Origin of the sequence: Larsenimonas rhizosphaerae, assembly GCF_026240105.1 — a bacterium.
Classification (GTDB): Bacteria; Pseudomonadota; Gammaproteobacteria; order Pseudomonadales; family Halomonadaceae; genus Larsenimonas; species Larsenimonas rhizosphaerae.
In genome coordinates, this window is the sequence record NZ_JAPIVE010000001.1 from 1148213 (window position 1) to 1205883 (window position 57671).

Here is a 57671-nt window from a genome sequence, read left to right on the forward strand (position 1 = left end):
GCCGCGGGCCACTTCAACCACTGCCAGCGTGTCGATAGCCGCAGCAGACTGCTCACCCACCGGATCAAAGGCTGTCGTACGAATACTCAGCACCTTGAGAGCATCCAGGCTTTGTACGGTGGCAATCGCGCTGCCAGCATAAATCGGCCGCTTGAAGGTATCCTCGGACTCGATATCGATGACGTCCGACAGGGGCTCGACGTTCTTGAGCGCGGCCAGCCGCGGCAGGATGTTCTTGCCGCTGGTCGAGGCCGCAGCCAGGATGTGACTGTACTCATCCGACAGTCCCGCCAGTACCTGCGCCGTATTTTCCGCCAGCGGATGGGCAAAGGCTTCATTGTCTGCCACACGCACGCGTGATACACCCTCAAGCGCGGCGGCCTGCGCAGCGGCATTGGTCATGTTCTGCCCCAGCAGGACAATATCGATGTCACCACCCAGCCGTTTCGCGGCCGCCACTACACGCGCAGTGGCCGGGTCCAGATCGCCTCCAAGGTGTTCTGCGAAAATCAGGGTTGCCATCAAATCACCTTTGCTTCGTTTTTCAGTTTATCAAGCAGCGCATCAACGCTTTCGACACGCTCACCGGCCTGGCGCTCCGCAGGCATTTCGACCCGAAGAAGCCGTGTACGCGGTGCAATATCCACCCCTGAATCTGCAACGGAACGAACATCCAGCGGTTTTTTCTTCGCTTTCATGATGTCAGGCAGCTTGGCATAACGAGGCTCGTTCAGGCGCAGGTCAGACGTAATGATCGCCGGAAGATCGAGCGCAATGGTCTGCAGGCCGCCATCGATTTCCCGGGTTACCGTGGCCTTGCCATCTTCGATGAGGACTCTGGAAGCAAAGGTAGCCTGCGGCCAGTCCATCAGCGCGGCAAGCATCTGCCCGGTCTGGTTGTTATCGGAATCGATGGCCTGTTTGCCAAGAAGCACAAGTTCCGGCTGCTCTTCGTCGATAACCGATTTCAACAGCCGTGCCACTGCCAGCGATTCGACCCGCTCATCGGTTTCCAGATGAATGGCACGATCCGCGCCCAGCGCCAGGGCAGTGCGCAACTGCTCCTGAGCGGCTTTCGGGCCGATGGTGACTGCGACAACCTCGGAAGCTACGCCACGCTCCTTGAGCTGAATGGCTTCTTCCACCGCAATTTCGCAAAACGGGTTCATCGCCATTTTGACGTTGGTCAAATCCACATCGGAATGATCGGGCTTGACCCGCACCTTGACGTTGTAATCGATGACGCGTTTCACCGCGACGAGTACTTTCATGATGTCCTCGTTCTTTCAAGTAGGCCGAAATGCCTTATAAGAAAAGCAGTTCCAGCGTGAGGGAAAAACCCGAATAAATTACGCCACATCGAGCCGATATCGGCGACTGTCATCTGACGGGAAAGGGCCTTGCAACGGCCATCAGGGCCGCGCCGCCACTCCCGCCCGATCAGAAAAAATGCCACAATGACACCAACTTACCTTATTTGAGCACGCCTGCTGTGCCTGTTCGCCATTGTCATGGCCCTGAAGTGTAACATGGCACCGGTTAACAGGCCGTTTACACCGAATGGGGGCAGGTGCCTCATTATAAAAGACATGCCATGCCGACAAGAGCGCACATGGCAAGGAGATCACCTGTTGGACGCCGAACGCGAATACATGGAGTTTGATGTTGTCATCATTGGTGCCGGAGCAGCAGGGTTATCGGCCGCCTGTCGCCTGATGCAACAGGCCAGTGAAGCCGGGACGGAGCTGTCGGTCTGTGTGCTGGAAAAGGGGGCCGAAACAGGCGCTCATATTCTCTCCGGAGCTGTATTCGAGCCTCGGGCGCTGGATGAGCTGTTTCCTGACTGGGAAGCCCGCCAGGCACCGCTGACCATCCCGGTCAGTAGCGACGACATCTTTCTGCTGAAGGATGAACAGGACGCCACTCGCCTCCCCCATATAGCGGTGCCACGCACCATGCTCAATGATGGCAACTATGTGATCAGTGCAGGCAACCTGTGCCGCTGGCTTGCAGAACAGGCCGAATCGCTGGGAGTGGATATTTTTCCAGGCTTTGCCGCTCAGGAGCTTCTGCTGGGCGAAAACGGCGAAGTTCAGGGAGTGCTGACTGGCGACATGGGAGTGAACCAGGCCGGCGAGCCCAGAGAGACCTATATGCCGGGTATGGGCATTAGAGGGAAATACACACTGTTTGCCGAAGGGGCCCGTGGCCATCTGGGCAAGCAGGTGATATCCCGCTATGCACTGGATGCCGGCAAGGATCCGCAGCATTATGCCCTTGGCATCAAGGAGCTGTGGGACATTCCGGCCGAGCACCACCAGCCGGGCCGAGTAATTCACACCACTGGCTGGCCTACCGAAGGTCATGCCCATGGGGGCGGGTTTCTTTACCATGGCGATAATCAACAGGTCATGGTGGGATTCTTTGTCGATCTTGACTACGAAAACCCCTGGGTATCCCCGTTCGACGAAATGCAGCGCCTGAAACACCACCCTGTCATCAGCAAGCACCTCAGGGGCGGCACACGTGTCGCCTATGGGGCTCGTGCAGTCACCAAGGGCGGGTATAACTGCCTGCCGGACATGGCCTTTCCAGGCGGCCTGCTGATCGGTTGTGACGCCGGCACGCTGAACTTTGCCAAGATCAAGGGGCTGCATACCGCCATGAAGTCCGGCATGCTGGCCGCCGAAAGTGTTTTCGACGCGCTCAGCAAGGGAGACAGCGGCGGCAGGTTACTGGAAGGTTACAAGACCCGCGTTGAACAAAGCTGGCTTCATGAAGAGCTTTACACAGCGCGCAACTTCGGCCCGGCCATCCACCGGCTGGGTACCGTTCTGGGCGGTGCATTCAATACACTGGACCAGGCTCTCAATGGCAGGCTGCCTACCCTGCATGACCGCACGCCGGATTACGCCAGACTGCAACGTCAGGTGCGATGCGAACCCATCGACTACCCGAAACCGGACGGCATCCTGTCCTTCGACAGGACATCATCGGTGTATCTATCCAACACCAATCACGATGAAGACCAGCCCTGCCATCTCAAGCTGACTGACCCGAGCATTCCCATACAGGTCAATATGCCCGAGTACGCCGAACCCGCGGTCCGCTACTGCCCGGCAGGTGTGTATGAGGTCGTGGAAGACAGCGAAGACGCACCACGGTTTCAGATCAACTTCCAGAACTGCGTGCACTGCAAGACCTGTGATATCAAGGATCCCGCCCAGAATATTACCTGGGTGGCGCCCGAAGGTGGCGGAGGTCCGAACTACCCCAACATGTGAGGCCCAGAGCATGCTGCCCCGCCTGACGGCGTTACAGGCGGAGCAGCAATGCCCTGTTTCAGGGCGACAGGAGGGACAGAGGCGCCTGCGCCGCGATCAGTTTTCGTGTCCCTGCCGTATCGAACTGAACCGTCAATACACGGCGCTCCCCTTCCCCACTCACGTGCTGAATGGTCCCGGTTCCGAAAATGCGATGATCCACCCGCTGTCCGGGGGGCCAGTCAGTATCATTGCGCAGGGAAACTGTCCGGCTACCGTCGGCCGTGGATGGATGGGGTGCCACATGAGGCTTTTCCATGCCACAAACAGCCAGATAGCGCCTTACCAGAGCCGGCTCCTCGACCGGAAGCTCATCAGGCACCACGGCATCAGGCGCCATCAATCCCCCGATTCGGTCACACTCCTGCCAGGCACTTTCTGCAATGAACCGGCTCGGGCGATGACCGACACCATCATGAACCAGCATCAATGACGCTCGTGCCCGCGTGACTGCCACGTAATAAAGCCGACGCTCTTCTTCAAGACGCGCTGGCGTCAACGGGCTTTCGCGATGATAAAAGGGGAAGTCCTCTTCGTTGAGGCCATACACAAATACCTGGTCCCACTCGAGTCCCTTGGCCCCATGCACGGTGGAAATGATCACTCCGCCGGGCTGATCTTCTACCGGTGCCTTGAGCATGGCGACAAAGCCGGCCGGATCATCCGCCATGGCCTGAGCCTGCTCCACCAGTACATCCAGTAGCCGCACATCTTCCTCGCCCTTGTCAGGGCGAGCCGCAGCGCGCTTCAGCAGTTTATGTGCATCCAGTGTATCAATGACATGCGTCAGTACCGTCGCCGGTGTCCAGCGCCCCGCCACCCGGGCAAGCTCCACCAGCAGCTCCCAGCGTTTCTTGAGCGTGCGCTGCTGCCCGCGCGACAGCCCACTCAGCTGGGCATCGTTTCGCGCAAACCACTCACCTCGTCGGGCCAGAGCCTCACACAGCATGGTCAGTCGCTCTCGCGCCACGAAGGGGGTCGGCTGGGAAAACAGCAATTCAACATGTGCCGGGTCAGCCAGCAGCGAGGGCTCGCTCGCCAGCTCGATATATCCCGCCAGAGCCTGCACCAGCGGCAGACGAAACACGAATCGCTCCTGACGCCCCAGTTGGAAGGGAATACCGGCCCGCAACAGCTGAAGCTGTACCGGCACGCTGAGTGACCAGTGACGCACCAGAATCGCACACTGCTCGAAGGCTGCACTTCTGCCCAGCGAGGCAATGATCGCATCCAGCGATCCGGCTACGGCCAGCGTGGTTGTCGGGGTGCCCTCTGCCGCCAGGCACAAGGGGCGATCAGCCCGCTCGTTGGCACGAATGGCATGGTTGGCCAGCAGCGCGAGGCGGTGGCCATGGCGAAAGGTCCGGGACAGGGCATAAGGCGTGCTGTCACCAAACACCCGGGCAAACCCGTCCAGCATGGCGTCCGGCCGCGCACCGCGCCAGGCATAAATGCACTGGTCCGCATCCCCGACAGCCATTACCTGGGCCCTTGATCCGGCCAGACTGGCGAGCAGCCGTAACTGGACTTCGTTGATGTCCTGATATTCATCGATAATGATATGGTCCATGAATCCCTGCACCCGGGCAGCCAGCGCCGGGTCCGCCTCCAGCGCCATCAGCGGTCGATACAGCAGGTCGTCATAGGTCATGAGCCCCTGATCGGCCATGCGCTGCTGCAGGTAGTCAAAGGCCTCGATGTAATAGCGGCTGTCACGGCTGTAGCCATCACGCTCAAACAACGAAGACGGGCTTAACAGCTCTGCCTTGACAAGCGCACAGAACTGGCCGAATTCCTCCAGCCGTTCCGGCTCGAGTGCCCATTCCAGGGTGGCGCGATCATCACCGATAGCCTCACCGACGGCCTGCTTGAGCAACCGCTCGCGCTGCCAGTCCGCCTGAAGCAGCTGACGCGGGTCGAGCACTCCCCAGCGAGTCAGGCTCTGGGTCAGGCGATGGCCAATGGAATGAAAGGTTCGCACCTGCGGCAACCGGCTTGCCTGACCGCGTCGGGTGGCCAGCTTGGCCGCAAAATCATCGCGGGCCTGTCGGTTGAACATCAGAATCAGCAATCGTTCGGGCGGAACGCCGTCATTCAACAGCGCATCAACCCGGGCGACCATCGTGGAGGTCTTGCCTGCCCCGGCAACGGCCGTGACGCGTGCATGACCGTCACCATGGTTGATAACGCGCTGCTGCTCGGAGGTCAGCTCAGGCGCAGGCGAATGATCTGTCATGACGTGCCGTCAACCATCCGCCCGAGACACTGCCAGATACCCTGACTCATGACGCCACACTCGGTCAGGCTGTCGGTCTCCCGGAAGATGGCGTCGTCGACCCAGCGATAAAAGACATTGCGGTGCACTCTGGCCGTCAGGCCAAACCGTACAGGCATCGTGGGCGGTCGGTCGGAATCGTCGAGCATCAAACAATATGAGTCATCCAGCACGAAACGATCACCCACATCAGTGGTCACTTCCCACCCCTCATCCCGACAGGTGGCATCCATGATATAAAACGGAGTGTCTTCAACCTGAATACGCAACTTTTCCACCGGCGTAACGAGATAGAACTCACCATCACTCTCGCGGCGCATCAGGGTGGCCAGCAGCCGGCGCAGGGGTTCCCGCGTCATCAGCGTGCCATCGTGATACCACTGGCCGTCGTGATCGATGATCAGGGGCATGTCACCGGTCAACGGAGGATTCCAGTCCATCAGGGGCGGAATGGCCGCTGCCGGCTGGCCATCCAGGTGCGCAATAATTCGTTCCAGCATGTTGATAGCCCTGCCTCGTTGTTCAAGCGCTCATGGTGTGATTGATGTGGCCAAGGCGGGACTGTACGTCTTCCGGCATCTGCGGCACTGCATGTCGGAACAGGTGATAAAAGTTGGCGGAAGTCTGCATCGCCACTTCATCCATGCTGATGCCTCGCACCTCGGCGATCATCCGGGCTACTTCGACAACGTGCCGAGGCTCGTTGGATGTGCCTCGGTGAGGAACGGGAGCCAGATAGGGGCTGTCGGTTTCGATCAACAGACGATCCAGCGGCAGCTGCCGAGCCAGCTCCCGCACGTTATCGGCCTGATTGAAGGTCACGATGCCGGACAGGGAAATATAAAAGCCGAGCCGTATGGCGCGCCGCGCCATATCAAGATCGTCCGTAAAGCAGTGAAGTACGCCGCCCACCGCCGGATCAACATACTTCTCCAAAAGCGTCAGCGTATCTTCCTTTGCACCGCGCGTATGAATGATTACCGGCAGCTCCGCCTCACGTGCCACGGCCAGATGGCGTTCAAAGCGCTCACGCTGAACGTCGACCGGTACTCCAGGGGCCTTTCCTTCAGGCGCCATGTAATCCAGTCCGATTTCACCGACGGCAACCGGCTCAAAGGTATCCACGGCCTCGCGGAGCGCCTCAAGGCTTGCTTCTTCATCACGGGTGCGCAGGGGGTGCACGCCAATGGCATAGACCACGTCCGAATGAGCCCGACTGATCTCGACGATCGCCGGCGCATCGGTAATATCCGTGGCGATGGCCAGAAACTGTCGAACACCGGCGTCCCTGGCGGCGTCCAGCGCACCGGCCAGCTCACCGTTATAGGGCGTCAGATCCAGCTTATCGAGGTGGCAATGGGAGTCGACCAGAGTGATCGGGTTCGCCTGAGGGGTCATTATTCGGGCCTTTAGCTGTTCAACAAGGCCCCTATTCTAGCAGGTCAGCAGGCCGTCTCGCAGGCCCGGGCGCGTCCGACATGATGCACATTGCGCTATAGCGTGAAACTGGTGTGAGTCGTGTTGAGCCTGTCACCCAGCATCTGCTCGATCGTACTGCACAGCCCCTGCTCGGAAGCATCCAGGTGAACGCCGATCCCGGGCAAGCGCCGGCCACTCATTCCGGGCGGCGATACCCAGGCTACGGTACCGGAGACCGGCACACGGTTATCCGTATCCGGAAGGACAATCAACAGAAAAACACGCTGGCCGAGTTCAAAGCGGTCCCTGGTGGGCACGAACAGGCCACCCCGCTCCAGAAACGGCATATAGGCAGACAGCAGGGTATCCAGGCTATCAAAGGTTAATGACAGGGCCTTGTGAGCGCTCACGGTAAACTCCTTGATGATCCGGTGGTCACGATGCCATCAGCTTCTCAGCAGCGCCGCCCACCGAATCAGCCAGGCTTCATACACAAGCTGAGGATTGGGGTTGGCGCCCCGAGCGACCAGGCGACGCTGTTCGCGAGCGTAGTCCAGCAGTTTGAACCAGTCTCTGACGCGACCATTCTTGATCGCCTGACGATATAACGGCATCAAATCCCGATTGCGTACCCCGGCTTCGTCGCCCGAGGTGCCCAGCCGAATCAGATCTTCAAGCCAGGTAATCCCATAATGAAGAATCAACCCCAGGGCCCCCTTGTCAAGACGGGCTGCCTCGGCTACCGGGTCTCCGCCTCGGATCAGGGCATCAAAGCTGTCCTGAAGCTGCTGCCGCAATCGACGCTGCTCCGGCTCGGCCAGCATTCTGGCCTGGAGGGGCACACCACCAGCCACATCCCACCAGAACAGCGCCTCCTCTGCATCCATATCTCCATGCCGAGTCAGCCACTCAAGCCCCTGCTGTCGTTCGGGCAGGGGCAGCTTCCACTGCTGGCAGCGACTGCGGATCGTCGGCATCACCCGTGACACAATGTCAGCAGAGAGCAGAAATACCGTGCGCGCCCCAGGCTCTTCCAGACTTTTCAACAGCGCATTGGCGGCCGCCGTATTCATGCGCTCGGCGGGGGAAAGATCAATGACGCGATAACCGCCCTGCTGGGCGGTCTGGGATACAAAGGCACTGATGTCCCGAACGGCATCTACCCGGATCATTTTGCCCTTATCGGCAGGATGAACCCGCAATACATCCGGGTGATGCCCTGCCAGCAGCATACGGCAATCGTGGCACGCCCCGCAGGCCACGGCATGCCCCTGAGCACGCCGGCATAAAAGCCGCGCTGACAGTGCATTTACCAGCTGTGATTTTCCCAGCCCCTCGGGGCCGGTCAGCAGGATGGCATGAGGTAGACGCCCGTCACCGAGCACGTCGGCAAAATGATCAAAAAGCGGCTGCTGCCAGGGGTAGGGGCTTACGTCCATGATGGTATCAGTCGATCAAGATGGGTCATGATGTCCTGCTCGATGGCCTTGAGAGACCTGGCCGCATCAATCACCTTGACGCGGCCAGGCTCCTGTGCAGCAAGAGACAGATACCCCTGACGAACCTGCTCGAAAAAGGCCGCCCGCTCCTGCTCGAAGCGGTCTGTCTGCCCGCCTCGTGCAGCGACCCGGTTCGCGGCGTCAGCAACCGGCATATCAAGCAGGAACGTGATGTCCGGCGTCAGGGCCGGATGCACCAGGCCACGAAGCTGATCAATCCAGGCGCTCGGCATTCCCCGTGCAGCCCCCTGGTAGGCGTAAGTCGCATCCGTGAAACGATCACAGACCACAATGGCTCCCCGAGCCATGGCCGGACGGACAACCTGGCTCAGATGCTGCGCCCTGGCGGCAAATACCAGAAGCAGCTCGGCACAGTCATCCAGTGGCTCATCGTTCGACGGATCAAGCAACAACGCACGAATCGACTCTGCCCGGGGTGCTCCTCCCGGCTCCCGGGTTCTGACCACTTCCAGCCCCTGTGCCGCCAGGTAATCACAGACAAAGGTCATGTTGGTGGTCTTGCCGACCCCTTCAGAGCCTTCAAGCGTAATGAAACCACCATGTGCTGCGCTCATGACTATTGGCCCTGACCAAGTTGATAACGTCGTACTGCCCGATTGTGCTCGGCCAGCGTATCGGAAAACTGATGGCGGCCGCCGCCCTTTGCGACAAAGTAAAGCGATGATCCAGGCAGCGGATGTACTGCTGCATCGATGGCCGCCTTGCCGGGCAGCGCGATCGGCGTAGGCGGCAGCCCGTCGATGACGTAAGTGTTATATGCTGTGATGCCCTTCAGATCCGCGCGGGTAATATCCCCGTTATAGGATTTTCCAAGCCCGTAGATGACCGTGGGATCCGTCTGTAGCCGCATGCCCTTTTCAAGTCTGCGCACGAACACACCAGCAATTTCACGTCGCTCTTCAGGAGCCCCGGTTTCCTTTTCAATCAATGAAGCCAGAATCAGGGCTTCATAGGGCGAAGTCAGCGGCAGATCCTTGTCGCGCTCCGCCCAGGCCTTGTCGACCACATCGGACATGCGGGCAAATGCCTGACGATACAGGTGTAAATCGCTGGTGCCCTTGTGGAACCGGTAGGTAGAGGGAAAAAACCGCCCTTCCGGATTCATTCCCTCATGACCCAGCTCGGCCATCAGAGCGTTGTCATCCAGAGTGCGAGTCGAGTGATCCAGCTTGTCGGCACCATTGATCAACTGACGCATCTGATGAAAGGTCCAGCCCTCCGGGATCGTCAGGCGATAGGTAACCACCTCGTTGCTTGATAGCCTGTCGAGCAACTGGTAGGCCGTCATGTCCGGCGTCACCTCGAACTCACCGGCTCGCAGCCTGCGAAGGCGGTCAGGCTCCAGCAGCCCCAGCACCTTGTAAGGCCAGACGGCACTGATGATGTCCTGCTGCTCAAGCGATGACAGCACCTGACGCGCTCCCTCACCCCGGGTCACTTCAAAGACGGTCGGGCTTTTAAGGGCTATTGGCTGTGACAGCACAAAACGCCACCAGCCATAGGCACTGGCACCGGTCAATCCAGCCAGAACCAGAATAATCAAACACCATTTGAGAAATCGCATGGGACGGCATCACTGTATCAAGGAGGGATAACCCAGAAAGGGGTGGGCGTCATGCTGAAAGGTACGATGCAGGGCAAGGTCATTCCACTCGGCAAGCAACTGCCCATCACTGCCCATGAGCCGCTCAAGGGGCCAGACGCCCTGCACCGAATTGAAAACCACAACCGCATCGCTATGGCTCAGACCAGCGGTATCTATCGCACTGATGGTCAAAAAGCCGGCATCCAGAAGCGCTGCTCGCAGCGTACCGGCAACACCACTATGGCGAAGGCCGGGCGTAAACCACTGCCCCTGCTCGCACCAGGCTACATTCATGCAGGTGCCTTCCACCAGCTCACCCCGAGCATCAAGAAGCAGACCCTCGGCAATTCGTGGGTCCGTCCACTCTCGACGCGCCATGACATTTTCGAGCCGACTCAGGTGCTTGATCCCTGCCAGTGCAGGCTGGTCCGACAGCACAAGATGACACAGGCGAGCCGTGATGCCTTGCCAGCATGCAGTATTCGCGTCAAAAGGCACGGCGCGACACTGCCAGGCCGGCTCGGCCACCGATGGGGGAAGATAGCCTCGTCCGCCTTCACCACGTGTCACGATCAGCTTGAAGACCGCATCGCCCTGCACCTGACTACAGGCAGCGGCCATCGCGTCGTGCAGGGCCTTTTCAGAAGGCAGTGAAATGCCCAGCCTGCGCCCGCCATCATGCAGGCGAGCGACATGGTACTTCCACAGCATGGGCGTTCCGTCACGTACCAGGATGGTTTCAAACATCCCGTCACCGTAAGCCAGTCCACGGTCGCCAAAGGAGACACCGGACGGCCCGTCCACAACACCCATGCTCATCAGACCCGACTGAAGACCAGCGACCCGTTCGTACCGCCAAACCCGAAGGAATTGGTCAGCACATGGTCGATGCGCATTTCTCGCGCAGTATGGGGCACATAATCCAGATTGCAGCCCTCACCCGGGTTATCCAGGTTAATGGTCGGCGGCGCTACATTATCACGCATGGCCAGTACCGATAGAATGGCCTCGACAGAGCCGGCTGCTCCCAGCAGATGGCCGATCATGGACTTGGTCGAACTGACCGCTACCCGTGATGCTGCATCACCCAGCACTGCTTCAATGGCCTGACTCTCGGCCGCATCGCCTGCCTGAGTCGAGGTTCCATGAGCATTGATGTAATCCACCTGATCACCATTGATTTCGGCATCCAGAAGCGCCTTGCGCATGGCCTGGCCGGCCCCGGTGCCGTTGGGTGAAGTAATGTGATAGGCGTCATCACTCATGCCAAAGCCCGTCAACTCGGCATAGATCGTCGCGCCACGGGCACGCGCATGTTCATATTCTTCCAGCACCATGACGCCGGCACCATCGGAAAGAACAAAACCATCACGATCCCTGTCCCAGGGCCGGCTGGCGGCCTGCGGATCATCATTGCGGGTGGACAGGGCTCGCGCCGAGCCGAAGCCCCCGATGCCCAGCGGCGTAGATGCCATTTCCGACCCGCCACAGACCATGACATCAGCATCACCGTAGGCGATGGTGCGCGCGGAGTACCCGATGTTGTGGGTACCTGTCGTGCAGGCCGTCGTGATCGCGATATTGGGGCCCTTGAAGCCGTGCATGATCGCCAGATTCCCGGCGATCATGTTGATGATCGAGCCGGGAACAAAAAAGGGCGAAATACGACGGGCACCGCCCTTGAGCATGGCGTTATGGTTATTCTCGATCATCGGCAAACCGCCGATACCGGAACCAATGGCTACACCGATACGCTCTGCGTTGTCCTCGGTGCACACGATGCCCGAATCCTGAATGGCCTGCGTGGCAGCCGCCACTCCATACTGGATGAACAGGTCCATCTTGCGGCCATCCTTGGGATTGAAATAGGCACCAGCATCAAAATTCCGGATGGGACCACTGAAGCGAGTATTGAAGCCTGTGGCATCAAAATGCTCGATCGGGCCGATACCACTCTTGCCGGCCTTGATGTTGGCCCATGTCTCGTCGACCGTGTTGCCAACGGGTGTCAGCATGCCAAGGCCGGTCACCACGACTCTTCTGCGAGACATTGCTACTCCTCCAAACTACCCAGTGATTGCGGGACCAGGCCGCGAAAAAATGTCATGCAGCAACAACTGCCGACAGCAAACCACGCATTATACCGATAATTGTGCCTGGTGGGATAATCAGCCCTCATCGATTTACTGGATGACAGCCATTCCATTGACCTTTGCCACGCACGTTAAAGCCCACATAAAGACGAAGCCGTTCTGTTACCAGAACGGCTTCGTCACCTGCAGGCGTCTAGCGACGCGCTCAACGCGGCTTACTGATGAGCGTTGATGTAATCGATGGCTTCCTGCACGGTGGTAATCTTTTCCGCTTCCTCGTCGGGAATTTCAGTATCAAATTCCTCTTCAAGCGCCATCACCAGTTCTACGGTGTCCAGAGAGTCCGCGCCAAGATCTTCGGTGAAAGAAGAGCTGTTCTGGATCTCGTCTTCCTTGACATTCAGCCGTTCGGCTACGACTTTCTTTACGCGCTCTTCGATGGTACTCATTATCTCGTTACTCCTAGTAGGACGAATCCGCTAGCTCAAATCAGCGGGTAGTTTATAGGCCGGCACCGGACGACGCAACCGCGCCGCCACAGTTATCAGCGCATATTCATGCCGCCATTGACATGGATGGTTTCACCAGTGATATAGCCTGCCTGATCACTGGCAAGAAAGCCTACGGCGGCCGCGATCTCTTCCGGCCGCCCCAGACGGGACAACGGCACCTGAGACAACAACGCCTCACGATGCTCTTCGGGTAATTTCTCGGTCATGTCCGTTGCAATGAACCCGGGCGCAATGCAATTGACGGTAATGTTCCGCGAGCCTACTTCACGCGCCAGCGAGCGGGAGAACCCTTCCATGCCCGCCTTGGCGGCAGCATAGTTGGTCTGCCCCAGATTACCAGAGGCGGCCACGACCGAGCTGATGCTGATAATACGGCCAAATCGTGCTTTCGTCATGCCCCGCAGGCATGCCTTGGAAACACGGTAGACGGATTTGAGATTGGTATCCATCACCGAATCCCACTCATGCTCCTTCATGCGCATCAGCAGGTTGTCCTGGGTAATGCCGGCATTGTTGACCAGAACCGTCGGCGCAGCATGCGTCTCGGCAATGTGCTTCAGCACGCCATCAATGGATTCGGCACTGGTAACGTCCAGCATCAGCCCCATACCGTCGACATTCAGGGCCGCCAGATCCTCACTGATCCGCCGAGCGCCGTCTTCAGTAGTCGCAGTACCGATAACGATGAAACCCTGCTGCCCCAGCTGACGGGCGATGGCCTGACCAATACCCCGACTGGCACCTGTTACCAGCGCTACCTTGCGTTCATCTGACATTCGAAGGACTCACTTGTTGTCGCTTGTGCTTTCCCGGGCCATCTCCAGCGCACTGGCCAGACTTTCCGGGTCATTGATGGCCTGACCGCGAATACCACGATTGATCCGCTTGCCAAGGCCTGTCAACACCTTGCCGGGGCCACATTCGATAAAGGTCGTGGCACCCTGCTCTACCATGGCATTGACACAGTCGGTCCATAGAACCGGCTTGTAAAGCTGTTGAACCAGATTGTCGGACAGCGTCGCCGTATTATCGGGCGCCAGCGCATCAACATTCTGAACCACCTGGTAACGCGGTACCCGCACATCCATGTCACCCAGGGCATCGGCCAGCACTCGAGAGGCCGGCTCCATCAACGCGCAATGGGATGGTACGGAGACCGGCAGCGAGATGGCTCGCTTGGCACCCGCTTCCTGACAGGCGGCAATGGCACGTTCGACGGCAGAACGGTTACCGGCAATCACTACCTGACCCGGCGCATTGTAGTTAACCGCCGCAACGATTTCACCCTGAGACGCATCATGACACGCCGCTTCCACGGTTGCATTATCCAGGCCCAGCACGGCGGCCATGGCTCCAACGCCCTGAGGTACCGCGGCCTGCATGGCCTCCCCCCGGCGGCGCACCAGGCGAACCGCGTCAGCAAAGCCAAGAGCACCAGAGCAGACCAGGGCACTGTACTCACCGAGACTGTGTCCCGCCATGACATGTGGGCGCGGGCCTTCAAGCTCCTGCCACACACGCCAGATGGCCACACTGGCAGTCAGCAGTGCAGGCTGGGTGCAGGCCGTTTCGTTAAGCGCCTCGGCAGGCCCTTCCTGAACCACGTTCCACAAGTCATAGCCCAGTGCCTGGGCACCTTCCTCGAAGGTCGTTCGCACCACGCTGTAGCGCTCGGCCAGCTCTCTGAGCATGCCAATCTGCTGAGAGCCCTGACCGGGGAACACGAAGGCCAGAGAGTTGGTCATGACAGTCACCTATATCTGTTCTCGTTGAATACCGAAGCAGGGCCAGCGGCCCGCCATACGCTTTCCTGATCAGTTGATTGATCAGGAAAGCGTACCGGCGCGCATCATACGCGAGCCTGCCCATGAGCAAAACCTTGTTCTTGCGTTATTCCCCGACAAGCCACTCCGATAATCGCTCGGGCAAGCGCTGGGAGGCCTCCAGAGCCGCGCGACGAACCGCAAAGGAAAATCCCCGGGCATCCGCGCCGCCATGACTTTTCACCACCGTCCCGGCCAGACCAAGAAAGCTGGCCCCATTGTAGCGCACCGGGTCGAGCTCCTCGCGAAAGCGGCTCAGCGCAGGACGTGCCAGCAGGCTTACCAACCGCGTACGCCAGCTGTGCTCGAATGTCTGCTGAAGTCGCTGGCCCAGCATTCGTGCCAGCCCTTCACTGCTCTTGAGCACGACATTACCTACCGCTCCGTCGCACACCACCACATCCACTTTGCCGGAAAATATGGCGTCACCCTCCACAAACCCCACATAATCAAAACCGCTTGAGGGTGAGGATCTGAGCAGTGCGTCAACATCCCGCACACGACGCTCGCCACGCCCTGGCTCGACTCCTACGTTCAAAAGCGCCACTCTCGGACATGCCAGCCCATCAACAATACTGGCCATGGCAGCACCCATCCGTGCAAATTGTGCAAGATTTCGAGGAGGCGAGTCGACATTGGCACCAAGGTCCAGCATGTAACAGCGCCCATCGCGCTCCGAGGGGATGGCGGCACTGATCGCCGGTCGCTCCAACCCGGCACTCATGCCGATATAGTGACGGGCCAACGCCATCAGTGCGCCGGTATGCCCGCCACTGACACACGCCTGCGCCCTGCCATCACTGAGTGCGAGAAGGCATTGATGCATGCTTGACGTATCAGGAGCTCTCAGGACCCGAGAAGGCCGGACATCATCACCCACCACATGCTCTGCATGCACAAGGGACATGCGCTCACGTGCATCGCGTAGCGAAGCGGGTAAAGCTTCCAGAAAGGGATACAGGACGTCGGAGGGACCAAACAGTGTGGCGCTGTACTCGGCGTTGGCGGCAAGTGCCTGAGCCACCCCGCGCACAGTAGTGCGGGGACCGAAGTCCCCGCCCATGGCATCAACAGCGATACGCACCGATGTGCGCTCAGTGTCGATTATGCGTCGATTTCGACAACCTGACGCCCGCGGTAGAAACCGTCAGGAGCGACGTGGTGACGACGATGCGTCGTGCCGGTTTCCTTGTCTACCGTCAGAGTAGGTGCGCTCAGCGCGTCGTGTGAGCGACGCATGCCGCGCTTGGAACGGGTCTTGCGGTTCTTTTGGACAGCCATGACAGGTCTCCAGTCGTGATTACAAAAATCAGTGTTTGTCTTTCAGCGAGCCGAGCACACTGAAAGGATTGGGTTTGGTCTCTTCACTGACCGCATCGGCATCTCCACTTTTGAGGTCTTCCTGACGAACAGGGCAGTCACTCTCATCGTGGTAGACGACCTGAGGCAGTGTCAGCAACAGCTCGTCTTCAACAACCGGGAGCAGATCGAGCTGCTCGTCTTCCACAAACACCGGCTCGTAGCGGCCCGGCAAGCGAGCTGCAAGTTCGTCAGTGGTCACCAGCCCCAGCAGAAACGAGCTGTCCAGTGATACCGGAAGCGGCTGAAGGCAGCGTTGACACCGCATATCAACATCGGCCCTTAGCCGGCCTTCGATATAGTGTTGACGCTGCATGTCGATACCGAACACCAGTTCGACCTGACACTCGTTGACCTGGTCACCAATCGCGTCGACCAAACGCGAAAAATGGGCAAGCGGAAGAGACCCGCTCAGGAGTTCACCCTGAGAGGCCAGCCGATAAGGCTCAACGGTCTTTGGCAATCGTGTGGTTGACATAGGCGCGCAATAATAGGGATTGTCCCGGGCGCTGTCAAAGTCTATCGCGCTCAACCCCGGCACCGGGCGCATTCGCCTCAAAAGGAAATACCATGACCGACCACCCTGCCCCACACCCTGCACGGCCTCGTTTGGTGCTGGCATCCAGTTCACCCTGGCGACGTCAGTTACTGGAGAGACTAACATCGTCCTTCGAGTGCCATTCACCGGACATCGATGAGACACCCCACAGGGACGAGCCCCCGGAAGTACTGGTCGCTCGACTGGCACGACAAAAGGCAGAAAAAACGGCCATTCCTCATGCCGGCAGCATTATTGTCGGCAGTGATCAGATTGCCCTGCATGATGGCAGCATTCTCGGAAAGCCGGGCCACATGGACGCCGCCTTCGACCAGCTCAGCCGATTTTCAGGCCAGCATGTACGCTTCCTGACCGCCCTGACCGTCATCGATCCCGCAGGCATGGCGCGCCACCATACAGAGCCCTTTGACGTCTACTTCAGACACCTCACAGCAGAGGAAATCAACGCCTATCTTGCCCGTGAGCACCCTCTTGACTGCGCAGGAAGCTTTCGCATGGAGGGGCTGGGTATCACGCTGTTCGAACGACTGGATGGTCGTGACCCCAACGCACTGATCGGCCTGCCCCTCATTGCACTGTGCCGCCTGCTGCGCGAAAGCGGCATGGACCCCCTGCTCGCCATGCCGTGACGGCGAACAGAGTGCTTACGGCACCTGATAACGCACAGGAGACCCTGTGGACTGACTGCCTATCCCAAGCCACTGGGCCGCGACCTGGCCCAGCTGGCGCGACAGCCGTTCAAGGGGATCCGGTGACAGGGTATAGTCAACAGCCTGCTCCACGCTGAAACGGTCACGAATCAGCTGATCAAAGGTGGCCACTCCATCGGTCAGGCCATTGACCTGCGCCTGCTCTCCCGTCCATACCAGCCCGGAAAAAAGGGCAGGATCCGAGGCAAGTCGATCACCGCGACCAGCCTTCACATCATTGATGAACTGCTGGTGCGTGGTATCGAGAATGGTTTTCCAGAAGTCACGCTGAGCCTGGGTCACATCTCGAAAGGGATCAAGCAGGTCCTTGTTTTCACCCGCCGTAAAGACTCGCCGCTCTACCCCCAGGCGACCGATGGCCTCCTTGAAGCCAAAGCCCGAGTAGATGACACCGATCGAGCCCACCAGACTGGCCGGCGCCGCATAGATATCATCGGCCGCCGCAGCGATGTAATAGGCACCACTGGCCCCGATATCCTCGATGACTGCCACTACCGGCCTGTCGGGAGAGTGTCCCTTTAGTCGTCGAATTTCCTGATAGATGCGCTGAGACTGCACCGGCGACCCACCAGGACTATTGATACGCAGTACGATGGCTCGGGCCTTTTCGTCATCAAAGGCATCATGCAATCCCTTGATCACGGTATCGGCACTGGCCGGCCCCTCGGCATCGATCACACCATTGATCCGCACGGTAGCCACATGCGGACCGCCGCCACCTCGGGCTCCCGCGTCAACATCAAGCGACCCCACGCCCCGGTAAACCCCGAATACCAGCAGACCGAACAGGCCGATATAAACAAGGCGAAAAAAGATCCTCCAGCGCCGTGATCGACGCTGCTCCCGCGTAATTTCCTGCACCCAGCGATCCATCAACCGCGCCTGATCATCCGGGGCACTCCGTGAACGTGACGGTGCAGGCCGCTCATCGCGGCCTTCCGCCCAGGGGTCAGACGAATCATGATCGCTCATGCCATACACTCCATTGGCCAGAAATAACGCAAAAAAAGCGCCATCACACGGCGCGCTCAATCCAGTTCACAAGCGCTGAAAAATCAGCCGTTTCATACACCGGGGCATGACGCCGCAACACTTCCGGGGCATGAACCCCATAGGTCATGGCCACACGATCCATGCCCAGTCGCTGTGCCATTTCAAGGTCATAGGAGGTGTCACCGACCATCAAGGCCCTGTCAACCGGCACATTCAGCTGTTCCAGCAGCTCTTCAAGCATCAGCGGTGAGGGTTTTGACTCGGTAAGATCTGCCGTCCGACTGGCTGCAAACCAGTGCCCACAGGCATGGCTTTCGAACTGCCGATCGAGCCCGCGTCTACTCTTGCCCGTAGCCACCGCAAGCGTCAGACCAGGCTGTCGGTGCAACCGGTCCAGGCCCTGCCTGACGCCCGGAAAGAACTGCATCGGGGCATCATGCGTCTCGGCTGCCACGAAATAATCGGCGTAATACTGCCGCATGACCTCACGCTGAGGAGCAGACAACGACGGACACAACACAAGAATCGCTTCCGGTAGCCCCAGCCCGATGATATGACGCACCGCCTCCGATGACAGGGAGCCGGCTCCTGCCGCCAGGGCTGCTCGTTGCATACAGCTCACGATGCGCGCCTGGGAATCCATCAAGGTGCCATCCCAGTCAAAAATGATCAGTTGATATTTCATCTCTACTCCGCCCGGAAAACACCACTCACCTGTAAAGAAAACAAATGCTCAGGTTAAAAGCCGCGCTCGAGCCAGCGCCGAGGTCAATTCATCGCCCATACGCGCCTTGATGGTAACTTCCCGGCCACTGGTCGGGTCAGGAAAGCTCAACTGGTGGGCATGAAGGAACAGGCGCTCAAGGCCGATGCGTCTGGCCATCTGCTCACCTTCCCGAGAACCGTACTTCCGGTCCGACAGCAAGGAATGCCCAGCATGCTGGGCATGCACACGGATCTGATGCGTTCGTCCGGTAATCGGCTCAGCCTCCATCAGTGTCATGCCTGCGAAGGTCTCGACCACGTTGAAGCGGGTTCGGGAGCGTTTGCCATTCTTGTCGACACGCACACGACGCTCACCATTACCGGCATCATAGCGATCCAGTGGTGCACTCACCCAGTCGCGTCGAGCCGGCCAGCGACCTTCCACGAGGGCCAAGTAGCGCTTGTCCATTTTCTTCTGCTTGAGGGCATCATTGAGCGTTACCAGTGCATCACGCGTCTTGGCAAGCAGCAAACACCCTGATGTATCCCGATCCAGCCGATGGACCAGTTCAAGGAAGGTCAGGTCAGTACGGATCTGTCGCAGGGCCTCGATCAGCCCGATCTTGACGCCACTGCCGCCATGGACAGGCAGCCCGGAAGGCTTGTTGATGACCAGCCAGGCATCGGATTCGGCCAGCACACTGCCGGCCAGCACATTCTTGAGATTATCACTGACTTCTCGAACGGCTTCCTCGGGCTTCAGGCGCAGCGGTGGTACCCGCACCAGATCACCGATAACCAGTCGCTGATCTACCTTCGCCCGTTTTTTGTTGACTCGCACCTCACCTTTTCGAATGATGCGATAAATCAGGGTTCGCGGCGCACCCTTGAGCCGCGTCAGCAAAAAGTTGTCCAGACGCTGACCGGCATGGCCACTGTCAATCTCTATCCACTGTACGTCACGCCCTTCAGCCATCCGACATCCTCGTAGCTTGATACATCGATAAGGTGGCCATCTTAACGGATAATTTGACCACGGGGGCGAATTGCTGGGGTGGGGGTTAACTGATATATTGCCAGAGCTTGGACAGGGCCTTTATTTCCTGTTGAAGCGCCTGCACTTTTTCGAGAACACGCAGGCCAAAGCAACGAATAAGATCGGTATGAAATACCCGTTTATGTAATGCCCGGCTTTCTTTAGAAGTTCGGGAAAATAATGACCTCCGTGTCGAAGACCGGCGGCGTTGCATCGGCAAATGCCAGGTGTCTGGTGATAGAAACAAGGACCGGTAGATGACACATCACCGCGACATGTCCTGATATTACCGCGTACTCATCATGATCACGTCATGTACTGATGGCCAAGGCCGTCAAAGGCATGCAAGGCATTCTCGACATGCATTGAGCACAACACACTGCAGACCCGTTCGGCGTCGTTGATGTTTTGAACCCATACTGACGCCTTTTTTGCACGCGGTGTGAAGGGCACGAAAATGACAACTTGTCATCGATGCCAAGGCATCCCTGAACAACTGTTCGCCTTCACCCGTGACATGAAGGCCCTGTAGTGGTTCATGACAGTCTCTCGATGCGCTCTTGTTTTGCGAGACACCATGAAACGAATGTTGATTAACGGCACCCAGCCGGAAGAGCTGCGGGTAGCCATGGTAGACGGACAGCGGATTTACGATCTTGATATCGAATCCGGTGCTCGGGAACAGAAAAAAGCCAATATTTATCGCGGCAAGATTACTCGCGTAGAGCCCAGCCTTGAAGCCGCCTTCGTCGACTTTGGTGCAGACCGCCACGGGTTCCTGCCGATGAAGGAAATTTCTCGCGAATATTTCGTGAAGGATGTCAGCGGTCGCCCCAACATTCGTGAAGTCCTGCGCGAAGGCCAGGAAGTCATTGTTCAGGTCGACAAGGAAGAACGTGGCAACAAGGGTGCAGCCCTGACCACGTTTGTAAGCCTGGCAGGACGCTTTCTGGTACTGATGCCCAACAACCCGCGTGCCGGCGGTATTTCACGCCGCATCGAGGGCGAGGAACGTGCCGAACTCAAGGAAGCCATGAGCAAGCTCGACATGCCCGAGAAAATGGGCGTGATCGTGCGTACGGCCGGTATCGGCCGCTCGGCAGAAGAGCTTCAGTGGGATCTCAGGTATCTGACTCAGGTATGGGAAGCCATCACTGAAGAAGCCGGCAAGCGCTCGGCTCCGTTTCTTATCTATCGCGAATCCAATGTCATCATTCGGGCAATGCGCGACTACCTGCGTCAGGACATCGGTGAAGTCCTGATCGACAGCCCCAGCATACATGAAGAAGCACTGGCCTTTGTCCGTACGGTCATGCCGACCTATGAAAGCAAGATCAAGCTCTATACCGATGACGTTCCGCTCTTCTCACGTTTTCAGATCGAATCACAGATCGAAACGGCTTATCAGCGTGATGTGAAACTGCCCTCCGGCGGCTCGATTGTCATCGACCATACCGAAGCGCTGGTCTCCATCGATATCAACTCTGCCCGTGCCACCAAGGGCAGCGACATCGAGGAAACGGCCCTTCAGACCAATCTTGAGGCGGCAGAAGAAATCGCTCGCCAGCTGCGCCTGCGTGATATCGGCGGCCTGATCGTGATCGACTTCATCGACATGTCACCGGCCCGCAACCGCCGCGATGTCGAAAATCGTCTTCGCGACTCGGTCAAGCTTGATCGTGCACGCGTGCAAACCGGCAGCATTTCCCGCTTTGGCCTGATGGAAATGTCACGCCAGCGTCTTCGCCCCTCTCTGGGTGAAACCAGTGGCGTAGTATGCCCGCGATGTGACGGTCAGGGCACCATCCGTGACGTTCGCTCACTGTCGCTGTCGGTCATGCGTCTGATTGAAGAAGAGGCCATGAAGGAACGCAGCTCCCAGATTCGTGCCCTTCTGCCGGTGCCGGTTGCCACCTATCTTCTGAATGAAAAACGCAGCGTCCTGGCCGCCGTCGAGGAGCGTCAGAACGTCAAGGTAGTCCTTCTGCCACAACCGGACATGGACACGCCTCACTATGAAGTGCAGCGCTTCCGTGACGATCAGATGGATGAAGATGATATCGGCAAGCCCAGCTTCGAGCTCTCGGCCGAAATCGAACACCAGCTTCATGATGATGCCCTTTCGGCTGAAAAACCCATTCAGCGTACCGAGGCAGCCGTCAAGATGGTGGCTCATGCCCCTGCGCCTGCTTCACTCAAGCAAAACGATGACGCTGCACCAGCAGCTCAGCCTGAACAGGCACAGCCCACAGGCTTCATGGGTCGACTGTTCCGCGGCATGAGCAGACTGCTCGGTTCCGAGTCTGACATTCCCGCAGAGACCCCTCCTGCCCGCCCGGCCACTCGCGAAAAACAGGCTGCCCCCACCAGGCCGACGACAGCCGGCACCGGCAAGGACGGCAGCAATGCATCGTCCGGTACGCGCACTGGCAAAACAGCCGACACCGAGCGCAAGCCGGCTGCCAATGAGCGCAAGTCGGATGACAACGAACGTACGCCTGCCAGCGAAGGCAACAACGGACGCCCTGACAAGCGCCGCAATGCCAACCGTGACCAGGATGGAGAGCGTGACGACAAAAACAGTTCTTCCAACCGTGACCGTCGAAACGGCAAAAACGGCAAGGGCAATAGCGATACACGTGAGCCCCAGGCCAAAAACGATGATCGCAACGCAAATCGGAAGAACAATAGTGGCAACGACCGCAAGCCATCCCAGGCGGATCGCACCGATAAATCCTCGGACAAGCCCGCCGAGAACAAACCGGTAGACTCCAAGGCCGCCGACACAAGTCACACAGCGACGGATACCAGCGGTTCAGGCACCACGCAGGAAGAGCAGCCGACCGGCAAGCCCAAGCGTACGCGTAATAATCCGCGCAATCGCACTCGCAAGCAGGCACTGAATCCCAGTGCTGTTGCCGAGCAGGAAACCCTGCAGGCGCAGGGAGACAATGCTGCGCCATCAACGGATACGGCACCCGCACAGGGCAAGCCGACTCATGGCACCCCCACTGCCGAATCGGTACCCAGTGCCCAGTCGCCTGACAGCACCACGAAGAAGGAAGGCAGGACGGAAGCTACAGGAGAGACGGGCACACGTGCCCCCAGCCTGTATCACAAGACACCGCCCTCTTCACGTGGCACGTCGAGAAAAGAAGACAGCACTCAATCTGCCGACGCACAGTCAGCCGACAGCAAATCAGCAGACGCCAGCGCCAAGGCGACCGAGTCAGCCAACGCCAAACCGGCAGATGCCAAGGCAACTAAGCCGGCCAGTGCCAAAACGGCAGATGCAAAAGCGACTGAACCGGCCAACGCCAAACCGGCAGATGCCAAACCGGCAGATGCCAAGGCAACTGAATCAGCCAGCACCAAACCGGCAGATGCCAAGGCAACTGAACCGGCCAACGCCAAACCGGCAGATGCCAAGGCAACTGAATCGGCCAGCACCAAACCGGCAGATGCCAAGGCAACTGAATCGGCCAGCACCAAACCGGCAGATGCCAAGGCAACTGAATCGGCCAGCACCAAACCGGCAGATGCCAAGGCGACTGAATCGGCCAGCACCAAACCGGCAGATGCCAAGGTGACTGAATCGGCCAGCGCCAAACCGGCAGATGCCAAGGCAACTGAATCAGCCAGCACCAAACCGGCAGATGCCAAGGCAACTGAATCGGCCAGCGCCAAACCGGCAGATGCCAAGGCAACTGAATCGGCCAGCGCCAAACCGGCAGATGCAAAAGCGACTGAGTCGGCCAGCACCAAACCGGCAGATGCCAAGGTGACTGAATCGGCCAGCGCCAAACCGGCAGATGCAAAAGCGACTGAGTCGGCCAGAAACAAACCGGCAGATGCCAAGGCGACTGAATCGGCCAGCGCCAAACCGGCAGATGCAAAAGCGACCGAGTCAGCCAACGCCAAACCGGCAGACACTCTGGCAGAGAAAGCCTCACCGGGCACAACACCTGCCATTGCCCGCGCCGGCACTACAGCAGTGGAGCCAGCCATAAGCGCTGACAATGCAGACAAGGCCGGGAGCGATACCGCGCCTCCCAAGGGCGCCGGGCTTACATCCCGCGGTCGGGCCTACAACGACCCACGGGAAGTCAAGCGTCGCCAACGGCAGCAGCAGAAGGATCAGGACGCCAGTCAGACCTGATCCGGGGCGCTTGACGTGCCCTCACAAAAAGCCCCTCGGTTGAGGGGCTTTTTTTATAGGTCGGCAGGATAGATAGCATCATCTTAAGGTCAATGTGCCGGTAGCTCACCCCAGAAACCAGGCTCACGCTCCAGCACGACCCCGAAACGACCCTGCACGGTCTCGGCTATATAATCGGACAGCGCCAACACATCCTCCGCGTTACCACGGCCATCATGGGTCAGGACAAGCGCCTGACGATCATGAATGCCCACGCCTTCCGGCCACTTCAATCCCTTGAGACCACACTGATCGATCAACCAGGCCGCGGCTACCTTTGCACCGGCACTATCCACCGGATAGATGGGTATTGAAGGATAGTCGCGCTTCAAGCGCTCTATTACGTCCAGAGACACGATCGGGTTTTTGAAAAAACTGCCGGCATTGCCGATATCTGCCGGGTCAGGCAGCTTGGATCGGCGAAGAGCCGTTACAGCATCTGCGACAGTACGGGGTGAAAGCGCAGCCTGCTCCGCCAGATGCGTAAGCCCCTGGTAGCCCAGGCGAGGAGACGGCGTGCGGGACAAGCGCAGCACGACACGTACAATAACGACCTGACCGGCCAGCGCCTGCTTGAAAATGCTGTCGCGATATCCAAACAGGCATTGCGCCGAAGACAGAATGCGATAGGCACCGCTCTCCAGCTCGATCAAATGGACTTCATGCACGACATCAGACAGCTCGACACCATAGGCACCAATATTCTGAACAGGTGCAGCGCCTGTCGTACCGGGAATCAGCGCCAGGTTCTCGATGCCCCACCACCCGGCATCACAGCAACGAAGCACCAGCGCATGCCAGTCGATACCAGCTTCAACATGCAGCAACCGGTCAGCCTCGTTGAGCCACTCGCCAAACCAGCAGCCCTGCCCGGTATATCTCAGTACCAGACCTGATACTACAGATGGCAAAATGACATTACTGCCGCCCCCCAGCACACGGACACGCCACTGTCGTGACTGCGCGATCGCAAGAGTGTCACGCAGCGAGGCAATCGTATCGACCTCACACCACCATTGCGCTCGAGCAGGAAGACGCAGTGTATTGCGCGCCGCAAGATCAATATCCTGACGCATCATGCCTGCCACGGGGCCATTCGCTGAAGTTCATTCAGAAAGGCGTCGCTGGCCTGATCCACCAGTGCATAGACCTGATCAAACGCCTCATTGCCTTCCCCATAGGGGTCAGGTACATCCGTGACATCAAGACGTGGCGCAAACGGCAGGAAAAGCGCAATTCGGGCACGAGCATGCGGGGGGGAACGCCGCTTTATATCACGCAGATTCGCGCTATCCATGGCCAGAATCCAGTCAAAGCGCTCGAAATCGCTGTCATCCAACTGCCGTGCTCGCAAATCATCCAGGGACAGGCCTCGATCAGCGGCGGCACGGCGGGCCCCCGGGTCTGGCGGCTGACCGACATGCCAGTCACCGGTACCACAGGAATCGATCAGAATGTGCTCTGCCAATCCAGCCTGGGCCACCTTGCTCCTGAAGACGCCTTCAGCTGTAGGTGACCGGCAGATATTGCCCAGGCACACGAACAATACGCGAATGCAGCGTTCACGGTTCGCCATGCGACCTCCGAATCCAGCCACGTACACGCTCAAGGTCTTCCTGAGTATCTACTCCGGGTGGATATGCTCCCTCACACAGGGTGACCTGAATGTGATGTCCATGATACAGCGCCCGTAGCTGTTCCAGCTGTTCACACTGTTCCAGAGGCGCTTCCGGCCAGTTCACATATGCCTGCAAAAACCCTACCCGGTAGGCATAAAGACCTATATGGCGGTGCCAGCCGGCACCAGGCAGCGCAGGCGCAAGCTCGGCAGACAGCGTAAAGGCATCACGCTGCCATGGGATGGGGGCCCGCGAAAAATAAAGGGCCCGGCCGTAGCGATCGCAGACCACCTTGACCACATGCGGCGAGGCCAGCGTCTCGATGGCATCGATCGGCTCGGCCAGAGTGGCAATCGAAGCCTGCGGCACGGCATGCAGGGTATGCGCAACCTGGTCGATCAGTTCCGGTGGAATCAAGGGTTCATCGCCCTGGACGTTGACCATACAGGTCTCGGCATCCAGCCCGAGCTGCTCGGCGACATCAGCCAGCCGGGAAGTACCGTTCGGATGATCCGGCCGAGTCATGATCACTTCAGCACCCGCCCGGGAAGCGACTTCACCGACGCGCGCATCATCCGTGGCTACCACCACCCGGGAAGACGATGACTTGAGTGCCTGCCGCCACACGCGAACCACCATGGGCTCGCCTTCGATATCAACCAGCGGCTTGCCCGGCAGACGCGTCGAGCCGAACCTGGCAGGAATCACGGTAACGAACCTGCTCATGACGGTTTGGCCATGACCTCATCGGCGTCCATCACACGGGCTTCTTCAACCAGCATGACAGGAATGCCATCACGAATGGGATAGGCCAGGCCACTCTGACGACACTTGAGTTCATTGGCAGCACGATCGTATTCAAGCGATGCCTGGCTTTGCGGACATACCAGCATTGCCAACAGTTCCTTGTCCATGTCTTCTCTCCAAAGGTTACAGCTGCGCCAGACGCTGACGCAGATAATCGATCAGGGCCGGCTCGGGGTGCGCCTCCACATCCAGGGACCAGCAGCGCTCATTGGCAAAACGCCGGCACTTCACGGCGTCCTTGGCGGTCATGACAACCGGCCGATTATCGGCAAACTTCAGATCCTCTGCCGTAAACCGGTGATGATCTGCCAGAGGATGGCGATCAAACTCGACCCCAAGTGATTCCAGCGTTCTGAAAAATCGCTGGGGATTACCGATGCCGGCCGTAGCGTGCACCTTGCCGCTGAACGGCCGGGCATCCACGGGATAGCATACGCCATCGCTCAGATGACGCCAGGCACTGGGCACCAGGGTCATTGCGTATTCGGAAGCATCAACACGGCAATCCAGCTCACCGTTGGTAATCACGGCATCTACCGTGGCAAGCCGCGTCAGCGGCTCACGCAGTGGGCCGGCAGGCAGGCAATGCTGATTGCCGAAGCCCTTCTGCCCATCAACCACCACCAGCTCGATATCACGCCCCAGATACAGATGCTGCAGGCCATCGTCGGAAACGAGAATATCGCAACCGGCAGCGATCAGCTTGCGCGCGGCTCTTGGCCGATCAGGGTCCACCGCCACAGGCAGTCCGGTCTGCTGGGCAAGCATTACCGGCTCATCACCGGCATGGGCAGGATCCGTACTTTCATCGACATACAGCGGATACCGGGGGGCATGGCCACCATACCCTCGTGAGATAATGCCGGGATGCCAGCCCTGCTGCTGAAGCCAGCGAACGAGCCAGGCCACCAATGGCGATTTTCCGGTTCCCCCGAGGGTAATATTGCCCACGACGATTACGGGCACGGAGCCTTCCCAGATCGTTTTGCTGCCGGCCCTGAACTGTTGATGCCTGCGTGCCACTGCCCTTTTGTACAGCGCCTCAAGTGGTGTCAGCATCAGAGGCCATGCCGAGCCATTGTACCAGGCTTGTTCGAGTCGCTTCATGTCGCTGTACCCGCCGTGTCACTGAACTGAATCCGATGAAGAGCCGCATAGGCCCCCTCTCGAGCCAGCAGCTCATCATGGCTGCCGGATTCCACCAGATGACCGTTATCCATTACCACAATGCGGTCAGCCCGCTCGATGGTCGACAGGCGATGTGCAATCACGAAGGTCGTTCGCCCCTTGCATACATCTTCAAGCGCCTTCTGGATATAGCGCTCGGACTCGGTATCCAGCGCGGACGTTGCTTCATCAAGGATCAGAATCGGGGCATCCTTGAAAATCGCACGAGCGATGGCCAGACGCTGACGCTGACCACCGGACAGCATGACGCCATTATCCCCGATCAGGGTGTCATACCCGTCGGGCAGGCGCTCGATGAACTCATCAACATAGGCTGCGCGGGCAGCGGCTATCACATCCTCGCGGGTCGCCTCCGGCTGGCCGTAGGCAATATTATTGGCAATGGTCGTGTTGAACAGCACGACCTGCTGGCTCACCAGAGCAACCTGACGACGCAGCGCCTTGAGTTCCAGCGTCATGATGTCCTGGCCATCAATCAGGATACGGCCACCGGTCGGGTCATAAAAACGCGTCAACAGGCTGACAAGTGTGGTCTTGCCGCTTCCGGAACGCCCGACCATGGCTACCATTTCCCCGGCCCGGGCTTCAAGACTGACGCCATGCAGTACATCACTGTCACCCTTGTTGTAGGTAAAGCGCACCTGATCAAAGGTAACCTCACCACGCACCCGGCCTGGATCAATATGGCCGGGATCCGGCTCAGGGGGATGGTCCGTGATCGCAAACAGCTCCTGTACTGCCGAAAGCCCCTTTTGAATCATGCCGCTGATTTCAGTCAGCGACTTGATGGGTTTTGCCATCAATGAGGCCGCCGTAATGAAACCGATGAATTCGCCCGCATTCATGCCCCCCATGATATCCGGCGCGAGGGCAAGCCATACCAGCAAAGCCAGTGACAGGGCCATCAAGGTCTGAATGACAGGCGCACTGACCGATTTGGTGAGGGATTCCTTGAGGCTCTGCACGCGATTGTATTCGCTGGCACGACGAAAGCGTTCGTACTCGAACTCCTCGGCACCATGCGTACGCACCACCCGATACCCGGTAATGCTTTCAGACGCCACATGGGTGACATCACCCACGGAGCGCTGAATGCGCCGGGCGAGCTTGCGAAACCGCCGGCTGGCGTAGGCCACGACACCAGCAATCAACGGTGTCACGGCAATGAATACCAGTGTGAGCTTCCAGTTGGTCCAGAACAGATAGCAGGTCAGGCCAATGACGTAAAAACCTTCCTGCATGATGACCGTAACGGCCTTGGTTACCGCACCAGTGACCTGCTCGACATGATAGGTAACGCGGGACAGCAGGTGGCCGCCGGAATGCTGATCATAAAATCGGCCGGGCAGGCGCAGCATTTGCCGGAAGACATCGATACGCAGTGCATGCACCACATTGCGCGCAACGCGCTGCATGAAAAAGCCACCCAGGAAGGTACCCACCCCACGGCAGGCAAACATCAATACCACCAGCATGGGCAGGAACTGCCGAAACTGAGCATCCGGGTTCTGGATACCATTGGTCAGGTATTCCATGACCTTGGCAAAGGCCGTACTGGACGCGGCATAAATGCCGTACCCGATTGCAGCCACCACAAAATCCTTCCAGTGTGGGCGCACGTACTTCATGAGGCGCTTGTAAAGCGTCCAGCTACTGGTGTCGTTCACGTCTGCTCCCGCCATCTTCGTTGACTCATAACGTGAGGCCGGCATGCATCACGCCGTCAGGCCATCCATCAAATGCTCCGGCACGTCAAGCCAGGCTCAGGGCGCGGATTCTACCCCAAGGCAGCCCGGTTCGATACCGCCACGGCGCGCCGCCGCCCTGACCGTCACCCCATCAGCAACCGGTGTCAGCGTAATCGCGCCATCCAGTGCCGTACTCCAGAGGCAACTGCCCGTGGCACGAAATTCCTGAACCACCTCCGGGTGTGGATGATCATAACGGTTCAGATAGCCTGCACTGAAAATGACGTGATCAGGGCGAAAAAAACGTATCGCCTCGGGATCAGAGCCGGTCCGACTGCCATGATGTGAGGCAATCAGTACATCAATATCTGCCAGCCGAGCGCCATACCGGCGCACAAGCCAGCGCTCCACCCTGCGGCCGGCATCACCCAGCACGAGCGCACGATACGCTGGAGTCTCTACCAGCAGCACGCAGGAACTGTCATTGCGATCTTCCGTGGGGGCACGCCATGTGCGTTCGGGCCACAGAAAGGTCAGCCGTGCATCCCCCTTCTGCCAGCCTTCTCCCGCCACACATCGCCGCGACGGTGTCGCACTCACGGGCACTGACGCGGAGCGCCACAGCCGTTCGATGACACCACCGGACGACTCAAGCCAGTGAAGACCGCCGGCATGATCCAGATCCCCATGACTGATGATGACATCATCCAGCACAGGCGCGCGATCCCACAGGGTAGACAGCGGCGCAAAGCCCGAACGAAAACGGGGGCCTGTGTCGTAAAGCGCATGATAGTCAGGCGCCATCAACGACACTGCCAGCCCCTGACCAACATCATGTACCTGCATGGACAGACCGGGAGAGATGTCTGAAGGCGTGGCAAGATGAATCACCGAGCCGGCAAGCAACACTGCCATGATTGCGGCCTTGGCCATACGACCCACCCCCGGCATACACAGGGTCAGTGCCGCAATAAACAGCAGAACGGACAGGGCTTCCCGCAAGGCCTCGGGCACGACAATCACAGGCCATACTGATGCCAGCCAGTGGCTCGCATCCCAGAATACCTGCGCTACCCAGCCGAATATCTGCCAGCACATGCCTCCAAACCAGGGCCCGGCAATCCATCCTGCCAGTGCCAGAGGCACCATGATCAGGGTGACCAGCGGAATCGCGACCAGGTTGACCGGCAGTGACAAAACCGACCACTGGCCCAGCACCAGCACGACCAGTGCCCCCATGCCAAGCGTCAGTATCAGCTGACTGCGCCACTGACCCCACCACCACCCGGGGATCGGACGGTTCACCCAGGCCATCAGCAATAACCCGACCGCAGCGAAGGAAAGCCAGAAGCCCTGACGCTGGGTTGCCAGTGGATCCAGCCACAGCACCAGCAGCATGGCCAGCCACCAGCCCTGCCATGGACTGGGCGCGCGACGACCACTGCGGACCCATAATGCCATCAGCGCCATGATGGCAGCTCGTGTAACAGGCGGTGTCCAGCCGACCAACGCCGCATACCCAACCGCCCCCAGTGCGGCCATCACCCATGGGATCGGTGAAACCCGCCAGCGTGATGGCATCACGCATCGCACTACCTGCCGGGTTACCCACCAGATCAATGCAATCACCAGCCCTACATGCAGGCCTGACACCACAAACAAGTGGGTGATGCCCAGCGCCGCGAGCGTTTCCCATTCGTCACGACTCAGAGCCTGACTGTTGCCAAGCGTCAGTGCCGACAACCAGCGCTGCGTATCGGAAGAGATGTCGCGCGCTGCGAGAATGGCGTGCAACGCCTGGCGCAACGATGGAGGCGCGTCATGGATGCGCTTGGCCACGGCACGGCTGCGAACATAGCCCGTGGCAGAGATTCCCTCGCGCAGTAACCAGGCCTGGTAATCGAAACGTCCCGGGTTGTGATAACCATGGGGAGGCTTCAATCGTGCCGTCAGTTGCCAGCGTTCACCCACAAGCACGGCAGGCGCATCGTACCAGTCAAGACGCAGCCGGTTCAGCGGGCCGCACTCAACCATGTCAGTCGCCACCGGCTCACAGCCAGCGACCGTTCCTTCCAGCCGGAGACGATCACTCCCTGCATCAACCCGATCAACCTCGAGCATCAACCTCATATCCCGACCCGCCAGCGTGTCGGCCAGCACAGGGGTCTGATGCTCATGGTGCCAGCCGGCAAACAACACCAGACCTGCCAGCCACATCAACCAGCATCGACACGTTAGCAACCAGCCCGAAACGATGCCCACCACAAGAAGCCCCACCACCCACCAGAGGAGCTCCTCACGCAGGGAAACAGCCAGCATGGACAGCACCATACCAGGCACGATCAGCAGGTCAGGGTATCTTCGGGCGGCAACTGCTTCACTCCGTGAACGCATTGCCTGTACCATCAAGTCATGCACTGGAGTCAATCGCACCGTATACTCCGTCGCTATTCTTTTTCATCGGACTCTGGCGCTCTCATGCCCCGTCGATTGATCAACCGCTTTCTGCCGGACCCGGAGACACTTCAAAACAAGAAGTCGCTCCGCTGCGTCAGCCACTTCATTGCCAATCCGGCACTGTGGCAGGTATCACGACGCACGATTGGCAACGCCTTCATGGTCGGCATCTTCTGTGCCTTCATGCCGATACCAGCCCAGATGCTGGTGGCGGCGGTTGGAGCATGGCTCTTTCGATGCAATCTACCGCTATCGGTCGTTCTGGTCTGGATTACCAACCCGCTGACCATGCCGGTTATCTTTTACGGTACGTATCGGGTCGGTACCTGGGTATTGAATACACCACCGCGCACCCTGCCGGATCATTTCACGGCACAGTGGATCGCCGAACAGTTGGCTGACATCCTGCCGCCGCTGCTGACCGGCTCATTGATCAGTGGTGTGGTTATCGGGGTCACAACCAATATCTTGATACGCCTGCTGTGGCGCTGGCACGTGTCGCGCCAATGGAAGCGCCGACAGCGACGGCGGCGAACACACATAAAAAAAAGCGCCTGAAGGCGCTTTTTTCATGCTGGAACAAAGGTTCACTGCTGAACCAGATGCCCCTGATCAAGATGCATCACCCGGTCCTGGTGCGCTGCGAGCCCGGTATCGTGCGTCACGATCACAAAGGCACTGCGGCTGCTGGAGGCCACATCATCCATCAGCGCCAGAATGCGCCCTGCCGTGGTCTGATCAAGGTTACCGGTCGGCTCGTCCATCAGTACAAGACTCGGGTCTGTCACCAATGCACGCGCAATGGCAACACGCTGACGCTCGCCACCGGAGAGCTCACCGGGCTTGTGAGCCGCGCGCTTGTCCATGCCGACTCGAGCCAGTATGGCGCGGGCCTTCTCGCGGGCATCGCGGCGCTTCATGCCTCGGATAACCAGGGGCATGGCCACGTTTTCATCCGCGGTAAATTCCGCCAGCAGATGGTGAAACTGATAGACGAAGCCGATATGACGATTGCGAAACCGGCCAATGTCTGCCTCGGACATGCCCTTGATTGACTGGCCGGCGATGGCAATATCACCGGCCGTCAAACGATCCAGCCCGCCCAGCAGATTGAGCAGGGTCGTTTTTCCCGACCCGGAACTACCGACGATGGCCACCCGCTCACCGGCATGAACGGTCAACGACAACTCATCAAGCACCGTCAGGTCCTGAGGGCCCTCATGGTAGGTGCGGGTAATCCCCTCGCACTGCAGCATGATGTCCTTATTCATAGCGCAATACCTCCGCTGGCTGAATCCGCGCAGCACGCCAGGCGGGATACAAGGTCGACAGAAAACTGAGCAGCAGCGCTACTCCGGTAATAACGGCAACATCACTGCCTTCCAGCCGAGACGGCAGATAACTTATGAAATACACCCCCGGGTCCAAAAACGTGACGCCAAAGGCCTGCTGAAGCCAGGCCACCACATCCGCCACGGTCAATGCTCCGATGATGCCGAAAATCACCCCGAGCACGATACCGACCACGCCAATGGTCAGCCCCTGCACGATAAAGATACCCATGATGGTCATCGGCGTAGCACCAAGGGTACGCAAAATCGCAATGTCGGCATGCTTGTCGGTGACGACCATCACGAGCGTTGAAATGATATTGAATGCCGCGACGGCCACAATGACCGACAACAGCAGTCCGATCATGTGCTTTTCCATCTGGATGGCCTGAAACAGGTTGCCCTGGGTATAGGTCCAGTCGATGCCACGATAGCCTGGCGGCATCTCGTTGATGATCTCTCGAGTCAGCGCATGCGCCATGAACAGATCGTCCAGTTTCAGACGAATGCCCTGCGCCTCGCCGTTGACACGCCCGAGTTTCGCCATGTCCGCGAGGTTGGCATACGCCAGATTGGCATCGAGCTGAGCACCTACACTGAAGATGCCCGAGACATTGAATCGCTTCATGCGCGGAAAGATACCGCCGGGTGTTACCGAAGCTTCCGGTATCATCAAGGTCACTCGATCGCCCACCCCGACGCCCAGACTACGTGCCAATTGCTGGCCCAGGACCACATTCCAGCTGCCAGGCGACAGGGAGTCCAGCGAGCCCTGCGCCATATGACGGCCGATAATGGACACCTTCTTCTCGGCGGCCGGATCAATCCCGTTCACCATGGCCCCCTGCGCGTTGCCGCCGCTGGCAAACATGCCCTGCTGCTCGACATAGGGCGCAGCGCCGACAATATGCGGGCTTTTGGCTGACAGGGTATCTGCCAGTTTGTGCCAGTCCTGTACCCCACCCACGGCTTCTATCCGGGTATGCGGCACCATGCCAAGAATGCGGCTGCGCAACTCATGATCAAAGCCATTCATGACCGACAACACCAGAATCATGACCGCCACGCCGAGCGTCAGGCCCAGCATGGAAGTCATGGAAATAAAGGAAATAAAACCGTTACGACGCTTGGCCCGCGTATAGCGAAGACCAATCAGAAAAGGGAGGCGGTCCAGCATGTGAAACATTCCTGTCCGTGAGGAGGCGATCATGGTACGCACTTTTCACCACCACTGCATCAGCCGGCCACTTTTCTAACGTCGTGGCTTGAGGCATTATCGCGCCCACGCTCCTGGCCCGCTCGCCCCGAAGCAGGCCCCTGTTGATGGATATACAGCGATGACTTACTCCCTGCCGGCAGAATGGTATCCCCAGGACGCCATTCAGTTGACCTGGCCTGCCAGTACCAGCGACTGGGGCCCACTGTGCGACCGCCTGGAAGCCATGCTGGAAGCCCTGGTGCTGTCCGTGACGCGCTACCAGCAGGTTCTGATCACGGTGGAAAACGATGCCACAGGCCAGGCACTGGCGTCCCGCTTCGAGTCCATTGGCGTCCCTTCATACCAATATCACCTGGTGACGGCCTCAGCCGACGATACCTGGACGCGGGATCATGGCCCGATTACGCGCCTGAACGATGGCCATCCTGAACTGCTGGATTACCGTTTTACCGGCTGGGGCGGCAAGTTCGAGGCACAACAGGATAATGCCCTGTCTCTTGCCTTGCAGGAACAGGGCGTCTGGCAGGCGCCACTCATCAACCAGCAGGCCCATATCCTTGAAGGCGGAGCCATTGAAAGTAATGGCGCCGGTACACTGCTGACAACGACAGCCTGTCTGCTCAATGCCAATCGAACGCCGGGAGCCACGCGAGAGCAATGGGAAGCCCATGCCCGAGACCAGTGGGGAATCACACAGGTCCTGTGGCTGACCCAGGGCGATCTGGAAGGAGACGATACGGACAGTCACATCGACACCCTCGCCCGCTTCTGCAACGAGACCACGATTGCCTACGTTCGCTGCGATAATCCGCAGGATAGCCATTACCCTGCCTTTCAGGCCATGGAGCAGGAATTGATGGCCCTGCGTCAGCCCAATGGCGACCCCTGGCAGCTGGTTGCACTGCCCTGGCCCAGGGCAGTTCATGATCAGGAAGATGGCCATCGATTACCGGCCACCTATGCCAATTTCCTGATCACCAATGAAGAAGTACTCGTTCCCGTCTACGCTGACCCGGCAGACCTGGAGGCCCTGAACACTCTGGCCTCGGTCTTTCCCGAACGTCGCATTATTCCTCTGGACTGCCGTACCGTAATACGCCAACACGGCAGCCTTCACTGCCTGACCATGCAGCTGCCGCGAGGCACGCTCGCACCGGCAGAGGCCAACGCCAAGACACAGGAGCTGTCATGACCCATCTTCGCGCAGGGCTTGTACAACAACCGGCCTGGCCGGATAAACAGAAAAGTCTGGCAGCCTCGGCAGAAGGCATCCGCGCCCTCGCCGCCGATGGAGCACGACTGGTGCTTCTTCAGGAGCTGCACGCTACGCATTACTTCTGTCAGACAGAAGACGCCGATCTATTTGATCTGGCCGAGCCACTGGACGGCCCGACAACGACCTGCCTGGCCGCGCTGGCTGCCGAGCTCGACATCGTGATCGTGGGATCGATTTTCGAGCGTCGCGCCGCCGGGGTATATCACAACACTGCCGTCGTACTGGACGGCAAGAAGGGCCGAGTCGGTCACTACCGGAAAATGCATATTCCGGATGACCCCGGTTTCTATGAAAAATTCTATTTCACCCCCGGGGATGCCGCCCAGCAGGAAGGGCTTGGCTTTACCCCGGTTGAAACCTCGGTCGGCAGACTTGGCATTCTGGTCTGCTGGGATCAATGGTACCCGGAAGCAGCCCGGCTCATGGCTCTTGCCGGTGCTGATATACTGCTTTATCCCACGGCCATCGGATGGGATCCGGATGAAGAAGGCGACGAAAACCAGCGCCAGCTGGATGCATGGACACTGATCCAGCGCTCACATGCCGTTGCCAATGGCCTGCCGGTCATGGTCGCCAACCGCACCGGCCATGAAGCAGCGCCCGATCAATCGAGCGCCGGTATCCGGTTCTGGGGGGGCAGCTTCATCGCCGGGCCCCAGGGTGAGTTTCTTGAACACGCCGGCGAAGAACCCACGACACTGATTACCGATATCAGCATGGCGCGCAGCGAGCAGATACGGCGCATGTGGCCCTACCTGCGGGACCGCCGGGTGGATGCATATGGGCATCTGACCCGCCGTTACATAGACTGATCCCATCCCCATCGCCGGGCACTCTGCCCGGCATTACTTCAGGAACCCCATGTCCACCAAACCGCTTTCCAGTTACCAACTGACGGCTGAAATAGAACAGGCCTTTGATGGTGTGGTTGAAGCCACTGCCCGATTCTGTGATGCCGTCGACACCAGAAAGCCTCGCCAGTGGACATTATGTGACACGTCGGCGCCCGCGCAGTGGCTACGCCAGGCTCTGGAGGACATGTGGTATGAAGACGGGCAGGATGGCCGCGCAACGCGCAACTATATTGGCGTGGTACTCGCTGACGATACCACTCTTGAACTCGCCATGACCCTGAACGAACGCAAGGACCATTTTGGTACACTGGTGGGACAACTGCGCAAGCAATCTGCCAGCGCGGTTGCCGAGCTGAAGGTACACCTGCCACGCCGACACCCTGCAGTGGAAGCACCACTGGAGCAGCGTGGTCTGGCCAGGCTTCACCTCAAACAGACATGGCGACGCCTGCCAATTGCCGAAGCACCGCTGGCCCGCCTGCACCTGTCCTGGTATACCAGCGGACGCTCCATTAAACGCCTGACGGTGGAACAGGCTCAGGAGAAACTGGCAGCATTCAACAATGAGGCGGCACACATCAGAATCCAGTGGCAAAAGCTGGCCGCCCTGCCGAGTGACGAAATCCTGGCGCAGGTTCAGCACCAGGCACCTGTCATGCGTGGCAATCTGTTTTTCAAGGAGCCGCTGGCCGATGGCCATACGCGACGCGCCCTGAACATGGCCCTCCCGTTGATCATTCCGGCCGATCACACTGATCGGTTACCACTGATCAACACGCCGCCCGCCACGCCGCCGACGCACCGCACCCGAGCACGGCGGGAAGATACCCGAATCGAGGATGATCCCTATATTCCCAGTCTGAGACTGTACCGCTATCGCTCACAGTAAATCAGGCGCTATAGATCCTCGGGCCGGGCAGGCAGGTGCTTGAGGTGTATTGATCGGGCCAGCTGAATGCCAGGCCGCAGCAACAATTGCGCACTGCCGATGACAAACAGCCAGGTACCGATCGTCAACAGGGTGCCTTCATAAAAGAAACAGAAGCTACCGACCAGAAACCAGAGCCCGATCATCATGTCATTGAGCATGCTCAGGATTTCGTAGCGGCGATGCAGCACGATTTCATCGTGCCCAAAGGTAAAGGTCAGATCACCATCGCTTTTTTTTTCGCGCTGCATCTGCAACATGCCTCCATTGGTATATCGACAACAGTCGCCTAGAAAATCCGGTTGTAGCCATTCTGGGCGGCGACCCGATAGGCTTCCGCCATGGTCGGGTAATTGAAGGTTGTATTGAGGAAGTACTTCAGCGTATTAGCCTCGCCCTTTTGCCGCATGATGGCCTGACCGATGTGAATAATCTCGGACGCCTGGTCACCAAAGCAGTGGATTCCCAGAATGGCCAGTGTTTCGGGGTGAAACAGGATCTTGAGCATCCCGACACGGTCGTTGGTAATCTGCGCCCGCGCCGTATCCTTGAAAAAGACCTGTCCAACCTCGTAGGGAACACATGCATTGGTGAGTTCACGCTCGTTCTTGCCTACGGAGCTGATCTCGGGAATGGTATAAATTCCGGTCGGGATATCATCCACGAACTGGAAATCGTCATTCAACAGATCCGCTGACGCAAAACGTCCCTGGTCATAGGCGGCACTGGCCAGACTGGGCCAGCCAATGACATCCCCGGCCGCATAGATGTGGGGCAATTCCGTACGATAATGCTCGTCCACCTGAAGCTGGCCACGGGAATTGGCGGAGAGTCCGATATTTTCAAGCCCGAGCTGGTCGGTATTACCGGTCCGACCATTGGCCCACATGAAGGCATCGGCACGCAGTTTCTTGCCCGATTTCAAATAAACCGTAACGCCGCCCTCATCCCCTTCAACACGCTCATATTCTTCATTATGCCGTACCAGTACGCCGTTGTTTCTCAGGTGATAAGAGAGCGCATCGCTGATCTCATCATCAAGAAATGACAATAGGCGCTCGCGTGTATCGACCAGATCAACCTTGACGCCCAGCCCGGAAAATATGGAAGCATATTCGGAGCCAATGACACCGGCGCCGTAGATGATCAACGTGCGGGGTGAATGACTCAGATCCAGAATGGTGTCGGAACAGTAGATACGGGGATGGCGAAAATCGATATCTGCCGGACGATACGGGCGAGAGCCCGTAGCGATGACGACCTGCTGTGTCTTGAGCTCCTCGACGCCATCGTGGTTATCCCGTACCACAATGGTGGACTCATCCTGGAAGCGCGCCGTACCGAAAAAAAGGTCTACCCGATTATGGGCATAAAAATTGGTCCTCATTTCCACCTGCTGATCAACAACACGGCGGGAATGCTCCAGCACCCGCGAAAATGAAAACCAGCGCGGCTCGCCTACTTCCCGGAACAGCTTGTTGGTATTGAACTCAATGATCTGCTTGACGGCGTGGCGCAACGCCTTGGAAGGAATGGTGCCCTTGTGGGTACAGTTACCACCTACCGACGACTGAGCCTCGATTACTGCCACGCGCTTGCCGTGCTTGGCCGCATTAAGCGCCGCACTTTCGCCGGCCGGACCGGAACCAATCACTACCACGTCGTAATTATATACAGCCATCTTGTTCCATTAGCTCCTGTCGTGAATATCAGGTCCGGCGGCGCGTAGCGTCGTAACCCAGCGAACTGTCTGCACTGGCAGCGGCGCGTGGAACTACACCGGCTCGCTTTTTCTGCTCTTCTTCACAGATTTCATCCTTGCCACCACAGATATCACACCCCTGCTTGAGCCCAAGGTTATTGAGCCCGCCACATGAGCCGGCGATCGGCTTGCGTCCCATCAATACTCCGACGGACATGGCTGTCACCAGCAGCAACATGGCTGCAAATACCAGAACCCAGATCATCATGTTTATTCCTCCGGACGATGAATGCTCGTCTGCCTGTTGGCCTGAACCCATTGTATCAAATATGTACGCCGGGATGCTCATCCATGCACCTCAACAGTATATTCACCAGATGAGAGGTGATTACCGTGACGACGCTGTCTAATCAGCAGATGTCGATGACAGTCGCTGACAGGATGTCAGCATCAGCGGCATCTGACGAGATGGATATGCAAGCGGTGGCGTAATCGGCGCATCAACACTCACAAGGCATCGCCGCACCGAACGCTCTCCTGGCCCCGGGTAAAGCATGCTTCGCGTTACCAGCCAGCCCGACACTTCAAGCTGATAGTGCGTTATGCCGCGTGCAGCAAGCTCATGCTCAAAGGCATCCATCAATGCCAGCGCCGGTATCTCCACCGGCTGATCAAGGCCTTGCTCAGGCATGATGGCCAGCAATGGCGGCGCAGCAATCAACCGGGTTTCAAGCCGCATCAACTCATCTGACGAGACGGTGTCCGCCGGCACGGCCAGCCGCCAGGGCAAGGCCAGGGTTACCCCACCAATGTATCGATTCGATTGACGAAAACTGCCTGTTTCAGCATAAAAAAGGGCCAGCCCCGCAAGGGCCAGCCCGATTAAAGTGCAGCCGATAATGCGCATCAGCCGCCAAAGTCATCCAGAAGGATGTTTTCAGGCTCGACGCCCATGTCTGTCAGCATCTTGACGACAGATGCGTTCATCATGGGCGGCCCGCACATATAATATTCACAGTCTTCAGGAGCCGGATGGTCCTTCAGGTAGTTTTCATACAGAACGTTATGGATAAAGCCTGTCGGGCCTTCCCAATTATCTTCCGGCTGCGGGTCAGAGAGCGCAAGATGCCATTCGAAGTTCTCGTTTTCGGCTTCGAGCTGGTCATACTCTTCGTTATAGAACGATTCACGCATGGAGCGCGCCCCGTACCAGAACGAAATCTTGCGATCACTATTGAGACGCTTGAGCTGATCGAAGATATGGCTTCGCATGGGCGCCATACCGGCACCACCACCCACAAACACCATTTCAGCATCGGTATCCCGGGCAAAGAACTCACCAAAGGGACCATATACCGTGACCTTGTCGCCTTCCTTGAGACTGAATACCCAGGTCGACATCAATCCGGGCGGATGGTCCGTATTCGGCGGAGGTGTGGCAATACGGATGTTGAACTTCAACATGCCACGCTCTTCAGGGTAGTTGGCCATCGAGTAGGCACGAATCACCGGCTCGGTGGTCTTCCCGGTCACATTGAACATCCCGAACCGATCCCAGTCTCCCCGGTACTCTTCGGGTATATCGAAATCGCTGAACTTGATGTCATACGCAGGCGCTTCAAGCTGCATGTATCCACCGGCGCGGAAAGCCACGTTTTCGCCCTCCGGAAGGCGCAGTGTCAGCTCCTTGATGAAGGTAGCCACGTTCGGGTTGGAAACCACGGTACATTCCCACTTCTTGACCCCGAACACTTCTTCCGGCACTTGAATCTTCATGTCCTGCTTGACAGGTACCTGGCAGGAAAGGCGCCAGCCTTCCTTCTTTTCACCCATGGTGAAATGGCTTTCCTCGGTCGGCAGAATGGATCCGCCGCCCTCGGCTACCCGGCACTTGCACTGCGCGCAGGAGCCACCGCCGCCACATGCAGAAGACAGGAATATGCCATTGGCTGCCAGTGTCTGCAGCAACTTGCCACCAGCTTGGGTGGTCAGCGTGCTGTCCGGATCATCGTTGATTTCAATGGTAACGTCACCACTGGAAACCAGACGGCTGCGTGCCATAAGGATCACGGCAACCAGCCCGAGGACGATCACGGTAAACATGACCACGCCGAGCAGGATAATTGTTGAATCGACCATGTCGAGGTTCCCTATCGCGTTCTAGTTGTAAGCGTCTTAAAGCTGAATGCCTGAAAACGACATAAAGCCAAGCGACATCAACCCTACTGTCAGGAAGGTGATACCCAGCCCCTGCAGGCCGGCCGGCACATCGCTGTACTTGAGCTTTTCACGAATACCAGCCAGAGCAGTAATCGCCAACGCCCAGCCAACTCCGGCGCCAGCGCCATAAATCACTGATTCACCGAAGTTGTAGTCGCGCTGCACCATGAAAAGCGAGGCCCCCATGATGGCACAGTTCACCGTAATCAGCGGCAGGTATACACCCAGCGCGTTGTAAAGTGCCGGCACGAACTTGTCGAGAAACATCTCGAGGATCTGAACGATCGCCGCGATAACGCCGATATAGCTCAACAGCCCCAAAAACGTCAGATCAATGTTTTCTGCCCCTTCAATACCTGTCCATGACAGGGCACCCGCCTTGAGCAGATAGTTCAGGATCAGGTTGTTGACCGGCACGGTAATCATCAGTACCACGACAACGGCGATGCCCAGCCCCAGCGCCGACTGCACCTTCTTGGATACGGCCAGAAACGTACACATGCCGAGGAAGAAGGCCAACGCCATGTTTTCAACAAATACGGCCTTAATGAACAGACTCAGATAATGTTCGAACATCAGACAGCCTCCTGCGCTCGAGTATTGGCAGTAATCTTGAAGTCCGCTTCTTCAACCTGTTCCGGATTCCTGCTTCTGATCGCCCAGATCATCAGGCCGATCACGAAGAAAGCCGATGGCGGCAGCAGCATCAAGCCATTGGTGACGTACCAGCCACCGTCCTTGACGGTATGCAGAAGGGTGTACCCCATCAAGGAACCTGAACCAAACAGTTCACGCACCGCACCCACTACCAGAAGAACAAAGGTATAGCCCAGACCGTTGCCAACACCATCAAGGAAGCTCATGCCCGGGCCGTTCTGCATGGCATATGCCTCTGCACGCCCCATGACGATACAGTTGGTGATGATCAGCCCCACAAATACCGACAGCTGCTTGGAAATTTCATAGGCATAGGCGCGCAGCACCTGATCCACCACAATAACCAGGGAAGCAATGATCGTCATTTGCACGATGATTCGGATCGACGACGGCATGTGGTTACGGATCAGCGAGACAAAGAAGCTGGAAAAGGCAGTAACGGCAATAACCGCAAGCCCCATGACCAGCGACGTCTGCACCGAGTTGGTAACCGCCAGCGCCGAGCAGACCCCAAGGATCTGCAGGGCAATCGGGTTGTTTTGAAAAATCGGCGTCGTCAGGACGCCCTTCGGCGTATCAGCAGCCATGATTATGCTCCTTGAGACGGATCACGAAAACGTGACAGGTAGTTGGCAAATCCTTGATCGCCCAGCCAGAACTGCAATAGCTGAGTTACACCACGGCTTGTCAGTGTGGCACCGGACAGGGCATCCACCTTGTTTTCGGCATTGGGCGTCTGCGCGTCGACGCCGCCCTTCACCAGACGAATAACAGGCGTCATGCTCTGATCAGCATAGACCTGCTTGCCATCCCAGAGGGCTTTCCACTTGGGGTTGTCAACCTCTCCTCCAAGCCCGGGAGTTTCACCCTGCTGGTAAAAGGACAGACCCACGATCGTGTTGCCATCGCCCTTGAGGGCCAGATACCCGTACATGATGGACCACAGCCCCTGGCCACGCACGGGAAGGATGATCTGATCCGGCCTGGCCGGGTCGCCCACCAGATACACGGTGGCAAAGTTTTCGCGACGACCGATACCGGCCGGATCATTCCCGCCCAGTGAACGGGATGTCGCCGGATCAGCGGCTGCCGCGAACTGATCAAAGGTCTCCGGATCAAACTTGTCGGAGTATTTGCCCGTATCCAGATTTACAACACGGGGAGTAATGTGACTGAACTGCTCCGCCACGCTATCACCCGGCTTGTAGAGCTCGGCCACCTGCAAAATATTGGTCTTCCGATCAAGTTCCTGGTTGGTCTGCTGGATCGGTCGCAGCGCAACGGCCGCGGCCGATACCACTACCGAACATACAACGCACAGGGAAAAAGCCACAATCAGCGTTTTCTTGATGGAGTTGTTATTACTGGCCATCAGGCTGTCTCCTTACCGGCTGTCGCAGTAGCAAGCCGCTTCTGACGACGCTTGACGTTGGCCTGAACCACAAAATGGTCCATCAGAGGGGCGAACAGGTTGGCAAACAGGATTGCCAGCATCATGCCTTCAGGGAAGGCCGGGTTCACCACACGGATCAGCACCACCATGATGCCAATCAGAGCACCGAAGGCGAGCTTGCCCTTGTTGGTCATCGACGCCGATACCGGGTCTGTTGCCATGAAAATCATGCCGAAGGCAAAACCACCGATTACCAGGTGCCAGTACCAGGGCAGTACAAACATCGGATTGGTTTGCGAACCAATCAGGTTGAACAGCGTGGCTGTCAGTACCATACCCAGAAATACGCCCAGAATGATCCGCCAGGAAGCAATGCGGGTCCACAGCAGAACCGCCCCACCGATCAGAATCATCAGTGTGGAAGTCTCGCCCATCGAGCCCTGAATGAAACCGAAAAAGGCATCACTCCAGCTCATCTGCTGCTGCAGCTGTGCCATACCACCCTGAGCCGCCGTGGAAAGTGCAGTCGCACCGGAGTATCCATCGACACCGGGCACCCATACAGAGTCACCAGACATCTGAGCCGGATAGGCAAAGTAGAGAAAGGCACGGCCTGTCAGCGCCGGATTGAGGAAGTTCTTGCCTGTACCGCCAAAAACTTCCTTGCCAATGACCACACCAAAGGTAATCCCCAGTGCCACCTGCCACAGCGGCGTTGTCGCCGGCAGCGTCAATGCAAACAGCACTGACGTTACAAAGAAGCCTTCGTTGATTTCATGGCCGCGCTTGACGGCAAACAGTACTTCCCAGAAACCACCTACCGCAAAGGTAATGAAATAGATCGGGATGAAATAGGTGGCGCCGAGCACGAAGTTGGCCCAGATACTTTCCGGATCGTGCCCACCGGCCAGTGACATCGTGACCGCGTCACGCCAGCCCGACAGCGCCGAGACGCCCTCGGTCAGCAGTGCTGTATTGGCCTGAAGTCCGGCGTTGTACATGCCGAAGAACATGGCCGGAAACGTACACATCCACATCGTGATCATGATGCGCTTGAGGTCAATCCCGTCACGCAGATGAGAAGTTGACCGCGTTACGCTGGGTGGCGAGTAGAAAATGGTATCTACCGCTTCATACAGCGCATAGAACTTTTCGTACCGGCCACCACTATGGAAATGAGGCTCGACCTTGTCGAGAACCTGTCGAATGCCCATTTATTAAGCCTCTTTCTCAATTGTCGCGAGATTGTCACGCAGAATGGGTCCGTACTCGTACTTGCCGGGGCATACGTAAGTGCACAGGGCGAGATCTTCTTCATCCAGCTCAAGACATCCCAGCTCCATGGCCGACTCGATATCCCCGACGATCAGCGAGCGAAGCAGCTGGGTCGGCAGAATATCAAGCGGCATGACGGTTTCGTAGGCACCTACCGGTACCATGGCGCGCTCGGAACCATTGGTGTTGGTAGTAGGCCGGTAATCTTTCAGCCCGGTAATGCGGGACATGTATATGCCCAGTACGGAGTGACGCTTGGCACCCGGTGACAGCCAGCCCATGAAGCTGTGCTTGTCGCCCTCTTCGATCAGGGATGCCTGGGTATGAAAACGTCCCAGATAATGCTCGGCGCCGCGCGCAGTACGACCACCAAAGACAGACCCCGAGATCACCCGCGTATCATCCGGCTTGATGATTTCACCCTGCAGCAATTCCTCAAGGCTCGCTCCCAGGCAGGTACGTATCAGACGGGGCTTCTCGGCACGCGGGCCACCAATGGCAATAACCCGTTCGCTGTTCAGCACACCACCATGAAACAGCTCACCGATGGCAATCACATCCTGATACCCGATATGCCAGACCTGTCGATTCAGGCCAACCGGAGAAAGAAAGTGAATATGTGTTCCCGGCAACCCGGCAGGATGCTTGCCGCCAAAGGAGGCATAGGACACATCCTTCTCGTCTTCACCGGTTCGACCGTCAGGCGCCTTGCAGACGATAACGCGCCCTGAGGTCAACCGCTTGAGTACGCGCAGCCCTCGCTTGAAGGCACCGGCACGTTCATCAATGATCACACTCGGATCAGCCGAGAGCGGATGCGTATCCATGGCGGTCACGAAAATATCGGCCGGCTCGGAGGTTAACGCAGGCACACGCGAGAATGGACGGGTACGGAAGGCCGTCCATAGACCGGATGCCACCAGTTGCTCTACGGCCGCATCCCGAGACAGGGAGGCAAGCTGGTCATCACTGTAGGCAGTGAATTGTACCGGCTCCATTCCCTGGTCCTTGCGGATGACCACAGACAACAGGCGCCGTTTTTCTCCGCGGTTGATTGCCACGACCTCACCCGAGGCAGGGGCGGTATACATGACGCCGTCGGTTTTCTTGTCCGAAAAGAGCGCCTGACCCAATGCGACCTTATCGCCTTCACGTACCAGCATGGTGGGCTTCATGCCCACATAGTCACTGCCGAGAATTGCTACGTGACGGACATCACGACCGGTCTCGATGCGCTGCTCCGGCGCACCGGCGATCGGGAGGTCCAAGCCTCGCTTGACTTCAATCATAGTCTCGCTCAATTGTCGGTTCTGATTTTTGTGCACGGTATAGCGGGAGGAAAGCATGCTCGAAAAGCACTGTCACAGATAATCACACCCGGCGCTGGCGCGGATGAAACCCGATATCGTTGTTAATCAGATGGTTGTTGCGAAGACCCGAGATAAACGAGCCCGATAAAAACCGGATTATTATAAAGAGGGAACGCTCGAAAGGCTATCAATCCCTAAACCGGGTTACAAACACAAAAGCCCTTTTAGACTAAAGTCTAAAAGGGCTTGCACCTGAAAGGTATGATCAGGCAGGCAGCTCGATCAACTTCTGGCAGGCCATGCGCTGAACAAGGCGCGTTACCTGACAGCTGTAACCGTACTCATTGTCGTACCACACATACAGCACGATCTGGCGCCCTTCCGCGATGGTAGCCTCGCCATCGACAATCCCGGCATGCCGATTACCGACAAAATCCGATGACACTACTTCCGGTGAGCACACGTAATCGATCTGGTGGCCAAGCGATGAGTGGATGGAAATATCGCGAAGGTAGTCGTTGAGTTCGGCCCGATCGGTTTCGCTGGCCAAGGTAAGATTAAGAATGGCCAGCGATACATTGGGGGTTGGCACACGAATGGCATTGCCGGTCAGCTTGCCATCAAGCTCGGGCAGCGCCTTGACAACCGCCTTGGCTGCACCGGTTTCAGTGATGACCATGTTAAGTGCAGCACTGCGCCCGCGTCGCTCGGCCTTGTGAAAATTATCGATCAGGTTCTGGTCATTGGTGTAGGAATGCACCGTCTCAACATGACCATGCTCGATCCCGAAACGATCATTCAGCACCTTGAGCACCGGTGTAATCGCGTTGGTCGTGCATGAGGCCGCCGAGATGATGTCATCACCGTCAGTCACGCTGTCATCATTGATACCCATGACGATGTTCTTGAGATCGCCCTTGCCCGGTGCCGTCAGCAGCACCTTCGCCACACCCCTGGCTTCAAGATGCTGCGCCAGTCCATCGCGATCACGCCACTTGCCGGTATTGTCCACGACAATGGCATCATTAATGCCGTAATCCGTGTAGTCGATGGAGGACGGCGAGTCGGCATAGATTACCTGCACTCGATGTCCATTGACGATCAGCGCATTGCTGTCTTCATCCAGAGCAATCGTGCCCTGAAACGGGCCATGAACAGAATCACGACGCAGCAGGCTGGCACGCTTTTCAAGGTCACCTCCGGCGCCACGTACCACGATGGCTCGCAGGCGCATCTGGCTGGCATCACCGGTTTCAATAATGATACGTGCCAAAAGGCGCCCGATGCGGCCGAACCCGTACAGCACCACATCCTGCGGCGACTGGACCTTGCGCGCTTCAGCGTCATGGCGACCAACGACCGGTGCAAGCTGCTGTTTCAGGAATGCCAACGGGTCGCTGGCCCCTTCACGCTTGAAACGAACGGCCAGCTTGCCCAGATCGATCTCGGCAGGACCAGGCGCCAGTTCGAGCAGACGCTTGACCAGCGGGAACGTATCGCGCACGGTCAGCTCGGTGCCCTCCACCTTGCGAACAAAGCGGTGATCCTTGAGGATCCGAATGACTGATTGGTGGGCCAGGGGGCGTCCATAAATCACCGGAATAACCTGGTATTCGCGATACAACCTTCCCAGCAGAGGAATCATTTCCTCGGCCAGTGCCTCATTTGACTGCCAGACCTGAAAGCACTGGTCATCCGGTCCACGACTCATGGCTTGCCTCTCCTGAAATATGAATTCTCTCTCTCGACACCTGTTCTCGCCTGAAGCGCTTATAACCCAGGGTTATAGCCTGCTTGTGAACGCAGCATTGGCTCCAGCAGCGCCCCGCATGGGCGGAACGCAAAAAAACGTGGAAAACAAGCAACGGGCGCATTATCCGTATTCGTTATAACGGCGACAACCACGGCGTAGTCGACCCCGGTGTAACACGACTACACGAGAGCCCCTACAACAGCGCCCTGCAAGGCCCCTTCGACGGCACTTCAGTCACTGAACTACAAGAATCCTTCAGCCTCGGAGCCGGACCATACCGGGCATTTACGCCGGAAGAACTGCCCCTGTCGCTCTTCTACCTTTAAACTACACTCCAGCGTCTCCACGTTATGTCCTGCTGTCCGCGCCCGGTGTCGGCACAAAAGGCTTCAATCGTTCACGCACACAGTCAAGGCGGTTATTTCCTCGTGACAGATATCACCTACAGTCCGTTTTCTCCCCCGAGTCCTGCCTCACGGGACAAGACCTGCTACTGGGGCCCGCTTGATGGCAGTGCCAGTGCCCTTGCGCTATTTCACTGGGCAGCCCGACACCCCGGGCCTTCCGTCGTCATTGCCCCGGATACCGCCACTGCCCAGCAGCTTGAAAACAACCTGCGGTTCTATGCCGGTCATGACGCTGCCATCACCCTGTTTCCGGACTGGGAAACGCTGCCTTATGACAGCTTTTCGCCGCATCAGGACATTGTGTCCGCCCGACTCAAGCTATTGAATCAGTTACAGGTCGGCTTTGATGGCATAGTCATTGTGGCTGCCAACACCCTGATGCAGCGGCTGCCTCCTACCGGTTACGTCGCCATTCAGGCCATGACCCTGACCCAGGGACAAACGCTGGACCGCGAGCATTTTCGCCACCAGCTTCACAAGGCCGGCTATCGCGCGGTTGAAACCGTCTACGAGCCGGGTGAATACGCCTTCCGCGGCGCCATTATTGACCTCTATCCGGTCGGGAGCGAGGCACCTCTGCGCATTGATCTATTCGACAATGACATCGACACGCTACGCACCTTCGATCCGGACACCCAGCGCTCCATCGACAAGGTGGAGCAGGTTGCCCTGCTGCCTGCCCATGAGTACCCGCTGACTACGGAAGCCATTGCCAGATTCCGAGAACAGTTCGAGACCCGCTTTGATGTCGACCCGCGGCAATGCACGCTTTATGTAGATGCTCTGCGCGGCATACCGGCCCCGGGACTTGAGCAGTACCTGCCCCTGTTTTTCGAACAGACATCCATGCTGTTTGACCACCTGCCGGCCGACACACCGGTAGCCCTGCTTGATGGTGTCTTTCAGGCCGCAGAAGCCCACTGGCACTCCATCACCTCACGCTTTGAAAACCTGGGGGTGGATCCGACGCGCCCTCTCCTGCCACCCGCCGACCAGTTCGTGCCGGTAGCTGAGCTTTTCAAGCTCATCAATGAGCGTCCACGGGTGCAGATGACATCGGCAGAACACCCTCATGCCCAATTCTTTGCGACACGCGCCCTTCCGAACGTCGCCATTGATGGACGCAGCACTCAGCCCCTGAAGGCTCTGCAGGAGGCCCTGGCTGCCCACCCCGACCAACGCGTCCTGCTGGTTACCGAATCCCTCGGGCGCCAGGAAGTCCTTCAGGAAACCCTGACACCCCTCAAACGCTCGATCGTTAATGTATCAGGATGGCAGGACTTTCTGGCCTCGGATGCATCACTGGCCATGACCCATGGCTCACTGGACACCGGCACCTGGATCGACGGAGCGTCCTCGCTTCTGGTATTGAGCGAGACCGAACTGTTCGGGGACATTGTCCGCCAATCCCGACGCCGGGAGCGTGTCACTGATGACAACGAAATGGCCGTGCGCCACCTTTCCGAGTTGCAGGAAGGCTCACCGGTAGTACACCAGCAACACGGAGTAGGGCGCTACCTGGGGCTTGAAACGATCACCACCGGCGGACAGCAGGCAGAGTTTCTGACGCTGATGTATGCCAATGAGGCCCGCCTGTACGTGCCGGTAGACCACCTTCATCTGATTTCACGCTATTCAGGCGCCAGTGATGACAGCGCGCCACTGAACAAGCTGGGTTCGGAGCAGTGGAGCAAGGCACGACGCAAGGCGGCCGAGCGCATCCGTGATACCGCCGCAGAGCTACTCGACGTCTATGCGCGGCGTGAAGCCCGCGAAGGCTATGCCTGTCAGCCGCCGGGCGAGGAATATGCCCGCTTTGCAGCTAACTTTGCCTTCGAGGAAACGCCGGATCAGCGCCATGCCATTCACTGCGTTATCGATGACATGACCGCCCCGAAACCCATGGACAGGGTGGTATGTGGCGATGTGGGATTCGGAAAAACCGAAGTGGCCATGCGCGCCGCGTTCCTGGCAGTCCACTCCGGGCGCCAGGTCGCGGTACTGGTGCCAACCACCCTTCTGGCACAGCAGCATTACGACTCGTTCATCAACCGATTTGCCGAAACAGCGATCAATATCGAGCTGATTTCACGCTTCACCACCGGCAAGACCCTGAAAAATACCTTTGAACGCATCAATGAAGGGCGCGCTGATATCGTAATCGGCACACATCGTCTGCTGGGCCGTGACCTGAACTTCGATAACCTTGGCCTGGTCATCATTGATGAAGAACACCGCTTCGGGGTATCCCAAAAGGAACGCCTCAAACAGCTGCGAGCCGAAGTCGACATTCTGACCCTCACCGCCACCCCCATCCCCAGGACCTTGTCCATGGCGATGAGTGGCATGCGTGACATGTCGATCATTGCCACCCCCCCGGCCCGGCGCCTGTCGGTCAAGACTTTTGTTCAGCAGCGTAATGAAGGAATCCTGAAGGAAGCGATCCTCCGCGAACTACTGCGTGGCGGTCAGGTATATTACCTTCATAACGAAGTCAAGAGCATCGAGACCACCGCAGAAAAACTGCGTGAACTCATACCTGAAGCTCGTATCGGCGTAGCCCACGGCCAGATGGCCGAACGCCAGCTTGAACACGCCATGTCCGGGTTCTATCACAAGCGGTTCAATATCCTGATCTGCTCAACCATCATCGAAACCGGCATTGATGTACCCTCCGCCAATACCATCATCATCGAACGCGCCGACAAGTTCGGCCTGGCGCAGCTGCACCAGTTGCGGGGGCGCGTAGGCCGCTCGCATCACCAGGCCTACGCCTACCTTCTGACCCCTCCTCCTCGACAGATGACATCGGATGCCAAAAAGCGCCTGGAAGCAATTTCCCAGGCCGAGGATCTGGGCGCCGGATTTACTCTGGCCAGCCACGACCTTGAAATACGAGGCGCCGGCGAGCTGCTGGGAGATGAGCAAAGCGGCCAGATCGAAACCATCGGATATACACTGTATATGGAAATGCTTGATCAGGCCGTATCCGCGATCAAGGCAGGCAAGACACCCAATATCGAGCAGCCCCTCAATGACGGGGTGGATATCAACCTGAACGTTCAGGCATTACTGCCAAACGACTACATGCACGATGTGTCTCAGCGCCTGATGATGTACAAGCGCATCAGCAACGCGCGCAACGATGCCGAATTGCGCGAACTACAGGTAGAGCTGGTTGACCGGTTCGGATTATTGCCGGAGTCAGCCAAGCACCTGTTCCGGCAGGCAGCACTTCGTCCACGGGCCGAGCGGCTCGGCATTACGCGCATCGATGCCTCGGAACGGGGCGGCCGACTGCAGTTCAGCCCTCATACCGAGGTGGACCCCATGACGCTGGTCAGCCTGATCCAGAAAAACCCATTGATCTACAAGTTTGATGGCGCCAGCACCCTGCGCTTTGAACAGGATCTGAACACGGCTGAAGCCCGCTTCAATGCCGTGGAAGCCCTGCTGAAGCACCTGAATGCCAAATCGGCGGCTTCGGCCTGATGGCCTGTGACCACCAGCCGACATGCGGTACAAAAAAGCCCGGCCAACAGGCCGGGCTTTTTCACGAAGGTATATCAATCACGATTCAAGGTCAGGTACATCCGAGCAGACCAGAAGATGCTCCAGAAGCCCTCGCGCCTGAACCATGGCGCCTTCAAGAGCGGCCTCGATCTCGGCCATGGTGATTTCGGCATCCGTGACGCCCGCAGCAGGATTGACCACCAGAGAAAGACAGGCATATTCCAGTGCCAACTCACGTGCCAGCGCCGCTTCCGGCATACCGGTCATGCCCACCAGCGTACATCCATCGCGAGCAAGACGACTGATTTCAGCGGCTGTCTCAAGTCGCGGCCCCTGAGTTGCGCCGTAAATACCACCATCCACTACGGATAGCCCCTGATCACGCCCGGCCTGCAGCAGCGCCTCACGCAGCCCGGCGCTGTAAGGCCATGAAAAATCAATATGTTTCAACGGCTTGAAGCGCCCATCAAAGAAGGTAGCTTCACGATCATGGGTATAATCCACCAACTGGTCAGGCACCACCAGTGTGCCGGGCGCCAACAGCGGATCAATTCCACCCACCGCATTGACACCTACCACACGGGTAGCCCCGGCCTGCTTCAGGGCCCATAGATTGGCACGGTAGTTGATGCGATGCGGCGGCAGCTTGTGAGGATGGCCGTGACGCGCGATGAACAACACGTCACGCCCGTTAAGCCGGCCATGGGTTACCCCGTTGGAGGCAGTGCCCAGCGGTGTTTCACTTGAGAAATGTCCAACAATATCAAGGCCCGGCATTTCCGTAAGCCCGGTACCACCAATGATGGCCAGCATGACGTTTTCCTGTAGCAGCGTGGGGCTTACATCCCCTTGGGTGCAAAAATGCCCGGCGCGTTACGCCAGTAGCCCTTGTAATCCATTCCAAATCCGAACACATAGCGGTCTTCGACTTCAAGGCCGCAGAAATCCGCCTTGAGCCCCGGCACTGCCTTCCTGTCATGGCGCTTGTCAACCAGCACGGCACTGGACACACTGCGCGCTCCGGCCTCATGGCAGTACTTGAGAATGGCGGCCAGCGTGGTCCCCTCATCCAGAATGTCATCGACAATCACCACGTGACGCCCGGACATGGGGACTTCAGGCGAGACACGCCAGAACAGCTCACCACCCCGGGTACGACCGCGATAGCGCGTCGCGTGCAGGTAATCCACCTCAAGTGGAAACCCGAGCCGCGTCAGCAGATGACCGGTCGTGATCAGCCCGCCATTCATGACACAGTAAAAGACCGGCAGCTTGTCACCCAGCTGCTGCTCAAGCTGCTGCGCCATGCTGTCCAGAGCGGCTTCCAGCTGTGATTGAGTCACAAGACAGTCCGACTGCTCCATCAGGGTACGCATGTCCATGTAATGACGTTCATGGTCCGGGGTAAGATCGTTATCAGGCATCATCGGCATCTTGCTGTGAAGTGGTCGAATCATCCGGCGCCTCGCTGCCCTGCCCGCCACGCTGGCGATCACGAGGGGAAGAAGAAGGCGCGGATGGTGTAGAACCGGCCATCTTACTTGAATCGGAGCGCTCAGGCATCTCGACAGCCACATTCGAGGCCATCTGAATCCTTGAAACAGGCAGCGCCAGCGCTGCACCATGCTCCTCGACAATATCACGCACCTTCAGCAGGACATGCTGCTTGATTTCGTGATAATGCTGCCAGTCCGTTATCTCGGTGAGCGCATACACCATGATGTCCAGCGAGTAGGGGCCAAAGCCGGTGAGCTTGACCGTGATCACGTCATTGCGATCAATGCCGTCCAGGTTATTAAGCATCTCATCGATGTCATGTGTTATGGCATCCACCACACCGGCATCCTCGTAACGGATGCTCAGGGTTTCCCAGATCCGCCGATTGGTCATCCGACTGGGGTTTTCAACCACGACCTGGCTGAAAATTGCGTTGGGAACATACAACAGCGGCCCGGGAAAGGTTTTTATCCGGGTCAAACGCCACCCGATGTCCTCGACCACCCCTTCGATGTCACGATCCGGCGAGCGTATCCAGTCTCCCACCTTGAAGGGACGGTCCACATGCACCACCATGCCGCCAAAAAAGTTGGCCAGCAGGTCCCGTGCGGCAAAACCTGCCACCAGCCCACCAAACCCGCCAAAGGCCAGCACTCCGGAAATCGACACACCCAGCACATTCAGCGCACACAGTACCAGTATGGTCAGAAGCACTGCGCCAAATACCTTGGTCAACGCATCAGTGGTGGTTTTTTCCAGCGCTCGGCCCTTGCTGTTACCGGGGGGAAATACCATGCGCCGCTCGATGCGCCCGATAAATCGCCAGCCAAGCCAACCGATCAGCACCAGCGTCAGCAACTTGCTGACCATGGGCGCACGCTCGGTCAGCCAGCTCTGGTCAAAGTGAAGCCCCACGGTCATGACAATGATGGTTAATCCCACCAGCCATACCCATGCGCGCAGCGGCGCACGCACAGCGGCCACCAGCACATCGTCCCAACGATTGGGGGTGGCTTTCAGGCGACGCTCAAGGGGCTTGAGCGACAGCCAGAATACAAGGTCCACCAGTATGGTCAGCCCCAGCGCGATCAGCGGCGTAACAAGCCAGTCCGGCACTCCTACCTTGTCTATCCAGCCCCGGAGCTCGTTGATTATCGAAAAGAAACCATCCATGCCATCCATCCCGCCTGCTCAAGCATTATTGTTGTCTCTCGGCGAGCTCGCACATGGCAGCCAACCGCGCATGAATCTTGCGCCATCGACCAAGGGCTTCCAGCGCCTCCAGCGAAGGGCGGGCCCGGCCGAACCGTAGACGGGACAGACCGCGACCGCCCAGCTCACGCCCCTCGAAGCCGGCAACCGCCTGGCGAGCGCCGTCAGGATCATTACATATCAGTACCATGTCACAACCTGCTGCCAGTGCCATTTCCGCGCGTGCCAGCGGTGTACCGGCGCCGTGCGCCCCTTTCATGGACAAATCATCGGAAATCACCACACCCTTGAACCCCAGGCTTTCCCGTAAAAGCCCCAGCCAGCTTGGCGAAAATCCGGCGGGCCGGTCATCAAATGCCGGATAACAGACGTGTGCCGGCATGATGGCGGTCAAATGCGGCGCCAGATGCCTGAAAGGCACCAGATCGATGGACTCGATTTCCTTGAAGGACCGATCATCTACCGGCAGGGTCAGATGGGAATCCAGTGCTACATGACCATGCCCCGGAAAATGCTTGCCGACACTGGCCATACCGGCTTCACGCAACCCTTCGATGAAGGCTCCGGCCAGCGCAGCCACCATATCGGGGTCATCGGAAAAGGCGCGGTTGCCGATGGCCGGGCACCGGTCGCTGTCAACGTCCAGAACCGGCGCGAAGGAAAAATCAACCCCGACAGCGGCCATTTCCATACCAAGCAGCCAACCGGTATCACGCGCCACACTCACCGCTACAGTTTGCCCTTCCCGTTGTGCAAGCTGCCCGAAACCTGCCATGGGCGGCAAACGGGTAACCCCCGTCACCAGCCGTTGAACTCGCCCCCCCTCCTGATCAATGGCAATCAGAAGTGCCGGATTGACCTGTCGAATCGAGGCACACAGCTCACGCACCTGGAAGGCGTCATCAATATTTCGAGAAAAGAGGATGACACCCGCCACTGCCGGCGAGGCCAGTAGCGTCGCCTCCTCGTCAGTCAACTGCGTACCGGCGATATCGAGCATGACCGGGCCAATGGATAACGTCATAAGGAAGTCTCTTGAGAAAAGGGGCTAATGGCTGCGGAGTCCGTAGAAGGTGCCTGCAGAGTGGCCAGCACCATTGGCCGAACCTGGCCGGCCAGAGCACGTACGGGCATATGGCCGGTTTCACCGGGATGCATGCCGCGCAGAGTATCCAGACTGGACAGGGTAAACACGATCGATCCCAGTAGAAAATGCAGGCGCCAGAATCGATCTTCACGCCGCAGCCTTGGAGTTGCCTGTGTAACCAGATCAATGAAGTCGGCAAACAGTGGACGATAATGATCCTGCAGGTACTCGCGCAGATTCGGTTGATGGCGGGTATAGGCCATTCCCAGCAACTTCATGAACACGCGAAGATCACCGTGAGATGAGGAGGTGTTGAGCGCGCAGTGAATCAGGGTATCTATCAGCACATCCAGAGACGGCGGCGAATCAGCTTTCAAACGCTCCAGAGCGGCGCCAAACAACTCGGCGAACGGATCGAAATGGCGCGCAAAGACCGCTTGGATAAGGGCCGTCTTGGAACCAAAATGATAATTCACTGCCGCCAGATTAACGTCGGCCTTGCGCGTGATCACACGCAACGAGGTTTCGGTAAACCCGTGCTCCACAAAGAGCGCCTCGGCGGCATCGAGGATCCGCTCCGAAGTAGTTGTCTGCTCCATATGTTCTTTTCCGTCCTGTCACCCTTGAATGTTGCTTGGCAGAGCGTAAAGGACTGGATAAAATCACAGGCTGTACACCCTTTCAATATGGAGTTTCCATGGCACGCCCGCTGACTGCGCGACAACAGGAAGTGTACGACTTTATAAGGCGAACACTCCAGGAGTATGGCTACCCGCCCACTCGAGCAGAAATTGCACGGGCGCTGGGCTTTCGTTCCGCCAATGCCGCGGAAGAACATCTTCGCGCCCTGCAGAAAAAGGGTGCCATCGACATGATTCCGGGTACGTCTCGCGGTATTCGCCTGCCGCAGACCGAGGACACGGCCGAGAGCGGCCTTCCGGTCATCGGCGAAGTGGCCGCTGGCTCACCGATTCTGGCAGAGGCCCATATCGACCGCTACTGCCCCCTGCCGTCAAATTACTTCAGTCCCGGCGCAGACTACCTTCTTCGTGTCCGCGGCCTGTCAATGAAGGACATCGGCATCCTGGACGGTGATTTACTGGCGGTTCATCGTACCAGCGAAGCACGAAATGGCCAGATCGTTGTGGCCCGCATCGACGATGAAGTCACCGTCAAGCGTCTGGATCGGCGCGACGACACAGTGTATCTCCTGGCCGAGAACACTGATTTCGACCCTATCTGCATCGATCCGACAACCCACAGCTTTTCCATTGAAGGAATCGGTGTTGGCATCATCAGAGGCGGTGAAAATGGTGGGCTGCACTGACCTGCCCTTGCCGACTGCATAAAAAAGCCTCCCTTCCGGGAGGCTTTTTTTACACAGGGCATAACCACGACTCAGTCAGTGTCACGGCCGCGTGAAGCGGCAATGCGCAGACGCAGGGCATTGAGCTTGATAAAGCCCTCAGCATCCTTCTGGTCATAGGCACCGGCATCATCTTCGAAGGTGGCAATCGAGGCGTCGAACAGGGAATCGTCCGATTTTCGGCCAGCCACAATCACATTCCCCTTGTAGAGCTTGAGGCGAACCACACCGTTGACTACCTTCTGCGTTTCATCGATTGCAGCCTGCAGCATTTTTCGCTCCGGGCTCCACCAGTAACCGTTGTAGATCACCTCGGCGTAACGCGGCATCAGCTCATCCTTCAGATGCGCCGCTTCACGGTCCAGCGTCAGAGACTCGATGGCCCGATGGGCACGAAGCATGATGGTGCCTCCCGGTGTCTCATAGCAGCCACGTGATTTCATGCCAACATAGCGGTTTTCAACGATATCAAGGCGACCGATGCCGTTTTCGCCACCGACCCGGTTCAGCCAGGACAGCACTTCATGCGCCTTCATCGGCTGACCATCGATGGCCACAATGTCGCCGTGCTCGTAGGTAAGCTCGACATAGGTCGGCGTGTCCGGTGCCGCTTCCGGACTGACGCTCCAGCGCCACATGTCTTCTTCTGCTTCCTCCCACGGATCTTCCAGATTGCCACCCTCGTAAGAGATGTGCAGCAGATTGGCATCCATGGAATAAGGTGACTTCTTCTTGTTCTTGGCAAAATCAACCGGGATATCATGCTCTTCGCAATACCCCATCAGCTTTTCGCGCGAATTCA

At 58.1% G+C, this 57671-nt stretch carries 55 protein-coding genes (2 of these 55 running past the window's edge); 9 read left to right on the plus strand and 46 right to left on the minus strand.

Going from position 1 to position 57671, the window contains the following annotated elements; all coding sequences use genetic code 11:
• Both OQ287_RS05335 and OQ287_RS05340 read right to left on the minus strand, forming a co-directional pair.
• A protein-coding gene (locus tag OQ287_RS05335) for an electron transfer flavoprotein subunit alpha/FixB family protein (RefSeq protein ID WP_265895773.1) crosses the window boundary here: on the minus strand, window positions 1–522 show its 5' portion. Its footprint begins 405 nt before the window's first position; only the first 522 of its 927 coding nucleotides appear in the window; its start codon is at window positions 520–522; its stop codon lies beyond the left edge, outside the window.
• Window positions 522–1271: an electron transfer flavoprotein subunit beta/FixA family protein gene (locus OQ287_RS05340; RefSeq protein WP_250937412.1), complete on the minus strand. Its 750-nt coding sequence runs from the start codon at window positions 1269–1271 to the stop codon at window positions 522–524. Before OQ287_RS05340 ends, OQ287_RS05335 begins: the two co-directional genes overlap by 1 nt.
• Window positions 1272–1628: 357 nt before the next feature.
• Between OQ287_RS05340 and OQ287_RS05345 the strand changes: the two genes are divergently transcribed.
• The gene (locus OQ287_RS05345; RefSeq protein WP_265895907.1) at window positions 1629–3284 is read left to right on the plus strand and encodes an electron transfer flavoprotein-ubiquinone oxidoreductase; all 1656 of its coding nucleotides are present in this window, start codon (window positions 1629–1631) and stop codon (window positions 3282–3284) included.
• A 58-nt stretch (window positions 3285–3342) separates the two neighbouring features.
• Here the strand turns inward: OQ287_RS05345 and OQ287_RS05350 are convergent, their stop codons facing one another.
• From OQ287_RS05350 to OQ287_RS05420, 15 genes are all read right to left on the minus strand, one after another.
• Window positions 3343–5559 (minus strand): ATP-dependent helicase, encoded by a 2217-nt coding sequence (locus OQ287_RS05350; protein ID WP_265895774.1) that lies wholly within the window; start codon window positions 5557–5559, stop codon window positions 3343–3345.
• The gene (locus OQ287_RS05355) at window positions 5556–6098 is read right to left on the minus strand and encodes a DUF1285 domain-containing protein (RefSeq protein WP_250937416.1); all 543 of its coding nucleotides are present in this window, start codon (window positions 6096–6098) and stop codon (window positions 5556–5558) included. The genes OQ287_RS05350 and OQ287_RS05355 overlap by 4 nt, the downstream gene beginning before the upstream one ends.
• A gap of 22 nt (window positions 6099–6120) precedes the next feature.
• Window positions 6121–6996, minus strand: a complete 876-nt coding sequence (locus tag OQ287_RS05360) for a TatD family hydrolase (RefSeq protein ID WP_250937418.1) — start codon at window positions 6994–6996, stop codon at window positions 6121–6123.
• A gap of 95 nt (window positions 6997–7091) precedes the next feature.
• Window positions 7092–7427 (minus strand): PilZ domain-containing protein, encoded by a 336-nt coding sequence (locus OQ287_RS05365; protein ID WP_250937421.1) that lies wholly within the window; start codon window positions 7425–7427, stop codon window positions 7092–7094.
• Between the two features lie 36 nt (window positions 7428–7463).
• Window positions 7464–8456, minus strand: coding sequence for a DNA polymerase III subunit delta' (locus OQ287_RS05370; protein ID WP_250937423.1), 993 nt, complete (start codon window positions 8454–8456; stop codon window positions 7464–7466).
• A complete protein-coding gene (gene tmk, locus OQ287_RS05375; protein WP_265895775.1) occupies window positions 8447–9091 on the minus strand; it encodes a dTMP kinase in 645 nt (214 codons plus the stop codon). Before tmk ends, OQ287_RS05370 begins: the two co-directional genes overlap by 10 nt.
• A 2-nt stretch (window positions 9092–9093) precedes the next feature.
• Window positions 9094–10101 (minus strand): endolytic transglycosylase MltG, encoded by a 1008-nt coding sequence (gene mltG / locus OQ287_RS05380; RefSeq protein ID WP_250937428.1) that lies wholly within the window; start codon window positions 10099–10101, stop codon window positions 9094–9096.
• Between the two features lie 9 nt (window positions 10102–10110).
• Window positions 10111–10935, minus strand: a complete 825-nt coding sequence (gene pabC, locus OQ287_RS05385) for an aminodeoxychorismate lyase (RefSeq protein WP_265895776.1) — start codon at window positions 10933–10935, stop codon at window positions 10111–10113.
• Between the two features lie 5 nt (window positions 10936–10940).
• Window positions 10941–12173, minus strand: coding sequence for a beta-ketoacyl-ACP synthase II (fabF, locus tag OQ287_RS05390; protein WP_265895777.1), 1233 nt, complete (start codon window positions 12171–12173; stop codon window positions 10941–10943).
• Between the two features lie 257 nt (window positions 12174–12430).
• On the minus strand, window positions 12431–12664 hold the full coding sequence (acpP, locus tag OQ287_RS05395; RefSeq protein ID WP_250937436.1) for an acyl carrier protein: 234 nt from the start codon (window positions 12662–12664) through the stop codon (window positions 12431–12433).
• Window positions 12665–12759: 95 nt separating this feature from the next.
• The gene (fabG, locus tag OQ287_RS05400) at window positions 12760–13503 is read right to left on the minus strand and encodes a 3-oxoacyl-ACP reductase FabG (RefSeq protein WP_250937439.1); all 744 of its coding nucleotides are present in this window, start codon (window positions 13501–13503) and stop codon (window positions 12760–12762) included.
• Window positions 13504–13512: 9 nt separating this feature from the next.
• The gene (gene fabD / locus OQ287_RS05405) at window positions 13513–14472 is read right to left on the minus strand and encodes an ACP S-malonyltransferase (protein ID WP_265895778.1); all 960 of its coding nucleotides are present in this window, start codon (window positions 14470–14472) and stop codon (window positions 13513–13515) included.
• A 145-nt stretch (window positions 14473–14617) separates the two neighbouring features.
• A complete protein-coding gene (plsX, locus tag OQ287_RS05410; protein ID WP_265895779.1) occupies window positions 14618–15634 on the minus strand; it encodes a phosphate acyltransferase PlsX in 1017 nt (338 codons plus the stop codon).
• A 20-nt stretch (window positions 15635–15654) separates the two neighbouring features.
• The gene (rpmF, locus tag OQ287_RS05415) at window positions 15655–15831 is read right to left on the minus strand and encodes a 50S ribosomal protein L32 (RefSeq protein ID WP_250937446.1); all 177 of its coding nucleotides are present in this window, start codon (window positions 15829–15831) and stop codon (window positions 15655–15657) included.
• 28 nt (window positions 15832–15859) lie between these two features.
• Window positions 15860–16387 carry a YceD family protein gene (locus tag OQ287_RS05420; RefSeq protein WP_250937448.1) on the minus strand — a complete coding sequence of 176 codons (528 nt, stop codon included), beginning with the start codon at window positions 16385–16387 and terminating at the stop codon, window positions 15860–15862.
• A 92-nt stretch (window positions 16388–16479) separates the two neighbouring features.
• Between OQ287_RS05420 and OQ287_RS05425 the strand changes: the two genes are divergently transcribed.
• A complete protein-coding gene (locus OQ287_RS05425) occupies window positions 16480–17097 on the plus strand; it encodes a Maf family protein (protein WP_265895780.1) in 618 nt (205 codons plus the stop codon).
• 15 nt (window positions 17098–17112) lie between these two features.
• Here OQ287_RS05425 and sppA read toward each other — a convergent pair whose 3' ends face one another.
• The 3 genes from sppA to OQ287_RS05440 are packed head-to-tail and all read right to left on the minus strand — an operon-like array spanning window position 17113 to window position 19852.
• Window positions 17113–18150, minus strand: coding sequence for a signal peptide peptidase SppA (gene sppA, locus OQ287_RS05430; protein WP_265895781.1), 1038 nt, complete (start codon window positions 18148–18150; stop codon window positions 17113–17115).
• A gap of 43 nt (window positions 18151–18193) precedes the next feature.
• Window positions 18194–18856 (minus strand): HAD-IA family hydrolase, encoded by a 663-nt coding sequence (locus tag OQ287_RS05435; RefSeq protein ID WP_265895782.1) that lies wholly within the window; start codon window positions 18854–18856, stop codon window positions 18194–18196.
• A 48-nt stretch (window positions 18857–18904) separates the two neighbouring features.
• The gene (locus tag OQ287_RS05440; protein ID WP_250937460.1) at window positions 18905–19852 is read right to left on the minus strand and encodes an RluA family pseudouridine synthase; all 948 of its coding nucleotides are present in this window, start codon (window positions 19850–19852) and stop codon (window positions 18905–18907) included.
• Window positions 19853–20489: 637 nt separating this feature from the next.
• On the opposite strand from OQ287_RS05440, the gene rne reads away from it, so the two are divergent.
• Window positions 20490–24071, plus strand: a complete 3582-nt coding sequence (gene rne / locus OQ287_RS05445; protein WP_265895783.1) for a ribonuclease E — start codon at window positions 20490–20492, stop codon at window positions 24069–24071.
• 89 nt (window positions 24072–24160) lie between these two features.
• Here the strand turns inward: rne and murB are convergent, their stop codons facing one another.
• The 7 genes from murB to OQ287_RS05480 all read right to left on the minus strand — a co-directional run bounded on the left by murB (window position 24161) and on the right by OQ287_RS05480 (window position 31806).
• Window positions 24161–25189 carry a UDP-N-acetylmuramate dehydrogenase gene (gene murB / locus OQ287_RS05450; protein ID WP_265895784.1) on the minus strand — a complete coding sequence of 343 codons (1029 nt, stop codon included), beginning with the start codon at window positions 25187–25189 and terminating at the stop codon, window positions 24161–24163.
• Window positions 25186–25686 (minus strand): low molecular weight protein-tyrosine-phosphatase, encoded by a 501-nt coding sequence (locus OQ287_RS05455; protein WP_265895785.1) that lies wholly within the window; start codon window positions 25684–25686, stop codon window positions 25186–25188. Before OQ287_RS05455 ends, murB begins: the two co-directional genes overlap by 4 nt.
• Window positions 25673–26455, minus strand: coding sequence for a 3-deoxy-manno-octulosonate cytidylyltransferase (gene kdsB / locus OQ287_RS05460; protein WP_265895786.1), 783 nt, complete (start codon window positions 26453–26455; stop codon window positions 25673–25675). The genes OQ287_RS05455 and kdsB overlap by 14 nt, the downstream gene beginning before the upstream one ends.
• Window positions 26452–26643 (minus strand): Trm112 family protein, encoded by a 192-nt coding sequence (locus OQ287_RS05465; RefSeq protein WP_250937468.1) that lies wholly within the window; start codon window positions 26641–26643, stop codon window positions 26452–26454. Before OQ287_RS05465 ends, kdsB begins: the two co-directional genes overlap by 4 nt.
• A 16-nt stretch (window positions 26644–26659) precedes the next feature.
• A complete protein-coding gene (gene lpxK, locus OQ287_RS05470) occupies window positions 26660–27643 on the minus strand; it encodes a tetraacyldisaccharide 4'-kinase (RefSeq protein ID WP_250937470.1) in 984 nt (327 codons plus the stop codon).
• On the minus strand, window positions 27640–29406 hold the full coding sequence (msbA, locus tag OQ287_RS05475; RefSeq protein ID WP_407658240.1) for a lipid A export permease/ATP-binding protein MsbA: 1767 nt from the start codon (window positions 29404–29406) through the stop codon (window positions 27640–27642). Before msbA ends, lpxK begins: the two co-directional genes overlap by 4 nt.
• A gap of 81 nt (window positions 29407–29487) precedes the next feature.
• Entirely contained in the window at window positions 29488–31806 is a 2319-nt protein-coding gene (locus tag OQ287_RS05480; protein ID WP_265895787.1) for a DNA internalization-related competence protein ComEC/Rec2, read from the minus strand.
• An 84-nt stretch (window positions 31807–31890) separates the two neighbouring features.
• Between OQ287_RS05480 and OQ287_RS05485 the strand changes: the two genes are divergently transcribed.
• Complete coding sequence (locus OQ287_RS05485; protein WP_250937478.1) at window positions 31891–32427, plus strand: DUF2062 domain-containing protein; 537 nt, start codon at window positions 31891–31893, stop codon at window positions 32425–32427.
• A gap of 29 nt (window positions 32428–32456) precedes the next feature.
• Here OQ287_RS05485 and OQ287_RS05490 read toward each other — a convergent pair whose 3' ends face one another.
• Together OQ287_RS05490 and OQ287_RS05495 are read right to left on the minus strand one after the other, a co-directional pair.
• Window positions 32457–33140 carry an ABC transporter ATP-binding protein gene (locus OQ287_RS05490; RefSeq protein WP_265895788.1) on the minus strand — a complete coding sequence of 228 codons (684 nt, stop codon included), beginning with the start codon at window positions 33138–33140 and terminating at the stop codon, window positions 32457–32459.
• Window positions 33133–34377 carry a lipoprotein-releasing ABC transporter permease subunit gene (locus OQ287_RS05495; RefSeq protein WP_265895789.1) on the minus strand — a complete coding sequence of 415 codons (1245 nt, stop codon included), beginning with the start codon at window positions 34375–34377 and terminating at the stop codon, window positions 33133–33135. The genes OQ287_RS05490 and OQ287_RS05495 overlap by 8 nt, the downstream gene beginning before the upstream one ends.
• 160 nt (window positions 34378–34537) lie before the next feature.
• Here OQ287_RS05495 and OQ287_RS05500 point away from each other — a divergent pair, with 160 nt between their 5' ends.
• From OQ287_RS05500 to OQ287_RS05510, 3 genes are read left to right on the plus strand one after another with little or no spacing between them, the layout of a single operon-like run.
• The gene (locus OQ287_RS05500; RefSeq protein WP_265895790.1) at window positions 34538–35611 is read left to right on the plus strand and encodes an agmatine deiminase family protein; all 1074 of its coding nucleotides are present in this window, start codon (window positions 34538–34540) and stop codon (window positions 35609–35611) included.
• The gene (locus tag OQ287_RS05505; protein WP_265895791.1) at window positions 35608–36507 is read left to right on the plus strand and encodes a carbon-nitrogen hydrolase; all 900 of its coding nucleotides are present in this window, start codon (window positions 35608–35610) and stop codon (window positions 36505–36507) included. The genes OQ287_RS05500 and OQ287_RS05505 overlap by 4 nt, the downstream gene beginning before the upstream one ends.
• 49 nt (window positions 36508–36556) lie before the next feature.
• Entirely contained in the window at window positions 36557–37438 is an 882-nt protein-coding gene (locus OQ287_RS05510; RefSeq protein WP_265895792.1) for a DNA replication terminus site-binding protein, read from the plus strand.
• An 8-nt stretch (window positions 37439–37446) separates the two neighbouring features.
• Here OQ287_RS05510 and OQ287_RS05515 read toward each other — a convergent pair whose 3' ends face one another.
• The 11 genes from OQ287_RS05515 to OQ287_RS05565 all read right to left on the minus strand — a co-directional run bounded on the left by OQ287_RS05515 (window position 37447) and on the right by OQ287_RS05565 (window position 47745).
• On the minus strand, window positions 37447–37728 hold the full coding sequence (locus OQ287_RS05515; protein ID WP_250937498.1) for a YrhK family protein: 282 nt from the start codon (window positions 37726–37728) through the stop codon (window positions 37447–37449).
• A gap of 38 nt (window positions 37729–37766) precedes the next feature.
• Complete coding sequence (gene sthA, locus OQ287_RS05520; RefSeq protein WP_265895793.1) at window positions 37767–39158, minus strand: Si-specific NAD(P)(+) transhydrogenase; 1392 nt, start codon at window positions 39156–39158, stop codon at window positions 37767–37769.
• Between the two features lie 28 nt (window positions 39159–39186).
• Entirely contained in the window at window positions 39187–39447 is a 261-nt protein-coding gene (nqrM, locus tag OQ287_RS05525) for a (Na+)-NQR maturation NqrM (RefSeq protein ID WP_250937502.1), read from the minus strand.
• Window positions 39448–39585: 138 nt separating this feature from the next.
• Window positions 39586–40086, minus strand: a complete 501-nt coding sequence (locus tag OQ287_RS05530; protein ID WP_265895794.1) for a hypothetical protein — start codon at window positions 40084–40086, stop codon at window positions 39586–39588.
• On the minus strand, window positions 40086–41318 hold the full coding sequence (nqrF, locus tag OQ287_RS05535; protein WP_250937506.1) for an NADH:ubiquinone reductase (Na(+)-transporting) subunit F: 1233 nt from the start codon (window positions 41316–41318) through the stop codon (window positions 40086–40088). The genes OQ287_RS05530 and nqrF overlap by 1 nt, the downstream gene beginning before the upstream one ends.
• Window positions 41319–41354: 36 nt before the next feature.
• On the minus strand, window positions 41355–41975 hold the full coding sequence (nqrE, locus tag OQ287_RS05540) for an NADH:ubiquinone reductase (Na(+)-transporting) subunit E (RefSeq protein ID WP_250937508.1): 621 nt from the start codon (window positions 41973–41975) through the stop codon (window positions 41355–41357).
• Window positions 41975–42643 (minus strand): NADH:ubiquinone reductase (Na(+)-transporting) subunit D, encoded by a 669-nt coding sequence (locus OQ287_RS05545; protein ID WP_250937510.1) that lies wholly within the window; start codon window positions 42641–42643, stop codon window positions 41975–41977. Before OQ287_RS05545 ends, nqrE begins: the two co-directional genes overlap by 1 nt.
• Before the next feature lie 2 nt (window positions 42644–42645).
• Window positions 42646–43428 carry a Na(+)-translocating NADH-quinone reductase subunit C gene (locus OQ287_RS05550; protein WP_250937512.1) on the minus strand — a complete coding sequence of 261 codons (783 nt, stop codon included), beginning with the start codon at window positions 43426–43428 and terminating at the stop codon, window positions 42646–42648.
• A complete protein-coding gene (locus OQ287_RS05555; RefSeq protein ID WP_250937515.1) occupies window positions 43428–44663 on the minus strand; it encodes an NADH:ubiquinone reductase (Na(+)-transporting) subunit B in 1236 nt (411 codons plus the stop codon). Before OQ287_RS05555 ends, OQ287_RS05550 begins: the two co-directional genes overlap by 1 nt.
• Before the next feature lie 3 nt (window positions 44664–44666).
• The gene (locus OQ287_RS05560; protein WP_250937517.1) at window positions 44667–46013 is read right to left on the minus strand and encodes a Na(+)-translocating NADH-quinone reductase subunit A; all 1347 of its coding nucleotides are present in this window, start codon (window positions 46011–46013) and stop codon (window positions 44667–44669) included.
• Window positions 46014–46299: 286 nt separating this feature from the next.
• Complete coding sequence (locus OQ287_RS05565; RefSeq protein WP_265895795.1) at window positions 46300–47745, minus strand: glyceraldehyde-3-phosphate dehydrogenase; 1446 nt, start codon at window positions 47743–47745, stop codon at window positions 46300–46302.
• Window positions 47746–48215: 470 nt separating this feature from the next.
• Here OQ287_RS05565 and mfd point away from each other — a divergent pair, with 470 nt between their 5' ends.
• Window positions 48216–51686, plus strand: coding sequence for a transcription-repair coupling factor (gene mfd, locus OQ287_RS05570; RefSeq protein ID WP_265895796.1), 3471 nt, complete (start codon window positions 48216–48218; stop codon window positions 51684–51686).
• A gap of 78 nt (window positions 51687–51764) precedes the next feature.
• On the opposite strand, the gene OQ287_RS05575 is transcribed toward mfd, so the two are convergent.
• The 5 genes from OQ287_RS05575 to OQ287_RS05595 are packed head-to-tail and all read right to left on the minus strand — an operon-like array spanning window position 51765 to window position 56102.
• Window positions 51765–52520: an S-methyl-5'-thioinosine phosphorylase gene (locus OQ287_RS05575; RefSeq protein WP_265895797.1), complete on the minus strand. Its 756-nt coding sequence runs from the start codon at window positions 52518–52520 to the stop codon at window positions 51765–51767.
• 26 nt (window positions 52521–52546) lie between these two features.
• The gene (locus OQ287_RS05580; protein ID WP_407658241.1) at window positions 52547–53131 is read right to left on the minus strand and encodes a hypoxanthine-guanine phosphoribosyltransferase; all 585 of its coding nucleotides are present in this window, start codon (window positions 53129–53131) and stop codon (window positions 52547–52549) included.
• Window positions 53124–54377 (minus strand): mechanosensitive ion channel family protein, encoded by a 1254-nt coding sequence (locus OQ287_RS05585; protein WP_265895798.1) that lies wholly within the window; start codon window positions 54375–54377, stop codon window positions 53124–53126. Before OQ287_RS05585 ends, OQ287_RS05580 begins: the two co-directional genes overlap by 8 nt.
• A 25-nt stretch (window positions 54378–54402) precedes the next feature.
• Complete coding sequence (gene nagZ, locus OQ287_RS05590) at window positions 54403–55440, minus strand: beta-N-acetylhexosaminidase (RefSeq protein WP_265895799.1); 1038 nt, start codon at window positions 55438–55440, stop codon at window positions 54403–54405.
• On the minus strand, window positions 55437–56102 hold the full coding sequence (locus OQ287_RS05595) for a TetR/AcrR family transcriptional regulator (protein WP_250937529.1): 666 nt from the start codon (window positions 56100–56102) through the stop codon (window positions 55437–55439). The genes nagZ and OQ287_RS05595 overlap by 4 nt, the downstream gene beginning before the upstream one ends.
• Before the next feature lie 98 nt (window positions 56103–56200).
• Between OQ287_RS05595 and lexA the strand changes: the two genes are divergently transcribed.
• Window positions 56201–56830: a transcriptional repressor LexA gene (gene lexA, locus OQ287_RS05600; protein ID WP_265895800.1), complete on the plus strand. Its 630-nt coding sequence runs from the start codon at window positions 56201–56203 to the stop codon at window positions 56828–56830.
• 71 nt (window positions 56831–56901) lie between these two features.
• Here the strand turns inward: lexA and OQ287_RS05605 are convergent, their stop codons facing one another.
• Window positions 56902–57671, minus strand: the 3' portion of a protein-coding gene (locus tag OQ287_RS05605; protein ID WP_250937532.1) for an argininosuccinate synthase. 451 nt of this gene lie beyond the right edge of the window; the window shows 770 of its 1221 coding nt (coding positions 452–1221); its start codon lies beyond the right edge, outside the window; it ends in the stop codon at window positions 56902–56904.

Bases quoted from the DNA above. Each gene is read 5' to 3' on its own strand.
- OQ287_RS05340 (WP_250937412.1), bottom strand. From the start codon at position 1,271: ATGAAAGTACTCGTCGCGGTGAAACGCGTCATCGATTACAACGTCAAG.
- OQ287_RS05350 (WP_265895774.1), bottom strand. From the start codon at position 5,559: ATGACAGATCATTCGCCTGCGCCTGAGCTGACCTCCGAGCAGCAGCGC.
- OQ287_RS05355 (WP_250937416.1), bottom strand. From the start codon at position 6,098: ATGCTGGAACGAATTATTGCGCACCTGGATGGCCAGCCGGCAGCGGCC.
- OQ287_RS05360 (WP_250937418.1), bottom strand. From the start codon at position 6,996: ATGACCCCTCAGGCGAACCCGATCACTCTGGTCGACTCCCATTGCCAC.
- OQ287_RS05370 (WP_250937423.1), bottom strand. From the start codon at position 8,456: ATGGACGTAAGCCCCTACCCCTGGCAGCAGCCGCTTTTTGATCATTTT.
- tmk (WP_265895775.1), bottom strand. From the start codon at position 9,091: ATGAGCGCAGCACATGGTGGTTTCATTACGCTTGAAGGCTCTGAAGGG.
- mltG (WP_250937428.1), bottom strand. From the start codon at position 10,101: ATGCGATTTCTCAAATGGTGTTTGATTATTCTGGTTCTGGCTGGATTG.
- pabC (WP_265895776.1), bottom strand. From the start codon at position 10,935: ATGGGTGTTGTGGACGGGCCGTCCGGTGTCTCCTTTGGCGACCGTGGA.
- fabF (WP_265895777.1), bottom strand. From the start codon at position 12,173: ATGTCTCGCAGAAGAGTCGTGGTGACCGGCCTTGGCATGCTGACACCC.
- acpP (WP_250937436.1), bottom strand. From the start codon at position 12,664: ATGAGTACCATCGAAGAGCGCGTAAAGAAAGTCGTAGCCGAACGGCTG.
- fabG (WP_250937439.1), bottom strand. From the start codon at position 13,503: ATGTCAGATGAACGCAAGGTAGCGCTGGTAACAGGTGCCAGTCGGGGT.
- fabD (WP_265895778.1), bottom strand. From the start codon at position 14,472: ATGACCAACTCTCTGGCCTTCGTGTTCCCCGGTCAGGGCTCTCAGCAG.
- rpmF (WP_250937446.1), bottom strand. From the start codon at position 15,831: ATGGCTGTCCAAAAGAACCGCAAGACCCGTTCCAAGCGCGGCATGCGT.
- OQ287_RS05420 (WP_250937448.1), bottom strand. From the start codon at position 16,387: ATGTCAACCACACGATTGCCAAAGACCGTTGAGCCTTATCGGCTGGCC.
- OQ287_RS05425 (WP_265895780.1), top strand. From the start codon at position 16,480: ATGACCGACCACCCTGCCCCACACCCTGCACGGCCTCGTTTGGTGCTG.
- sppA (WP_265895781.1), bottom strand. From the start codon at position 18,150: ATGAGCGATCATGATTCGTCTGACCCCTGGGCGGAAGGCCGCGATGAG.
- OQ287_RS05435 (WP_265895782.1), bottom strand. From the start codon at position 18,856: ATGAAATATCAACTGATCATTTTTGACTGGGATGGCACCTTGATGGAT.
- OQ287_RS05440 (WP_250937460.1), bottom strand. From the start codon at position 19,852: ATGGCTGAAGGGCGTGACGTACAGTGGATAGAGATTGACAGTGGCCAT.
- rne (WP_265895783.1), top strand. From the start codon at position 20,490: ATGAAACGAATGTTGATTAACGGCACCCAGCCGGAAGAGCTGCGGGTA.
- murB (WP_265895784.1), bottom strand. From the start codon at position 25,189: ATGATGCGTCAGGATATTGATCTTGCGGCGCGCAATACACTGCGTCTT.
- OQ287_RS05455 (WP_265895785.1), bottom strand. From the start codon at position 25,686: ATGGCGAACCGTGAACGCTGCATTCGCGTATTGTTCGTGTGCCTGGGC.
- kdsB (WP_265895786.1), bottom strand. From the start codon at position 26,455: ATGAGCAGGTTCGTTACCGTGATTCCTGCCAGGTTCGGCTCGACGCGT.
- OQ287_RS05465 (WP_250937468.1), bottom strand. From the start codon at position 26,643: ATGGACAAGGAACTGTTGGCAATGCTGGTATGTCCGCAAAGCCAGGCA.
- lpxK (WP_250937470.1), bottom strand. From the start codon at position 27,643: ATGAAGCGACTCGAACAAGCCTGGTACAATGGCTCGGCATGGCCTCTG.
- msbA (WP_407658240.1), bottom strand. From the start codon at position 29,406: ATGGCGGGAGCAGACGTGAACGACACCAGTAGCTGGACGCTTTACAAG.
- OQ287_RS05480 (WP_265895787.1), bottom strand. From the start codon at position 31,806: ATGCGTTCACGGAGTGAAGCAGTTGCCGCCCGAAGATACCCTGACCTG.
- OQ287_RS05485 (WP_250937478.1), top strand. From the start codon at position 31,891: ATGCCCCGTCGATTGATCAACCGCTTTCTGCCGGACCCGGAGACACTT.
- OQ287_RS05490 (WP_265895788.1), bottom strand. From the start codon at position 33,140: ATGAATAAGGACATCATGCTGCAGTGCGAGGGGATTACCCGCACCTAC.
- OQ287_RS05495 (WP_265895789.1), bottom strand. From the start codon at position 34,377: ATGCTGGACCGCCTCCCTTTTCTGATTGGTCTTCGCTATACGCGGGCC.
- OQ287_RS05500 (WP_265895790.1), top strand. From the start codon at position 34,538: ATGACTTACTCCCTGCCGGCAGAATGGTATCCCCAGGACGCCATTCAG.
- OQ287_RS05505 (WP_265895791.1), top strand. From the start codon at position 35,608: ATGACCCATCTTCGCGCAGGGCTTGTACAACAACCGGCCTGGCCGGAT.
- OQ287_RS05510 (WP_265895792.1), top strand. From the start codon at position 36,557: ATGTCCACCAAACCGCTTTCCAGTTACCAACTGACGGCTGAAATAGAA.
- OQ287_RS05515 (WP_250937498.1), bottom strand. From the start codon at position 37,728: ATGCAGCGCGAAAAAAAAAGCGATGGTGATCTGACCTTTACCTTTGGG.
- sthA (WP_265895793.1), bottom strand. From the start codon at position 39,158: ATGGCTGTATATAATTACGACGTGGTAGTGATTGGTTCCGGTCCGGCC.
- nqrM (WP_250937502.1), bottom strand. From the start codon at position 39,447: ATGATGATCTGGGTTCTGGTATTTGCAGCCATGTTGCTGCTGGTGACA.
- OQ287_RS05530 (WP_265895794.1), bottom strand. From the start codon at position 40,086: ATGCGCATTATCGGCTGCACTTTAATCGGGCTGGCCCTTGCGGGGCTG.
- nqrF (WP_250937506.1), bottom strand. From the start codon at position 41,318: ATGGTCGATTCAACAATTATCCTGCTCGGCGTGGTCATGTTTACCGTG.
- nqrE (WP_250937508.1), bottom strand. From the start codon at position 41,975: ATGTTCGAACATTATCTGAGTCTGTTCATTAAGGCCGTATTTGTTGAA.
- OQ287_RS05545 (WP_250937510.1), bottom strand. From the start codon at position 42,643: ATGGCTGCTGATACGCCGAAGGGCGTCCTGACGACGCCGATTTTTCAA.
- OQ287_RS05550 (WP_250937512.1), bottom strand. From the start codon at position 43,428: ATGGCCAGTAATAACAACTCCATCAAGAAAACGCTGATTGTGGCTTTT.
- OQ287_RS05555 (WP_250937515.1), bottom strand. From the start codon at position 44,663: ATGGGCATTCGACAGGTTCTCGACAAGGTCGAGCCTCATTTCCATAGT.
- OQ287_RS05560 (WP_250937517.1), bottom strand. From the start codon at position 46,013: ATGATTGAAGTCAAGCGAGGCTTGGACCTCCCGATCGCCGGTGCGCCG.
- OQ287_RS05565 (WP_265895795.1), bottom strand. From the start codon at position 47,745: ATGAGTCGTGGACCGGATGACCAGTGCTTTCAGGTCTGGCAGTCAAAT.
- OQ287_RS05575 (WP_265895797.1), bottom strand. From the start codon at position 52,520: ATGCTGGCCATCATTGGTGGTACCGGGCTTACGGAAATGCCGGGCCTT.
- OQ287_RS05580 (WP_407658241.1), bottom strand. From the start codon at position 53,131: ATGCCTGATAACGATCTTACCCCGGACCATGAACGTCATTACATGGAC.
- OQ287_RS05585 (WP_265895798.1), bottom strand. From the start codon at position 54,377: ATGGATGGTTTCTTTTCGATAATCAACGAGCTCCGGGGCTGGATAGAC.
- nagZ (WP_265895799.1), bottom strand. From the start codon at position 55,440: ATGACGTTATCCATTGGCCCGGTCATGCTCGATATCGCCGGTACGCAG.
- OQ287_RS05595 (WP_250937529.1), bottom strand. From the start codon at position 56,102: ATGGAGCAGACAACTACTTCGGAGCGGATCCTCGATGCCGCCGAGGCG.
- lexA (WP_265895800.1), top strand. From the start codon at position 56,201: ATGGCACGCCCGCTGACTGCGCGACAACAGGAAGTGTACGACTTTATA.